The sequence below is a fragment of the Micromonospora marincola genome (genome assembly GCF_056150385.1).
In genome coordinates this window covers 56775-110251 of record NZ_JAXCFT010000016.1, presented here as the reverse complement: position 1 = coordinate 110251, position 53477 = coordinate 56775, and the positions used below count along the sequence as shown (strand labels likewise).

At 72.8% G+C, this 53477-nt stretch carries 71 protein-coding genes and 1 tRNA gene (2 of these 72 cut by a window edge); 17 read left to right on the top strand and 55 right to left on the bottom strand.

The genetic code is table 11. The annotated features are described in order from the left end of the window. The 6 genes from SM450_RS25485 to SM450_RS25460 all read right to left on the bottom strand — a co-directional run. Positions 1–214, bottom strand: the 5' end (the start) of a protein-coding gene (locus SM450_RS25485; RefSeq protein WP_474622299.1) for a hypothetical protein. Its footprint begins 1202 nt before the window's first position; 214 of the gene's 1416 nt are visible here — the first part of the coding sequence; it begins with the start codon at positions 212–214; its stop codon lies off the left edge, out of view. Continuing rightward, positions 211–498 carry a hypothetical protein gene (locus SM450_RS25480; RefSeq protein ID WP_474622298.1) on the bottom strand — a complete coding sequence of 96 codons (288 nt, stop codon included), beginning with the start codon at positions 496–498 and terminating at the stop codon, positions 211–213. Before SM450_RS25480 ends, SM450_RS25485 begins: the two co-directional genes overlap by 4 nt. Beyond that, positions 495–656 carry a hypothetical protein gene (locus tag SM450_RS25475; protein WP_474622297.1) on the bottom strand — a complete coding sequence of 54 codons (162 nt, stop codon included), beginning with the start codon at positions 654–656 and terminating at the stop codon, positions 495–497. Before SM450_RS25475 ends, SM450_RS25480 begins: the two co-directional genes overlap by 4 nt. A gap of 74 nt (positions 657–730) precedes the next feature. Then, the gene (locus tag SM450_RS25470; protein ID WP_474622296.1) at positions 731–883 is read right to left on the bottom strand and encodes a hypothetical protein; all 153 of its coding nucleotides are present in this window, start codon (positions 881–883) and stop codon (positions 731–733) included. A 77-nt stretch (positions 884–960) separates the two neighbouring features. After that, positions 961–1110: a hypothetical protein gene (locus SM450_RS25465; RefSeq protein ID WP_474622295.1), complete on the bottom strand. Its 150-nt coding sequence runs from the start codon at positions 1108–1110 to the stop codon at positions 961–963. 86 nt (positions 1111–1196) lie between these two features. Beyond that, positions 1197–1367 carry a hypothetical protein gene (locus SM450_RS25460; RefSeq protein ID WP_474622294.1) on the bottom strand — a complete coding sequence of 57 codons (171 nt, stop codon included), beginning with the start codon at positions 1365–1367 and terminating at the stop codon, positions 1197–1199. 98 nt (positions 1368–1465) lie between these two features. Here SM450_RS25460 and SM450_RS25455 point away from each other — a divergent pair, with 98 nt between their 5' ends. Both SM450_RS25455 and SM450_RS25450 read left to right on the top strand, forming a co-directional pair. Continuing rightward, positions 1466–1696 (top strand): hypothetical protein, encoded by a 231-nt coding sequence (locus tag SM450_RS25455; RefSeq protein ID WP_474622293.1) that lies wholly within the window; start codon positions 1466–1468, stop codon positions 1694–1696. Positions 1697–1831: 135 nt separating this feature from the next. Further along, positions 1832–2008: a hypothetical protein gene (locus tag SM450_RS25450; RefSeq protein ID WP_474622292.1), complete on the top strand. Its 177-nt coding sequence runs from the start codon at positions 1832–1834 to the stop codon at positions 2006–2008. A 277-nt stretch (positions 2009–2285) separates the two neighbouring features. Here SM450_RS25450 and SM450_RS25445 read toward each other — a convergent pair whose 3' ends face one another. Continuing rightward, positions 2286–2540, bottom strand: a complete 255-nt coding sequence (locus SM450_RS25445; protein ID WP_474622291.1) for a holin — start codon at positions 2538–2540, stop codon at positions 2286–2288. 28 nt (positions 2541–2568) lie between these two features. Between SM450_RS25445 and SM450_RS25440 the strand changes: the two genes are divergently transcribed. Further along, positions 2569–2763 (top strand): hypothetical protein, encoded by a 195-nt coding sequence (locus SM450_RS25440; protein WP_474622290.1) that lies wholly within the window; start codon positions 2569–2571, stop codon positions 2761–2763. Here SM450_RS25440 and SM450_RS25435 read toward each other — a convergent pair whose 3' ends face one another. The 4 genes from SM450_RS25435 to SM450_RS25420 form a co-directional block, all read right to left on the bottom strand. Beyond that, positions 2764–3003, bottom strand: a complete 240-nt coding sequence (locus SM450_RS25435; RefSeq protein WP_474622289.1) for a hypothetical protein — start codon at positions 3001–3003, stop codon at positions 2764–2766. It lies immediately after the preceding gene. Between the two features lie 344 nt (positions 3004–3347). Then, the gene (locus tag SM450_RS25430; RefSeq protein WP_474622288.1) at positions 3348–5051 is read right to left on the bottom strand and encodes a hypothetical protein; all 1704 of its coding nucleotides are present in this window, start codon (positions 5049–5051) and stop codon (positions 3348–3350) included. Further along, positions 5048–5530, bottom strand: a complete 483-nt coding sequence (locus SM450_RS25425) for a hypothetical protein (RefSeq protein ID WP_474622287.1) — start codon at positions 5528–5530, stop codon at positions 5048–5050. The genes SM450_RS25430 and SM450_RS25425 overlap by 4 nt, the downstream gene beginning before the upstream one ends. A 36-nt stretch (positions 5531–5566) precedes the next feature. After that, positions 5567–7753 carry a hypothetical protein gene (locus SM450_RS25420; RefSeq protein WP_474622286.1) on the bottom strand — a complete coding sequence of 729 codons (2187 nt, stop codon included), beginning with the start codon at positions 7751–7753 and terminating at the stop codon, positions 5567–5569. On the opposite strand from SM450_RS25420, the gene SM450_RS25415 reads away from it, so the two are divergent. Next, positions 7743–8108, top strand: coding sequence for a DUF4190 domain-containing protein (locus SM450_RS25415; protein ID WP_474622285.1), 366 nt, complete (start codon positions 7743–7745; stop codon positions 8106–8108). The genes SM450_RS25420 and SM450_RS25415 overlap by 11 nt on opposite strands. A gap of 3 nt (positions 8109–8111) precedes the next feature. Here SM450_RS25415 and SM450_RS25410 read toward each other — a convergent pair whose 3' ends face one another. From SM450_RS25410 to SM450_RS25215, 40 genes are all read right to left on the bottom strand, one after another. Next, the gene (locus SM450_RS25410; RefSeq protein WP_474622284.1) at positions 8112–10565 is read right to left on the bottom strand and encodes a phage tail family protein; all 2454 of its coding nucleotides are present in this window, start codon (positions 10563–10565) and stop codon (positions 8112–8114) included. A gap of 189 nt (positions 10566–10754) precedes the next feature. Then, entirely contained in the window at positions 10755–11294 is a 540-nt protein-coding gene (locus SM450_RS25405; protein WP_474622283.1) for a DUF7426 family protein, read from the bottom strand. A 5-nt stretch (positions 11295–11299) separates the two neighbouring features. Beyond that, positions 11300–12037 carry a phage tail tube protein gene (locus SM450_RS25400; RefSeq protein WP_474622282.1) on the bottom strand — a complete coding sequence of 246 codons (738 nt, stop codon included), beginning with the start codon at positions 12035–12037 and terminating at the stop codon, positions 11300–11302. 17 nt (positions 12038–12054) lie between these two features. Further along, entirely contained in the window at positions 12055–12501 is a 447-nt protein-coding gene (locus SM450_RS25395) for a minor capsid protein (RefSeq protein ID WP_474622281.1), read from the bottom strand. A 1-nt stretch (position 12502) separates the two neighbouring features. Beyond that, a complete protein-coding gene (locus SM450_RS25390) occupies positions 12503–12847 on the bottom strand; it encodes a hypothetical protein (protein ID WP_474622280.1) in 345 nt (114 codons plus the stop codon). 3 nt (positions 12848–12850) lie between these two features. Next, the gene (locus tag SM450_RS25385; protein ID WP_474622279.1) at positions 12851–13198 is read right to left on the bottom strand and encodes a hypothetical protein; all 348 of its coding nucleotides are present in this window, start codon (positions 13196–13198) and stop codon (positions 12851–12853) included. 2 nt (positions 13199–13200) lie between these two features. Next, entirely contained in the window at positions 13201–13872 is a 672-nt protein-coding gene (locus SM450_RS25380) for a hypothetical protein (RefSeq protein ID WP_474622278.1), read from the bottom strand. Then, complete coding sequence (locus tag SM450_RS25375; protein ID WP_474622277.1) at positions 13869–14708, bottom strand: hypothetical protein; 840 nt, start codon at positions 14706–14708, stop codon at positions 13869–13871. Before SM450_RS25375 ends, SM450_RS25380 begins: the two co-directional genes overlap by 4 nt. Positions 14709–14774: 66 nt before the next feature. Then, entirely contained in the window at positions 14775–15353 is a 579-nt protein-coding gene (locus tag SM450_RS25370) for a hypothetical protein (RefSeq protein WP_474622276.1), read from the bottom strand. A gap of 3 nt (positions 15354–15356) precedes the next feature. Continuing rightward, positions 15357–15668: a hypothetical protein gene (locus tag SM450_RS25365; protein WP_474622275.1), complete on the bottom strand. Its 312-nt coding sequence runs from the start codon at positions 15666–15668 to the stop codon at positions 15357–15359. An 8-nt stretch (positions 15669–15676) separates the two neighbouring features. After that, positions 15677–16696, bottom strand: coding sequence for a major capsid protein (locus tag SM450_RS25360; protein ID WP_474622274.1), 1020 nt, complete (start codon positions 16694–16696; stop codon positions 15677–15679). A gap of 14 nt (positions 16697–16710) precedes the next feature. Beyond that, complete coding sequence (locus tag SM450_RS25355) at positions 16711–17439, bottom strand: hypothetical protein (RefSeq protein ID WP_474622273.1); 729 nt, start codon at positions 17437–17439, stop codon at positions 16711–16713. 96 nt (positions 17440–17535) lie between these two features. Beyond that, positions 17536–17658, bottom strand: coding sequence for a hypothetical protein (locus SM450_RS25350; RefSeq protein WP_474622272.1), 123 nt, complete (start codon positions 17656–17658; stop codon positions 17536–17538). Further along, positions 17655–19424, bottom strand: coding sequence for a phage minor capsid protein (locus SM450_RS25345; protein WP_474622271.1), 1770 nt, complete (start codon positions 19422–19424; stop codon positions 17655–17657). The genes SM450_RS25350 and SM450_RS25345 overlap by 4 nt, the downstream gene beginning before the upstream one ends. 2 nt (positions 19425–19426) lie before the next feature. Next, on the bottom strand, positions 19427–21004 hold the full coding sequence (locus SM450_RS25340) for a phage portal protein (protein WP_474622270.1): 1578 nt from the start codon (positions 21002–21004) through the stop codon (positions 19427–19429). Between the two features lie 11 nt (positions 21005–21015). Beyond that, entirely contained in the window at positions 21016–22290 is a 1275-nt protein-coding gene (locus tag SM450_RS25335) for a PBSX family phage terminase large subunit (RefSeq protein ID WP_474622269.1), read from the bottom strand. Next, positions 22287–22796, bottom strand: a complete 510-nt coding sequence (locus SM450_RS25330; protein WP_474622268.1) for a helix-turn-helix domain-containing protein — start codon at positions 22794–22796, stop codon at positions 22287–22289. Before SM450_RS25330 ends, SM450_RS25335 begins: the two co-directional genes overlap by 4 nt. Before the next feature lie 49 nt (positions 22797–22845). Continuing rightward, a tRNA-Met gene (locus tag SM450_RS25325) sits at positions 22846–22918 on the bottom strand. Positions 22919–22936: 18 nt separating this feature from the next. Next, complete coding sequence (locus SM450_RS25320; RefSeq protein ID WP_474622267.1) at positions 22937–23137, bottom strand: hypothetical protein; 201 nt, start codon at positions 23135–23137, stop codon at positions 22937–22939. 171 nt (positions 23138–23308) lie between these two features. After that, on the bottom strand, positions 23309–23539 hold the full coding sequence (locus SM450_RS25315; protein WP_474622266.1) for a hypothetical protein: 231 nt from the start codon (positions 23537–23539) through the stop codon (positions 23309–23311). A 134-nt stretch (positions 23540–23673) separates the two neighbouring features. After that, positions 23674–24039 (bottom strand): hypothetical protein, encoded by a 366-nt coding sequence (locus SM450_RS25310; protein WP_474622265.1) that lies wholly within the window; start codon positions 24037–24039, stop codon positions 23674–23676. Positions 24040–24069: 30 nt separating this feature from the next. Next, a complete protein-coding gene (locus SM450_RS25305; RefSeq protein ID WP_474622264.1) occupies positions 24070–24765 on the bottom strand; it encodes a hypothetical protein in 696 nt (231 codons plus the stop codon). 8 nt (positions 24766–24773) lie between these two features. Then, complete coding sequence (locus SM450_RS25300) at positions 24774–25886, bottom strand: DNA cytosine methyltransferase (RefSeq protein ID WP_474622263.1); 1113 nt, start codon at positions 25884–25886, stop codon at positions 24774–24776. Beyond that, a complete protein-coding gene (locus SM450_RS25295) occupies positions 25883–26074 on the bottom strand; it encodes a hypothetical protein (RefSeq protein ID WP_474622262.1) in 192 nt (63 codons plus the stop codon). The genes SM450_RS25300 and SM450_RS25295 overlap by 4 nt, the downstream gene beginning before the upstream one ends. Positions 26075–26077: 3 nt before the next feature. Beyond that, entirely contained in the window at positions 26078–27148 is a 1071-nt protein-coding gene (locus SM450_RS25290) for a hypothetical protein (RefSeq protein WP_474622261.1), read from the bottom strand. Positions 27149–27423: 275 nt separating this feature from the next. Next, the gene (locus SM450_RS25285; RefSeq protein WP_474622260.1) at positions 27424–27600 is read right to left on the bottom strand and encodes a hypothetical protein; all 177 of its coding nucleotides are present in this window, start codon (positions 27598–27600) and stop codon (positions 27424–27426) included. 10 nt (positions 27601–27610) lie between these two features. After that, positions 27611–28450, bottom strand: coding sequence for a MarR family transcriptional regulator (locus SM450_RS25280; protein WP_474622259.1), 840 nt, complete (start codon positions 28448–28450; stop codon positions 27611–27613). A gap of 80 nt (positions 28451–28530) precedes the next feature. Further along, positions 28531–28827 carry a hypothetical protein gene (locus tag SM450_RS25275; RefSeq protein WP_474622258.1) on the bottom strand — a complete coding sequence of 99 codons (297 nt, stop codon included), beginning with the start codon at positions 28825–28827 and terminating at the stop codon, positions 28531–28533. After that, positions 28824–29357 (bottom strand): hypothetical protein, encoded by a 534-nt coding sequence (locus tag SM450_RS25270; protein ID WP_474622257.1) that lies wholly within the window; start codon positions 29355–29357, stop codon positions 28824–28826. The genes SM450_RS25275 and SM450_RS25270 overlap by 4 nt, the downstream gene beginning before the upstream one ends. Next, a complete protein-coding gene (locus SM450_RS25265) occupies positions 29354–29557 on the bottom strand; it encodes a hypothetical protein (protein ID WP_474622256.1) in 204 nt (67 codons plus the stop codon). The genes SM450_RS25270 and SM450_RS25265 overlap by 4 nt, the downstream gene beginning before the upstream one ends. After that, positions 29554–29781 carry a hypothetical protein gene (locus tag SM450_RS25260; RefSeq protein WP_474622255.1) on the bottom strand — a complete coding sequence of 76 codons (228 nt, stop codon included), beginning with the start codon at positions 29779–29781 and terminating at the stop codon, positions 29554–29556. Before SM450_RS25260 ends, SM450_RS25265 begins: the two co-directional genes overlap by 4 nt. Next, positions 29781–29966, bottom strand: a complete 186-nt coding sequence (locus SM450_RS25255; RefSeq protein WP_474622254.1) for a hypothetical protein — start codon at positions 29964–29966, stop codon at positions 29781–29783. Before SM450_RS25255 ends, SM450_RS25260 begins: the two co-directional genes overlap by 1 nt. Then, on the bottom strand, positions 29966–30226 hold the full coding sequence (locus SM450_RS25250) for a hypothetical protein (protein WP_474622253.1): 261 nt from the start codon (positions 30224–30226) through the stop codon (positions 29966–29968). The genes SM450_RS25255 and SM450_RS25250 overlap by 1 nt, the downstream gene beginning before the upstream one ends. Further along, a complete protein-coding gene (locus SM450_RS25245; protein ID WP_474622252.1) occupies positions 30219–31877 on the bottom strand; it encodes a UvrD-helicase domain-containing protein in 1659 nt (552 codons plus the stop codon). The genes SM450_RS25250 and SM450_RS25245 overlap by 8 nt, the downstream gene beginning before the upstream one ends. Beyond that, positions 31877–33202 carry a hypothetical protein gene (locus SM450_RS25240; protein WP_474622251.1) on the bottom strand — a complete coding sequence of 442 codons (1326 nt, stop codon included), beginning with the start codon at positions 33200–33202 and terminating at the stop codon, positions 31877–31879. The genes SM450_RS25245 and SM450_RS25240 overlap by 1 nt, the downstream gene beginning before the upstream one ends. Continuing rightward, positions 33199–33471, bottom strand: a complete 273-nt coding sequence (locus SM450_RS25235; protein ID WP_474622250.1) for a hypothetical protein — start codon at positions 33469–33471, stop codon at positions 33199–33201. The genes SM450_RS25240 and SM450_RS25235 overlap by 4 nt, the downstream gene beginning before the upstream one ends. A gap of 88 nt (positions 33472–33559) precedes the next feature. After that, on the bottom strand, positions 33560–33886 hold the full coding sequence (locus tag SM450_RS25230) for a hypothetical protein (RefSeq protein WP_474622319.1): 327 nt from the start codon (positions 33884–33886) through the stop codon (positions 33560–33562). A 35-nt stretch (positions 33887–33921) separates the two neighbouring features. Continuing rightward, positions 33922–34488, bottom strand: coding sequence for a hypothetical protein (locus tag SM450_RS25225; protein ID WP_474622249.1), 567 nt, complete (start codon positions 34486–34488; stop codon positions 33922–33924). A 70-nt stretch (positions 34489–34558) separates the two neighbouring features. After that, positions 34559–34747 (bottom strand): hypothetical protein, encoded by a 189-nt coding sequence (locus SM450_RS25220; protein ID WP_474622248.1) that lies wholly within the window; start codon positions 34745–34747, stop codon positions 34559–34561. Then, on the bottom strand, positions 34744–34992 hold the full coding sequence (locus tag SM450_RS25215; protein WP_474622247.1) for a helix-turn-helix transcriptional regulator: 249 nt from the start codon (positions 34990–34992) through the stop codon (positions 34744–34746). Before SM450_RS25215 ends, SM450_RS25220 begins: the two co-directional genes overlap by 4 nt. A gap of 39 nt (positions 34993–35031) precedes the next feature. Here SM450_RS25215 and SM450_RS25210 point away from each other — a divergent pair, with 39 nt between their 5' ends. Genes SM450_RS25210 through ssb form a run of 3 tightly spaced genes read left to right on the top strand, consistent with a single transcriptional unit; the run spans position 35032 to position 37953 of the window. After that, positions 35032–35658: a helix-turn-helix domain-containing protein gene (locus tag SM450_RS25210; RefSeq protein ID WP_474622246.1), complete on the top strand. Its 627-nt coding sequence runs from the start codon at positions 35032–35034 to the stop codon at positions 35656–35658. Further along, positions 35658–37085 (top strand): recombinase family protein, encoded by a 1428-nt coding sequence (locus SM450_RS25205; RefSeq protein WP_474622245.1) that lies wholly within the window; start codon positions 35658–35660, stop codon positions 37083–37085. Before SM450_RS25210 ends, SM450_RS25205 begins: the two co-directional genes overlap by 1 nt. A gap of 28 nt (positions 37086–37113) precedes the next feature. Continuing rightward, the gene (gene ssb, locus SM450_RS25200) at positions 37114–37953 is read left to right on the top strand and encodes a single-stranded DNA-binding protein (protein WP_474622318.1); all 840 of its coding nucleotides are present in this window, start codon (positions 37114–37116) and stop codon (positions 37951–37953) included. A gap of 82 nt (positions 37954–38035) precedes the next feature. Here ssb and SM450_RS25195 read toward each other — a convergent pair whose 3' ends face one another. Further along, complete coding sequence (locus SM450_RS25195) at positions 38036–39241, bottom strand: pyridoxal phosphate-dependent aminotransferase (RefSeq protein ID WP_474622244.1); 1206 nt, start codon at positions 39239–39241, stop codon at positions 38036–38038. Positions 39242–39929: 688 nt separating this feature from the next. Here SM450_RS25195 and SM450_RS25190 point away from each other — a divergent pair. From SM450_RS25190 to SM450_RS25175, 4 genes are read left to right on the top strand one after another with little or no spacing between them, the layout of a single operon-like run. Beyond that, positions 39930–40124, top strand: a complete 195-nt coding sequence (locus tag SM450_RS25190) for a hypothetical protein (protein WP_474622243.1) — start codon at positions 39930–39932, stop codon at positions 40122–40124. Beyond that, positions 40121–40399, top strand: a complete 279-nt coding sequence (locus SM450_RS25185) for a hypothetical protein (RefSeq protein WP_474622242.1) — start codon at positions 40121–40123, stop codon at positions 40397–40399. The genes SM450_RS25190 and SM450_RS25185 overlap by 4 nt, the downstream gene beginning before the upstream one ends. A gap of 42 nt (positions 40400–40441) precedes the next feature. After that, complete coding sequence (locus SM450_RS25180; RefSeq protein WP_474622241.1) at positions 40442–41509, top strand: cobalamin biosynthesis protein; 1068 nt, start codon at positions 40442–40444, stop codon at positions 41507–41509. Continuing rightward, complete coding sequence (locus SM450_RS25175; RefSeq protein ID WP_474622240.1) at positions 41506–43050, top strand: cobyric acid synthase; 1545 nt, start codon at positions 41506–41508, stop codon at positions 43048–43050. Before SM450_RS25180 ends, SM450_RS25175 begins: the two co-directional genes overlap by 4 nt. Positions 43051–43054: 4 nt before the next feature. Here SM450_RS25175 and SM450_RS25170 read toward each other — a convergent pair whose 3' ends face one another. Then, positions 43055–43456: a rhodanese-like domain-containing protein gene (locus SM450_RS25170; protein WP_474622317.1), complete on the bottom strand. Its 402-nt coding sequence runs from the start codon at positions 43454–43456 to the stop codon at positions 43055–43057. 111 nt (positions 43457–43567) lie between these two features. Between SM450_RS25170 and SM450_RS25165 the strand changes: the two genes are divergently transcribed. The 4 genes from SM450_RS25165 (at position 43568) to SM450_RS25150 (ending at position 47678) form a co-directional block, all read left to right on the top strand. Continuing rightward, entirely contained in the window at positions 43568–44221 is a 654-nt protein-coding gene (locus SM450_RS25165) for a uridine kinase family protein (RefSeq protein ID WP_474622239.1), read from the top strand. A gap of 21 nt (positions 44222–44242) precedes the next feature. After that, positions 44243–45595: a M20/M25/M40 family metallo-hydrolase gene (locus SM450_RS25160; RefSeq protein ID WP_474622238.1), complete on the top strand. Its 1353-nt coding sequence runs from the start codon at positions 44243–44245 to the stop codon at positions 45593–45595. 147 nt (positions 45596–45742) lie between these two features. After that, positions 45743–45949 carry a hypothetical protein gene (locus SM450_RS25155; RefSeq protein ID WP_474622237.1) on the top strand — a complete coding sequence of 69 codons (207 nt, stop codon included), beginning with the start codon at positions 45743–45745 and terminating at the stop codon, positions 45947–45949. Positions 45950–46094: 145 nt separating this feature from the next. Beyond that, complete coding sequence (locus SM450_RS25150) at positions 46095–47678, top strand: ATP-dependent DNA ligase (RefSeq protein WP_474622236.1); 1584 nt, start codon at positions 46095–46097, stop codon at positions 47676–47678. Here the strand turns inward: SM450_RS25150 and SM450_RS25145 are convergent. Then, the gene (locus tag SM450_RS25145) at positions 47668–48492 is read right to left on the bottom strand and encodes an SURF1 family cytochrome oxidase biogenesis protein (protein WP_474622235.1); all 825 of its coding nucleotides are present in this window, start codon (positions 48490–48492) and stop codon (positions 47668–47670) included. The two genes, SM450_RS25150 and SM450_RS25145, sit on opposite strands and share 11 nt — an antisense overlap. 133 nt (positions 48493–48625) lie before the next feature. Here SM450_RS25145 and SM450_RS25140 point away from each other — a divergent pair, with 133 nt between their 5' ends. Further along, the gene (locus tag SM450_RS25140; RefSeq protein ID WP_474622234.1) at positions 48626–49990 is read left to right on the top strand and encodes a cobyrinate a,c-diamide synthase; all 1365 of its coding nucleotides are present in this window, start codon (positions 48626–48628) and stop codon (positions 49988–49990) included. Positions 49991–50134: 144 nt separating this feature from the next. Here the strand turns inward: SM450_RS25140 and SM450_RS25135 are convergent, their stop codons facing one another. After that, positions 50135–52267: a transglycosylase domain-containing protein gene (locus SM450_RS25135; protein ID WP_474622233.1), complete on the bottom strand. Its 2133-nt coding sequence runs from the start codon at positions 52265–52267 to the stop codon at positions 50135–50137. Positions 52268–52388: 121 nt separating this feature from the next. Between SM450_RS25135 and cobC the strand changes: the two genes are divergently transcribed. Next, positions 52389–53477, top strand: partial view of an Rv2231c family pyridoxal phosphate-dependent protein CobC gene (gene cobC / locus SM450_RS25130; RefSeq protein ID WP_474622232.1) — the 5' portion only. It continues 48 nt past the right edge of the window; only the first 1089 of its 1137 coding nucleotides appear in the window; its start codon is at positions 52389–52391; the stop codon falls past the right edge of the window.

The window sequence follows — 53477 nt, the reverse complement described above, 5'->3', positions numbered from 1 at the left end:
GGTCCGCCCGGCGGGCAGCACCACGGCGGCGCTTCTCCTGCTCCTCGGCGATGGCCTGCTGCCGGGCGAACTCGGCGTCGGCGGCCTGGCGCTCCCGCTGAAGCTGCGCCTGCATGCGCGCCCGGTCGAGGTCGGCGCGGGCCTGCTCGCGGGCGGCGTCGGCGCGGGCACGCTCCAGCTCCGGGTCGACCGGCGCGCGACGGAAGAGCGTCATCGTTGAGTCAGCTCCTTCGGGCGGACGGCCTCGACCGCGGCGCGGCGGACCTGGCGGGGCGTCGGGCCGGTCGGCTGCGGCGCCGACTCCCCGCGGCCGGCGGCCAGGCTCAGCGCGGCGGCGGCACCCGCGGCGAGCTGCGGCACACCGCCGGCGGCGATCAGCCAGCCGGACGGCTGCGCGTGACCGGCGGCGTGCGCCCCGGCGTACACGGCGATCTCCCAGACGGCGGTGAACGGCATCGAGCCGAACACGACGGTGCAGATACGGGCGTGGGTGCTCACGCGGCACCCCCGATCTGGGTGGTGACGCACATGCCGCCAGCGCCGACCTGGTGGCCGGTGCACGGGTGGTCGTGGTGGTTGACGCCGAACGCGAGGGCGGCGAGGGCGGCGGCCACCAACACGGTGCGCTTGACGAGTCGGTCGATCATCATGGACATGGGTCGGACCTCCTGTGTCCGGTCAAGGCCCCCGGCCGGCGGTAGGGTCGCCAGCCGGGGGCCGCCTTCGTGAGCTACTTGGTCCTGTGGGTCTTGATGAGCGCGCCGGCCTTCTTCACGGCGGCCAACTCCTTGCCGGTGACGGCCGTCTTGGCGGGGGTGCCGTTCTTCTGCCGGTAGGTGATGACGGTGGTGTCGGTGTTCGACTTGCCGCTGAACAGGCCCATCTCTGCCTCCTTGGTGGGGATGCGGGCCCCGGCCGGGCTTCGAGTGCTGGTGGCCGGGGCCCGCGCTGGTCAGTGGGTCACTTGCGCCGCTCGACGTACCGGTTGGAGGGCAGGATCGGCTCGCGCCGACTGCCGACCATCCGACCCTGCTCCCGCTGGGAAGCCTCCTTCTGCGTCTCCTTGGCCAATCGCTGAATCTCGATCTCGTGACCGTTCTGCTTGCCCATGACGGGCTCCCTTCGTCGCGGTCGCCTGACTGGCGGCCTCCGCTGGCCGCCCGGACCGGTTGCGCCCGGGCGGCGTACGCAGGTCGTCAGCGGCGCCACCACGGGACGTTCTTCTCGGCGTCGATGACGGCACGGTTGGCCTTCAGGTAGGCCGGGTCGTTGGCGTCGTTGGTCTTCGCGCTGACCTTGGCGAGGTGGTCGCGGGCGGCCTTGTGCTTCTGGATGGCGGCCTGCTTCTCGGCGTTGCCCTTGGGCATCCGGGTTGCTCCTCTCGGGTTCGCTTGCGTGTTCGTGTTTCTGATGAGACGCTAACCCCGCCGCGTAGTTGTGTCAACTGAGACATGGAGCTGATACCGTGACCGACGTGATCCGGCCCAAGACCACCTACACCGAAGAGCAGCGCCGCCTCCTGGCCGTCGCCATCGAGAAGGCGCAGGCTGCCGAGCGCGCCGAGGAAGAGGCGTGGGAGGCGATCCGGGCCGCTCGCGATGGCAGGGTCCTCGACACGGACCTCACCGGAGAGCGCACGCCGGCCCGCTTCAACCGGGCCACCCTCAATCGGAAGTACGGCCCGCGTCCCTCCTGATTCTGGGCGCACGAAAGCCCCGCCACCTCCCGTGATGGAGATGGCGGGGCTTTTTCGTGTACCAGTTGACACACGCTTACATGGGAGGGTAGTGTCTCAAGTGAGACGCAAACAGGGCGAGCGAGGGAGACCGAGATGATGAAGACCACGATCCAGACCACCGCCACCGACCAGGACGCCCCGCTCCTCCGCCGGGCCCGCACCCTCGCCGCCCAGCTCAAGACGATGACCCCGGGCGGGATGGGCTACCGGGTGACGGTCCGCCGGTACGAGCAGGTGGTGGCCCGCCTCGGGTACGACCCGATCAGCTGAGCGGCCGGGGCCCGGGAGACCGGGCCCCACCCCCCAAGGTCAACTTCTCCACCCTCCCCGCAAGGTCAACTTCTCCGAGAGGACCCGCGTTGAGCACCGACACCATGCGTACCTGTTGGCACATCTGGCGGTGGCGTCACAAGCACCTGGGAGGCACGCACTGCATGCGCTGCTGCGTCTTCCGGCCCTTCCGCAACCGGGCCTGACCCCGGACAGCACGAAGCGGCCCCGCCCTCCACCGGAGAGCGGGGCCGCAGCCGTTCAGGCAGAGGGCGGGTCAGGCCGGGAAGCGCCGGGCAGGCGTCGCCGACGGCAGCTCCACCAGCGACGGGCTGTCCGGCTCGCCGGCCGGCGCCGACACGATCGACGTGAGGATCGAGGCGACGGCCGCCAGCGCGCCGACCGAGGCCACGTCGCCCCAGTTGATGTCCAGGACGCCGAGCCCGTCACCGGCGAGCAGCGCCAGGTCCGCCTGAGCGAACGTCTTCAAGGCCCGTTCGAGGGCCTGCTTCCAGAACTTGCCAGTCCACATGATGTTTCCTCCTGGGTACGGTCGGGGTGTGCAGCGGTATGAGCGGACGCCAGCCGGGCTGGCGGAGATCCCACAGCCCTGCCCGTCCGGCCATGCGGACACCACCCCGGCGTGGGGTGCGTGCAGGGTGGAGGGCTGCGGCGAGCTGGGGCGGCAGTGGCGCTGCCGGCAGCCGGACTGCGGACGGGTCACGCAGCACCAGCACGAGCACCGGGGCGGGTAGCTACCGGGTCGACGGGCAGGCGAAGTCGCGACGCAGCCGGGCGATGTCTGTGGCGATCTTCTGCCCGGCCGGAGTCTGCGGCGGCGTCTCCGCATAGGCGTCATCCAGCGTGGAAACCACGCCACACCACTTCCGCTCCGACTCACGGGCCGCAGCGTTCGTGTAGGCCATCGACCCGACGGCAGCGACGAGCGCGAGGAGCAGCGCCACCACCAAGGTCTGCCAAGCGCGGAACGTCACGGCGAATCACCCGCCCCGGACGGCGCCGGCGACGGCGATGATGATGCTGGCGGCGGTGAGCCCGGCCCCGGAGACGGCGATGGCGGTCCGGTTGTACCGCTCCCGCCACTGCTGCGCAGCGAGAGCAGGCCCACCCCGGCGGGGATGCCCAACACCGACACGTAGGCCACCAGCAGCGCCTCCGACGCCTGGCCGGGAGCGACGAGGACCGTCTGATGTACGATCCCGCCGAGCCCCACCAGGATGCACCCGACGTCCAGCACGATCCTGATGACTCGTTCCGCTCTCATCGCCGCCACGCACAGGCCCTAACCTTCCCGCCAGCTCGGCCGAACCCGCCGGGGTCACCCCTGTGGAGTGGCGCCGTCGACGGAGCCGAGGACCGAGCGCAGCGCCGCTTCCAGGTCGGCGCGGGACACCGGACCCTCGGCGGTCGGGAGGCCGGCGAGGACCCGCTCGGCGACCTCGCTGGCGAGTTGGGCGGCGTCGACCGGCTCCGGCTGAGGCAGGGCGGCGAGCGCGGCGGCCAACTCGGTCGGGTTGGTGCCCTCCGAGGCGAGCAGCGCGGGCAGCTTCCCCAGCGCGGTCGTGATGGCCTGGAGCTGCTGCACCAGCCACATCGGGGAGCCGCCGCCGCGCAGGTCCGACCGGACGGTGGTGCGGCCGTTGGCCGCGGCCTCCATCCGGCCGTCGGTGTAGCCGGACTGCTCAACCAGCGTCGGCAGGGCCTTGGCCAGTTGGTCGAGGGTGGAGGCGTGCTTGTCGGTGAAGTTGGCCATGTCGTCCTCCAGGAGTCCGATGGTGGTCAGGTAGCGGCGGAACACGCCGGACTGCGGCCGGCCCGCCTTGATGGCGTCGCGGAAGTAGCTGATGTGCGTGTGGAACAGGTGGCTGCTGTCGCCGCTTGTGCGTTTGCCCAGCCGGTCCCACCGCCGCACGGTCCGGCCGTCCGCGGAGTAGATGACCTCCCGGATGTCCCGGGTGTCGGCGGCGTCGGCCTCGCACTGGGCGACCAGCCAGCGCGAGAACGACGGCAGGTCGTGTCGCTTGCCGGCCACGCTCACCGAGAAGGTCCCGACGTCGAGCGCCGACGCCCACTTCGCCAGGCCGCTCCGGTCCCGACTGGACTCGATCACCGAGTAGTCGCGGGAGACGACCCGGTCGGATCCGCAGTGGTAGCCGCCGCGGTGATCCGGGTCGCCGACGATGCCCACCTCCGCCGGGTCCAGGTCGGCGTCGACCACCCGGCCGGGGTGCATGTCGAGGTGGTCGAGCAGCAACTGCCGGGCGTCGAGCAGCGTCTTCGGCGCGCTGGTGGCCACCGGTGCCTCCTCCAGGGTGATCGTCTGCCAGGCCTGCTGGTCCGGGCTACCGGTCAGGTCCCAGGCTGGCTCCTTGTGGTACCAGCACACGGTGAGCGCCCCGTCGGCCTTGGCGGCGTCGACCATCGCGCGCATCCACGCCGGCCGGCCCGGGCCGGGCTTCGCACCCAGCTCGGCGACCAGGTACGGCAGGCCGGTCTCAGCGGCCACCGCCCGGGGGATGGTCAGCAGGTCGTCGGGGGTCCGATAGCCGACGTCGGAGTACACGTCCCAGCCGTGCGCGTCGACGTCAGCCGTCACCAGCCACCGCCGGTCGCCGGGGTGGGCCTGCCACCAGTACCGGGTGTAGACCGGCACCAGCCAGATCCCGGCCCGGGCCGGGTGGCCGTCGAGGGCGTGCGCCAGCTCGGCCCACGCGGCGTGGAACTCCTCGACCGTCGGATCGCCGGCGTCAGGGCCCTGCTCCGGCTCGTGGTTCTTGGTCAGCAACAGCCGGACTCCGGCCGGCTTCCGGCCCACCCACGCGAGCACCTCGGCCACGGTGTTGGTCTTGTACGACAGGTGCACTGTCACGCCGGCGGCGACCAGCGGGCCCAGCACCGGACCGTCCCACGCCGGCAACGGGTCACGTGGGCCGACGAAGATCCGGCCCACGCCCGTACCCTCGTACGTGTCCAGCATGGCGGCGACCTTCCGGCCACCCGGACACCACCCGATCAGCGTCACGCGATCCTCCGCACCTGAAGCGACGACCCCGCCTTGAGGACCGCCGACGTTGATGCCCCGGCGGTCTGCTGCGCCCACCGCACCCGCAGATTCCCGCCCGACAGACTCGTCACGAGCGTGCCCCGCAGCAGCGCTGTCACCTGGTTGCCGGCGCCGCCGCCGGCGATCGGGAACGCCTGGTCAACAGACGGGGATCCGTAAGCGACCGGCCGCATGTCACCGCTGTACGTCGTGGCAGCCGGGTCGAGGCCGATCATCCCCCACACCATCGTGCCGCTGGGCCAGTTGAAACCGGCCTTCACGTCGTTGGCGGTCGGGGCCTCGTAGATGAGCAGCGCCTCCACGTCGTACTCGGCGCCGGCCACCACCGGCACGGACAGCCCATCCTGGAGGGTGGTTGAGTTGGTGACGGTCAGGTCGGTGGTGCGGCGGGCGCTGGTCGGCGCGAGCGCGTTCAGCCGCTCGGGTGTCAGCCTCATCCCCGACAGGATCTGAATGGCCACGGGGACCCCTCTCTACAGTGGCGCGATGGCCGGGTAGGCGACATCGACCGGCGTCCCGGCAGGCCAGGCCCGGCCGAAGCCGTTGAGGCCTCGCGCGGACACGGTCGCAGTCTGGGTCAGCCCGGTCCCGGTGATCGCCGACAGGCGGACCAGCTCTCCGCCGACCAGGACGTCGAGCGGGAACTCCGTTCCATCCGCCGCGGTTCCCCAACGCCCGTTCGCCGCGGCAGAAGTCATCTGGAAGGACACGCCGACGTCGGTGAGCCCGGTGCCGGCGAGGACGGTGCCGTCTGCGGGCACCCGCTCATCCGCGTCTGCGGTCGCCACCTGCCACGGCGCGGCCGGCGTGACGTTCAGGGTGGCCTTCCACGAGGTGCGCCCGCCGTAGGTTTCCGTCGCACCCACCACGAGTTGGTCGACGGTGCCGGGTACGTTCTGGTCCGGCGGGTTCACGACCTGGATGCGGGAGCCCGGCGCGCACGCGCACCAGGCCGCCGCGAGGGTGCGGTTGGTGGACAGGTTGACGCCGACCGCCGGGTAGCGCGGCCCCGGGACGGTGGTGGTGCGTAGCCGGAAGTTCGCGTGGTCGGCCACCCCAGCATCAACGGCCAGGCTGAGTGAAACCGACGCCTCGATCTCGCCTTGCAGGGCGACGGACTGCTCGTCGACGGCGATCGCGGACGACCCGTCGATCCGCTCGACCGTCCACCGGTTGCGTAGCTGCTGGTCATCGTCGACCGGCTCGAACGGCATGCCGAGCTGCCCGGCGGCGGCGTCGATGGTGAGGGCGACCGGGGCGTTGTAGCGGGCCGCCCGTGGCAGATAGCCCAGGCCGAACCCGGACTCGTAGATAAGGCCCATGTCCGCGTCTTCGCACTGCTGGTAGAGCGCTAGTGGAATGTCGGCCGGCTGCCAGCCCATCCGCACGATCATGTCTGCGGGCACGGCGGGAGCAGTGAAGGGGATGCCGTCCTCGGCGCACAGCCGAGCCAGTCGGGCGGTGGCGACCTCGGGCCAGTAGGAGAGCTGCGCCCCGTACACCCCGACGCCGTAGGAATCGACGGCGTATGTGCTCACGGCGGACGGCAGGGACGCAGACGCCCACACCGCCAGGTGCCCGAAGGGCATCGTGTCGGCGCTGGTCTGCCCGCCAGCGTTCACCGCGACCGCGGACACCCCGGCCAGGGTGCCGGCGACCGACCCGGACGCGATGGTCTTGTAGTCGGCGCGGATCGTCGCCCCGTCCTGCCACACGGACAGTTCGTGCTGAAGGAACCCGATCGACATTCCGGAGTCCTGGAGGACGGTGGTCCGGTTGCCGGCAGCGTCGTAGGCGAACAACTGCGTGCCGAAGTACGGCGCCTCGGTCTGCACCAGCCGCCACTGCACGAACGTGCCGCCGGGCGTGGCTACGTCGACCAGAACGACATCGCCGGGAATCGTGTTGTAGTCGGTCAGGGCGTTGATCACCACCGTCCACGCGGTGGCGGTGGCCGCAGTGACCTCCGCGGGCACGGCGACGGCGAGCGACGTACCGGCGCTCAGGTCGACCACCCGACCGGTGCCGTAGCGGACGTTCAGTGAGGCGAGAGACCCCCACGACTGGTCGGCTACGGCGACGAACTCGGGCGCCAGGCCGGTGGCCACCAGCGGCGGGTGTCCGGGGATCTCCGAGGCCACCTGCGTGGAGGCGGTGCCGTCCTCCATGGGCCAGTACGCCACCGGTCCGGACGCCCGGTAGGTGCGGCGCATCGATGACCTGACCGGCGGGGATCCGCGGCCGAGCCGGCCGAGGACACCGACGGCCTCGATGGCCGCCAGGGCCATGAGCGGGGAGTTGCCGGGCCAGGTCAGCGGCCACCGGCGGATGAAGCCGGAGAAGCGGTTACGCCACCCGACACCGTCGCCCAGGTCCACGTCGTAGGAGATCGGCGTCCACTTCTGGACGTTCGGCCAGTACGGGGACCGCGGGTCGTAGGCGGTGAACCTGCCGTCGGTGTTCTTCAGCGTGAGGCTGAGCGTGGACCGCTCGGCCTGCTGGGCGCCGGACGAGCGGCCCCACACGATCCGGACCTCGTCCGGGACGTGCCACCAGGTGGTGACGTCGGTCCAGGTCCACGTCGCCGGGTCGGCGGAGATGGTCGCGCCGAACGCGATCCGGATCCGCACGGCCAGGGGGTCCCCGCTGATGTACGACACCGCGATCCTCTTCCCTGCAATTGACGTCGGCGGTGACACTGGCCGGATGACCAATCCGCCTCAGCCCCCGCCGCGTGGCCCACTGCCGGTTTACGTCGCCCCCCAGCAGCCGCCGAAATCATGGATGGCGGCCGTCGCGTTGACCTTCGGGATCGTCGGGCTGTTCACGTTCCTGTGCACGTTCGGCGTGCCCTCAGCCCTCGCCGTGATCTTCGGGCACGCCGCCCGCGCCGACACCCGCCGCAACCACAAGAGCGGCAACCACCAAGCCACCGCCGGCCTTGTGCTGGGCTACGTGGTGCTGATCCCGCTAATCGTGATCACGGTCCTGAACGCCGCCGGCATCGAGCCCTGACGGTCAGGTGTTGCTGCCGACCACCTTCTGAACGTCGCCGCCCAGCGTCGCCACCTGTTCGCGAAGCACCACGACCAGGTCCCCGCCGCGGGCCACCAGCTCGCCGGTAATCCGCACCTCGGCGTGACCACCAAGACTGCCGAGTTTGTCCAGTGGCACGACCGCCTCGTCCTGGCCGCCCTCGCCGACCACGACCGGCCGGCCGCCGGGGGTGGCCCGCACGATCCCGCCGTCCTTCAGGTAGGGGATGTTCGGGGTGCCGATCGAGCCGCCGCCGATGGTCGTCCCGAGGAACGTCGTCGACGGGAGGCGCAGATCCAGGCCATTCCACTTCCCGATCACCCAGTTCAGGGCAGACCGGAAGCTCTCCTTCACGCCGTCCCACATGCCCGTCGTCGCCCGGCCGATCCGGCCTCGCAGCTTGCCGACCGCGCCGACCAGGCTGTCCCACTTCTCGCCAAGATTCTTAACCATTCCCGAGCCGGCCTTGGTTGCCGAATTTGCCCACTCCCGGAATTTGGTGTCCGCCTTATCGATCCAGAGGATCAGGTCGGAAGCCCATCCGGCGATGCGGCCCAGCACCTTCGCGGCCGACTCCAGCTTGTGGAACCAGTCCTGGATCTGCTCCTTGTTCTTCGGGTCGTCGAACCATTCCCGGACCTCATGCAGGGTCTCCTTGAAGCCCTCCCAGGCGTCGCCACCATCGGCGTTGGCCGGGTCGTCGAAAAGCGCACCGACGATATCGCCGATGATTGCGCCGGCGTCCTCACCGATATCGACTACGTCGTGGAAGAAGTCGCCGGCCTTCTCGAAGAAATCTTCGAGGGCGCCGCTCTTGTCCGCCTTCTCGATCCACTTCGCGAAGTCCTCGATCAGGCCGGCGACCTCGTCACCGAGTGAGTCGAGGAACGGTCCGGCAGCCTTGGACAGGCGGCCCCAGGCGTCGACGAAAGGGCCCGCGAGGGCGCCGCCGACCTTGTCGACGAGCCGGTCGACCGAGTCCAGGCCGGCCGAGATGTTCTCGATGAACTCCGGCTTTTGCGCGCTGTTCGAGAACTGCCTGAAGAGGCTGTTCGCAGTGTCGGCGCTCTGACCGAGCTTGTCGTGCAAGGTGGGCAGCCAGGCGTCGGCGAGGTCCCGGACCTCATCGCCGACCCCGGCGAACAGCCGCTGCTGCACGTCCAGCCGCAGATCCTCCCAGGCCGGCTTCAGCGCCTTGAGGGTGTCGACCAGCTCCTTGGCGGCCGGCGCGAGGCGCGTCAGCTCCTGAGCGGCTCCGCCGCCACCGCCGGCCGGCTTGCGGGCCTCGGTCAGGGCGTGCTCCGCGTCCTCGACGGCCTCGACCGCGCGGCGCTCCCGCTCCCTGGCGGCCCGTACCTGATCGGAGCCCTCCACCCCGACCCGGGCGGCGCGCTGCTGCTCCTTCGTCAGGTCGTCGGTGGAGTCCTTGGCGGCCTCGGTGGCCAGCTTCGCCCGCTCGTACGCCAGCTCGGCGCGGCGGATCTCCGATGGCTGCTGCCGCTGCGCCTCCAGCAGCTCCTGCGTGGCCTGCCGGACAGCGTCCACATCACCGGAGGCCTGCGCCTGGTTGACCTTGTCCTGGGCGATCTGGACGGCGTTCTTGGCTTCCGCGAGACGCTGCTCCGCGTCGGCCTCGTTGAGGGCCGCCTCTTCCTCGCTGAGCCGGGCTTCGCGGAGCTGCCGGTTGAGGTCGGACAGCCGCTCAACCTCGTCCGCGCGGGCGCGCGTCAAGGCCTCCTGGCTGGCCCGCACCTCCCGCTGCGCGCCGGCCAGCGCCCGGACAGCCTGGTGGACCTGCCACGTCCGGTCGACGGCCGCCCCGCCAGCAGATGCCGTCTGCTGGAAGTGGTCGGCCAGGCCCATGAAGCCGATGGCCAGGGCCCCGATACCGACCCCGGCGCCGCCCGCCAGGGCCGGCAGGGAGCCGAGAACGCCGCCGAGCAGGGTGACCGCCGGAATGGCAAACGCGGCCCCGGAGGCGAGGGCGGCGAGCACCTGCACGAAACCCCAGACGCTGCCCAGCCCGGACGTCACGTTGCCGGCGAAGTCGGAGACACGCTCACCGGCGCTCTTGACCCAGTTCGCGGCGTCTCGGACCTCGCTGCTCAGCGACCGCAGAACGGTCATCCAACCGTTGCCGCTCCTGACCCCGTCGCCGATGCCGTCGCCGAGGCCCTTCCCGATCCGGTGGCCCTCGCGCACGAATCGGCCGGAGGCGTCGCGGAGCCGGCCGGAAGCGTCGCGAGTGAAGCCCTCGCCGAAGCCACGACCGGCCTGCTCGCCTTCGCGCACGAATCGGCCGGAAGCGTCGCGGAGCTTGCCGTTGACGTCCCGGGTGAACCCGTCGACCTCGGTCCGCCCGGCGGCGAGTCCGTCACGCAGCCCCGAGTTGTCGGTCTTCAGGTAGGCGACCAGCTCGCCGAGCTTGAGCGACACAGGCCACCTCCACGGGTTACGTCGCGGGCGGGTCGGCGGGCTTGAGTGCCCTGGACAGGCGGGAGTCGGCGGAGAGCAGGCCGATGATGCGGACCTCCAGCCACCGCCAGGACCGGCCCTCCATCAGGGACTTGTCCCCGACGTCGATGCCACGGTCCTGGAGGTCACACTCGACGAGGAGCCAGTGAGTCAGGATCTCCGCCCACGTGACCCGCGACCCCGACCGCTCCTGCCGGACCTCGGGCGGGAACTCGTACCACTCGAAGAGGCCTGTGGCGGGGTCCTGGTGGCCGCGCCCGTAGCGGTCTTCTGGGCGGTCGCCCGGCGGGAGGCCCGGTTGTCCGGGCCCCTCGCTTCCGGGCGGCCACCGGAGATCCAGTAGCGGCGGGCCGCATCCTCACCGCCGACGATCCAGAAGAACGTCGTCATCGCACAGAACTCGATGTACGGGTCTTCCACCCCGTCGGCGCGCATCTCGGGATGAGCCGAGCCGAGCAGATGCTCGGGCATGGTGCGCGGGCCCGGCAGCGGAGGCAGCTTGGCCACCTGCTCGGCGGCGGCCTGGAGCTGCTCCCCGGTCGCCCCGCTGTCCAGCTCGTTGACGGCAATCATGGTGCGGCACCACAGCCCCAGCTCCGCCGAGGGCAGCGGGATGCGGTACTCCTTGCCCTTGACTGTCAGCTCCAGGCCAGGATCGAAGTACTGGGTGACGTCGCCGAACTTCGCCATGCGGATCAGGCGTACACGTAGTTGTCGGCGGTGGTGTTGACGCTGGTGCCTCCGGGTGTGGTGACGAGCACGTCGACGGTGGAGGCCGTCTTGGTCGGGGACACCGCGACGATGAGCGTGTCGGAGACGACCCGGAACGAGGTGGCGGCGGTGCCGCCAAACGTCACCGCGGTGGCGCCGGTGAACTTCCGGCCGCGGACCTCGACGATGGTGCCGCCGGCGGTGCCACCGCCGGTCGGCGCGAGGCCGGCCACCACGGGCAGCGCGGAGGCGTTCGGGTTCGTGATGGCCGCCCGGGCGCCCTGCCCGTTCAGCTTGACGGAGATGGTGTCGCGGGCGCCACCGTTGCCGCCGTCCGGCACCCAGTCGACGAGGCAGCGGCCCTCCCACGCCTCACCCTGCCCGGACCGGTCGAACCAGCGGACGTGCGCCTCCCCGGTCAGCGCGTCGCTCGCCTCCGACTTGATCCGCAGGTGCTCCTGGACGGCGTTGAACGTGACGCCGTCCAGACCGGTGCGGTGGATCAGCTTGATGTCGAGGGACCAGGTGGAGCCGGTGATCGCCTGCCGTTCGGCGCCGGCGTCGTCGTACGACTCGTCGGCCACCTTCCGCTGCGTGCGGGCCGGCTTCAGGTCCTCGACGCCGATGAGGGGCTGCCAGTCGGCGACGCCGCTGGGGTTGAGGTCGACCTCGACGGCGAAGCGACGCGCGAGGGCGGTGACGTAGTCGACAGGGCTCGTCATGATGTCCTCCGGGACGGTCAGATCGTACGGTTGACGGTCGGGCGCATCGCCTCGACGTAGTAGTTGTGCGAGGCCTCCCACCGGCCGTTCCCATCGGCGCCGAGGGCGGCGTACGACTGCCGGTAGACCTGGACGATGGGGATGCCGGACCAGGTGAGCCCGGTGGCGGAGTCGAGCAGGTCGAAGATGGCGTCGCCCAGGTCTTCGACGACGCGCGGGTCCTGGGTGCCGCGCAGGCGTATCTGGACGCCCTGGGTGACGTCGGAGACGCCGGGCGGGCTGGCCACCGGGTACGGAGCCAGGGTGATGATCCGGTCCGGGCTGATTGGGATGCCCCGCACGACGATGGCGACCTCGCTGGCCTGGTAGCTGCCGGTCGGCCGGTACACGCCGACGCCGCCGTTGTGGAGGTGCTGTGCGAGGCCGGTGAGGAGTCGGGAGGTCCAGCCGTCACCTACCGCCACGTCAGCCTCCGAAGACGTCTTGGACGGGCGCGGCGATCAGCTCCAGGATCGTTCCGCGCTCGTTGTTCATCGGGTCTTCCAGGTACTTCGCCTTGCGGCCCTCGTCGTGGCGGTACGTCAGCTCCTCGTGCTGCCGCACGGCGTACCGGGTGTCGTAGGAGACGGCTGCACGGCGCTGGCTCGCGTCCACGGACGCCACGCCGGAGCGCTCCAGGGTGGCCTCTTCGATCGGCACCTCTGCGCGGGACACCTGGAGCAGGTGCTCAGCGCCGAGCGTCAGTCCGGCCACCTCGGCGCCCTCGATGAGAGCCAGGATCTCGTCACCGTTCCACTCGACGTCCGCCACGGCTCACTCCAGGGACAGCTCGACGTGTTCGGGCAGGCCGAGGCCGTGGTCGTCCATGTACGACGTGGCCAGGACGCGGGTGACGCGTCCGGACCACGGCAGGGTGACCCGGGATCCCGGCGGAGCGACCGTGTCCGGCGGCGCGAAGACCGTGGTCGACGAAACGACCTCGCCGCCCTCGGCGTCCTGGGTCTGCGCGACGACGCGGCGGTTGCTGTCGTCGACGACGCACAGGCCCACGTCGGCGGGGGAACCGTACTCGTCGCCGTACGCGCCGGAGCCGGTGAGCGCCTCGACCCGGATGGTCTTCGGCTCGGGGATGCACAGCTCGACGAACTCCGCCCAGTCCACGGTCACCTGCTCTGCGGGCCATGGCCGGTCAGCCCGGCGGCCTGGAGGACGGTCCACGCCTGCTCCCAGAGGGAGCCGATCCGGACGGGCGCGTCGTCGCTGCTGCCGGCCTGGACGGTGAGTCGGCCGATGGAGAAGCCGCCGCGCCGGCTCCCGCCGAGGCCGGTGACGTTGCCGTGGGTGAGGTTCCCGGCGATCTGCTCCAGCGTCGCCTCCCGCAGCGCGTCGATGACGGCCTGGTCGTCGGGGTCGTAGACGGCGCACAACAGCGCCCGGTCCACGTCCCGGCTTGCCCGGGTGATGAGCTGCACCGCGTTGACCGGGGTCCGTCCGAGCCGCTCGTTGAGCTGGTCGACGGAGGCGTAGCCGCCCGGCACCGGTGGCGCCGCCACGGTGATGATCTCGGAGGCGGTGACGATGTCCCCGTCGCCGTCCGTGCCGGTCCAGGTGACCACGTAGTCCCCGGCGGCCTGATCGGCTGGGACCGCCCAGGCGTACGAGTAGAGGCCCGTTGCCTCGGCGGCGACGCCGGTGGTGGTCGGGCCGACCACGGCGGTACCGCCGCCGACCGGGGCGATGCGGACCTGCGCGCCGGTGACCGTCGCGGCCGGGCCGCCCGGGTAGGCGTACCACTGGACGGTGAGGGTGGCCGTGCGGCCGGCGGTGTACGTCACGAGGCGCCCCGGTAGAAGGACAGGCCATCGAGGCCGACGAAGCCGGCGTTGCCGGTGGCCGAGGCGATCGACACCACGCCGGCAGTGTCGATCGTGAGGACCGCGGCGATGTTCGACGGGGCACCGGTCCGGATGGTGAAGGTCTGCGTCTCGGCCGGCTTGTGCGCCGCATCGAGGGTGACGAGCGCGGTACCAGCAGCCAGGGACGAAGCCCAGGAGATGCGGCCCTTGAGCCACACCCGGTTGTAGATGCTGTCGAGCTGGCTCGCCGGCGTGGGGTAGCCGGCGCCGGCCCACGTGGCGTTGTTGAGGGTGGTGGCGATCCAGGCGGGTGGGGCGTCGAGGACCAGGCGGCGGCCGGCGTGCAGGTCCCGCGTGGCGTACGAGTCGCCGTTCGCGAGGGTGACGAACTGGTCGGTGTTGTCCGACCAGGAGAACGCGCCGATCGGTTGGGCGGTGCCGTTCTTGCTCGGGTGGCACTGGGCCCGGAAGGCGTACTGTTCGGCGGCGTCCGGGTGGTTCGGCACCCTGGCCCGGGAACACCCGTAGCCGTTGGCGTACATGCCTCGCGCGCCCGCGTACTGCGCCTGCCAGAGGTCGGTGCCCTCGGCGCCGGTGGCGGGCCGGTTGACCGTGACGGTCTGATCGCCCGCCACCGACGCCGCCTTGGGCAGCAGCCCGGCGACCGCCGCGGCGGCGGCGCTGGCCGCCGCCCCAGCCGGTTCCGCGCCAACATCCCCAGCACTGAGCGTCACGCTGCCGCTCTTGCCGTTGACGGTGTCGACACCGGAGCCCGAGCCGCTGCCGGGGGTGCTGGTGTAGCCGGTCGCCGCCATGAGCCCTCCAAGGGGGTGGCGGGGGCGGCCGGCCGCAGTCCAGCCACCCCCACGAAATGCTCGGCCTCAGGTGAGGACGACGTACGGCACGAACTGCTTCGCCGTCGGCGTCGCGATCGTGCCCGGCGCCGTCGTGGTCAGGCTCGACCCGGACGACTGGCTCAGCGCCCGCTCCCCGGTCACGATCGCCGGGGCCGCGACGGTGCCCAGCAGCGTCGGCGTCGTGGACGCCGCGACCATGAGCCCCACGAAATAGAGGCCCGTCCGCTGGACGGTGTACGCCGACGCCAGTGCCTTGGTGATCGTGGTGTTCGCCGCGAGCGCCGCCGACGTGCCGTCCACCGACTGGCCGATCAGGGCGCCCGCCTCGTCGTACAGCGCGAACCACTGGTTCGTGATCGTGGCCCCGGCGGTCGCGCCGGTACGGACCGCGATGTTCGTGATGATGTCGCCCTGACGCAGCCAGATCGGCACCGAGGTCATCACCCCGGTCGCCAGGGCGGGCTGGCCGGTGTCGCCGGCCGAGTCGTACAGCCCGGTCCGGGGCAGGTTGCGCCGGAAGAACGTGTCCGGGCTGGCCGGATCCGCCGCGTTGACGTGCGTCAGGGCATCGCGGACGTTGCCCTTGTAGCCGCCGAGCTGCATGGCTCAGCCCTCCTTCTTCGACGCCGACCGGGCCGGCCGCGCCGGCACCACGGTGCCGCTGCCGGCGGTCGGGTTGCTGGTGATCGGGTTGCCGGCCGAGTCGACCTCGGTGACCAGGTAGCCGGGCCGACGCTGGGCGAACAGCACGGCGCTGCGGCCGACCTGGACGCGGTGCTCGTCGGCGGTCGCCATGCCGGCGTCGTCGCGGTCGTCGTCGAAGGAGACGCGGGCGACGCCGTCGGCGAAGGAGACGGCGCCGATGCGGCCGGTGAAGTCGGGCCGCGGCGACCGGATCTCGAAGTAGCGGATACCCATGGCCTGCCTCACTTGACCTTGATGTTGCGGAAGACGCCGCAGGAGCGGCTGTTCTTCAGCACCATGGTTGCCGGGCCCATCTCGACCTCGCCGGTCTTGACCGCGCCTGCGGTGCTGAAGTCGGGGTCCCACTGGTCCATCAGCGGCTTCCCGGCCACGCTCGCCCCGTGCAGGGCGTCGAGTCCGAACCGCACCGCGTACAGGTCGGCCAGGTTCGTGATGTTCCCGCCGCCGCCCGCGCCGTCGGGGTCGCGGGTCTCGACCGGGACCACGTACGACGTGTTGCCGGTCATGTCGGAGTTGACGGTGCCGAGGTCGACCAGGACAGCAGGCCCGTACCGCTCGATCGTGCGGCCCATGTCGTCCTGGGTCCGGGTGTACATGCCGGCGAGCTTGCCGATGGCCTTGATCCGGTTCAGCAGGAGCCGGTTGCCGAGCAGCGCGTCCGCGGGGCTGTTGAGCAGCGACAGGAACTCGTCGAGCTGGTCGGTGGCCTGGATGGCCAGGGTCGTGGTGTTGAGGGTGGCCGGGGACCAGTCGGCGTAAAAGGTGGTGGCGTTCGGGAAGAACTCCGTCACGCTGCCGGTGAGGGCCACGTCGAGGCCGTCGAAGCCGAGGACGTTGCTCGCGTGGTCGCCGACGATGAGCTGCTCGGCGAACGTGTTCCGCACACCCTTGATCAGCTCGGATGTCTGGAACGCCATCTCGTCGGTCAGCCGCGGACCCAGGTGCGCGAGCGCCCGGTCCAGGTTGTACGCCCCGCCGAACGGGTAGAGCGAGCTGGTGATCTGGGTGCGCTTGGCCTCGGCCGGCACGTACTCCGTGTTGTAGGCACGGAACTGGCCGCCCCGGGTCTGCGTCAGCCGGGAGTAGGTGTACGACAGGGAGCCGCCTCCCACTCCGGGGGTGGCGACGTCGTCGAAGACGAACTGGTCGAGCAGCCACGAGTTGCGGCGCGTCTCGTCGATCACCGCGTACTGGGTGTCCGACGCCGCGTTACGCATCGCGTCCGCGAGGGTGATTGTCACTGGGTTCTCCCGGGTTACGTCGTCTGGTTCTGTCGGGCGAAGGCCTCGCGGAGGCTCTTCGGGCGTCCGGTGTTGTTGCCGCCGCCGGTGTGGTCGGCGCCCTGGCGGCCGGCACCTTGACCGGCGGCGGCGAGCCGCGAGTTGGCCTTGAGTGCCTTCTTCATGGCGGCGACGACCTGGTCGTCGTAGTCGTCCGCGTCCGGGTCCAGCTCGGCCGTGGCCGTCCGGAAGCTCGCGGAGTCCAGCAGTGCGGTGGGGTCGACGCCGGCCTTGTCGGCGTTCTCGCGTACCGCGAGCCGGAGGCTCTTGTCGCGAAGCTTCTGGTTGGCGCTGTCCCGCTCTTCGGCTGCCGCCTTGAGCTGCTCGGCGGGGTCGGTCTTGCCGTCCGGGGTGAGGCCGGCGGCCTTGAGGATCGCGTCGGTGCGTTCCTTGGCGGCCCTGGCCTCTGCCTTGGCCTTTCGCTCGCCCTCGCGGGCTGCCGCGATGGCGCGGGAGGCTCGCTCGGGGTCGAGGTCGCCCTTGATGTCGGGCTTCTTGCTGTCCTCGCCTTGGCCGGCGTCGCCGTCCTGGTCGTCGGTGCCCCCATCCCCGCTGTCGTCGCCCTCGCCGGATCCACCCGCGACGACACGGATGGGCCGGCCGTCCCGCCGGTACCCGAGGATCTCGCCTGGGATGACGGTGCGGCCGGTGAGCGGGTTGACGAAGCCCGGGGTGATAGCGGTGGGCAGGGTGGAGCGCAGCACGGAAGCCTCCTTGAGGCGGTCGTGGTGGGATGGCCACCGCGCCTTGCGGGATGGCCGGCGCCGCGCCGGGGGCGCGTCACATCTGGTGGACGGGGGTCAGCCCTGCTCGTCCTCATCCGGGTCGGGCAACTGCAGCTCGACCGGGTAGTCCATCGTGATCCGGTCCGCCGCGGCGTCCTGGTCGTCGGCGGGGCGCGGCTGCTGCTCTGGCTGCGTCACCGGACTACCTCCGCCACGATCTCGCGGCCCGGGCCGGGCCCCGTGTCGGACACTATCCGCAGCGTCAACCCGCGCTGGAGGAGCAGCTCCGACTCGTACTCGGCGCCGGAGAGCTGAAGCGCGCCGACGCCGGCCGGGACGCGGATGGTGAGGATGGCGCCGCCGGGGGCGAACTCGGCGGCGGTGTCGACGCTGGCGGTGGTGGAGACGAAGGCGTACTCCACCCACTGCGCACCCACCGGCAGTGCTGCGGCGGCGACCGACCCGAACACGGCGATCGGGTCCCGGATGCCCCGGTGGACGAGCACGTCAGCGCTTAGCAGCGACTTAGCCAGGGCGGAATCCAGGTCGCGGGTGGCGTCCCGGTAGACCTCGAAGCCGTACCCGTCCGGGAGTCGCCCCTTCTCGCGGCGGAGCGCACCGTTGAGGTTGGCGTACAACGTGCCCCGGTACTGGCGGATGACGTCGCGCTCGCCGAAGGTGAGCCGGCGGAGGCTGCGAACGTCCAGCATGTTGATCGGTGCGGCCTTGAGGGCGGCGGGTCCGGTGGCCGGGGCCGGCCGGGGCGGCGGGACGGCGGCCGGCTTGGGTGCCGGGCTGGAGCGTCGGGCCGGCGGCGGGACGATAGGCGCCGGCGCCCCGGTCGGGATGTTGCCCGCGCCGATCTGCTCCCGGTACGACAACCGCTTCAGGTCGGGGTGCTCGGCGAGGTGGGCGCGCATCTCGCCTTGCCAGGCCCGCACCTTCTTCCGGGCAGCCTTCGCGGCGTCGTCGTCCAGGGCCGCGTTCTCCCGCTCCTTCCACTTGCGGATCTGCCGCTCTATGGCGCGTTGCCGCTGCCTCGCCTTGTCGCCCTCCGGGTCAGCCGTGGGGCCGGTCGGGCGGCGCGTCACGCCGGGCAGGAACGCGGACACGGAGTGCCGGCAGTTGGGGTGCTGGAAACCCGCGGCTCTGGCCCGGTCAAGGGTGGTGAGCACCTGCACCGTCTCGGCCCGGCCGGTGAGCGGGTTGCGGGCCTGCACTCGCCCGGCCGGCCCGGAGATGGCGAGGACACGACCCTCGTACGGCCGGCACATCGCACACTCCTGCACGGCGTCGGAGACGATGACCAGGCGGATGCCGGCCGACTGGAGCCGGTCGGTCTGCCCCTGCACGGCCGCGCGCTGGGTGACAGTGCGGACGCCCATCTCGACGTACGAGGAGAGCCGCCAGCGCCGGCCGCGCACGTCGGTGAACCCGGTGATGCCCTGGTCGACGAGGCGCTGGTAGGCGTGCTGGGCGGCCTGCCGGCGGGTCTGCCCACCGGCGACGGACACCGCGACGGCCTCGGCGATGACCTTGCGATAGACGTCGAGGGTGTCGCGGACGACGTTTGAGTGCTGCTCGCCCACGTCCTCGACGAGCGCCGACGCGAGGGACTCGACCACCGCCGGCTGCTTCGCCGTGCGGACGGCCTCCCGGGCAGCCAGCCGGGTCGCCGCATCGGCTGGGAGGTCGGTCAGCGCCGAGCCGCGGCCGGCCCGGTACGCGGCGGCGGCGGCCTCACCTATCGCGGCCGGCGCGGCGGCGTCGAGCCGGTCGACGACGCTCTGCGCGGCCCGCCGGAGAGCGGACACCGCGGCGAGGCGCTGCGTCGCCCACGTCGGGCCGTCGATGCCGGCCCGCAGGTAGCGGGTGACCAGTTGGACGAGCGTCGACTCGGCGCTGCGGTACATGTCGACGGTGGCGCGGCTGATCGCGCCGATCTGGTCCGGGTTGACGGCCACGGCTACTCCTCGGCCTGGTCGTCCTCACCCGTGCCCGGCGCGGTGCCAGCGAGTTCACCGAACCTGGCGGCCGGGTCGATCTCGTCGCGCCCGCTGCCGAGCTCTTCCTTGAGCTTGGTCACCTCGGCCTTGACCTGCTCGTCGTCCCAGTCCTTGTGTGCCATCCGGACTCGGGTTTCGATGCTCACCGATTCGGCGGCGTGGAGCAGTTGGAGGGTGCGCGCTTCAGTTTCGGGTGACTCGGTGACCGAGTCGCCGAACTCGACGGCGGGCAGCTCCGGCGCCGGCCCGTTGAACGCGAGCGCCTCCAGGTTCAGGTGCAGCTCGACGTACCGGGCGATGGCAGGCGACCAGGTGTTGATCCGGTCCCCGCGCGTGACGAAGCTCTGGCGCTCGCGGGCCTGGGCCTCCGTCGCCGTCATGGCGACGTCGCCCTCCTCGCCCATCGTCTGGCTGGAGAGGCCGGCGTGCCGCATCGCAGCTTCCATCAGGGCGTCGATCGTCGCCTTGTGCTCGACGTGCCGGATCTCGAACTGGGTGTACGTGATCGGGTTGCCCTGCTGCTGGCCAGGCATGGCGTTGACCGCCGAGTAGACCTCCCGGTCGGCGTCCCAGGTCGCGCCCTGCCCGGGGCCGTTCGACTGGAGCATGTACTCCGGGATGGTGATCCGGCCGCGGCCGAGGCGGATGTCCCGCATCCAGGACGTCCACGCCTCGTCGATGCGGTCGAAGAGCGGTTCGTTGCCGTCCATGTCGCTTCGACCGAGGCTCTTGAGTGCGGCCAGCTTCCGCCAGCGCCTCTGCGGGCCGGCGTTCGGCACGTGGACGACGTCCAGGCGGTCCAGGCCGGTGGCCTGGGCGCTGGTCTCGTCGACCACCCGGGCGAGGTACTCGGCGTTCGGGTGCTCGGTGAGCGGGATGACCCGACCCAGGTCCGTCGCGTCACCCTCGTACAGCGCGTAGGTGATGCGGCCCGCGCCGCGTACCACGTCGTGGTGCTCCAAGAGGCGCACCACCGTGCCGGCGGACTCCTCCAGCGTCGACCAGAGTGTGACCTCCGTGAGGCGGCCCCACCGGATGACGGGGATCGCGGCGTCGGCGGGCACCGCGGTGACGATCGCGCCGGCCGGGGATACCTCCTTGTCGACGACGGGGCGGAGGTAGACGTCGCCGAGGACGGATGCGTGCTCGGCGGCGTGCCGGAGGGTGGTGTGCAGGCCGCCCTCGACGAGGCGCTCTATGGCGGCCTGCACCTCGGCGCGCTCGGACGTCAACGTCGGCGGCTCGCTGAACAGCAGGCCGGCGGAGGTCGCGGCGAGGTCGGCCGGGACGGGGACATGCAAGCGGGTGTCGCGCTGGTCAGCGCGGACCGGGTTGCCCCACATCCAGCGGGACAGCATGCCGACGACACCTCCGGCGAGCTGGGAGGGGCGTATGCGGGGGGTGTTGACGCCGCGCCGGCTGTAGACGGCTTGCAGCTCGCCGGGGTCGCCGACGTACCAGGCGTCCCAGTCGCGGTAGGCGTCGTAGGCAGGGGCGACGGCGGGCGGCGGCCAGGCGCCGGCGGTGGGGATCGGCACCAAGCCCTCCTTCAGGCTGCGAGTGCGGGAGCTGGAGCGTGTCGCAGCATCGGTCGCCACACCACTTCAGGCGTCTTCACGGCATACCGGCCGCCGTCGAGGCTGTCGTCCTTGTCCTTGAGCGGCTTGTCCTCGCCGAGGAGTGCCGCCTTCTCGTCCCACACGTAGCCGGGGATCTCCTCGATCCAGCCGTCACAGGACTCGTGCACGTACAGCAGGCCTTCGGCGAGCAGCGAGGCAACGAGCTGGATGCCGTCCATGACTGCGTTGTCGGCCTTGGTCGGCGTGAGCCCGTCGTCGAACAGCTGGCGGTTCATCCAGGCGGCGGCCGGGTCGACGCACACCCACTCGGGGCGAACGTCGAGCTTGTGCAGCCAGCCCCGCAGCCGGACCGAGTACTCGACCGGGCTGAGCTGGCGCATCTGCCGCTTCGGGTCCCAGCGCCACTCGCGGGCGAGATACAGGTTGCCGTCCACGCCGACGCCGAGCAGCAGCGCGGCGAAGGGGTGGTTCGTGCCGGGGTCAACGCCGAGGCTGACCCAGCGTGTGATCTGCGGCAGCGTCTTGACGATGTGCTTCGCGGGGTCCCAGCCCTCGTAAACGGAGCCCTCGGCCATGACCCACTGGCCGAGGATCATGCGCTTGTACCAGAGGCCCTTGTACTGCCGCCGGTATCGGTCCTTGACCTTCTGCGACAGGAACGGGTTGTCGTCGAGCCCGAAGTGCCAGACCGCCCAGTCGCCGGACAGTCGACCGCCGGGCTTCGCCTCGTCGATGCCGTTGACCTTCAGCCAGTGCCGCGGGTTGTCCGGGTTCGTGTTCCCGAACAGTTGGGCGCCGTCGAGGGAGCACCGGCCGAGGAGCTGCTCGTGGAAGCTCTGCGGCATCAGCGACCACTCGTCGACGTACCCGGAGGCACAGGTCATGCCCCGGAGTCGGTTCTCGGACCGCTCGTCGTTGAAGGTGATGACTTCGACGGTGCGGCCGAGGATGGTCGCCGTCGGTGCGCCCCGGGTGTAGGTGGTGGCCTTGGCGAGCGGCCCGAACAGGCGCGAGTCGCGTAACGGGTTGAAGATGTTCCGGACCGCCGTGTCGTACGTCTTCGCGCAGACGACCAGGTCACCGGAGGTGGGGGCGTCGGCGACCTTCATCATCCAGCGCAGCAGCCCAGAGGCGGTCTTGCCGGAGCGGATGGCGCCCTCGGCGAGGTTGACGAAGGCGTCGGAGTCGACGACGTAATCGATCTGCTTCTCTGACAGCGGCAAATGCCGGATGTCGACGCTCACTCGGCTGCCCTCGCGCCGTCGCGTGCGGCGCGTAGTTGGTCGCGCAGCTCCAGGAGCATGCCCTTCTCGTCCTCGTTGCCGGTGGCCTTGTCGTACTCGGCGAGCTTCAGGGCGGTGCCGGCGAGGGCCTGGATGGCGTTGGCGATGTTCCGCTTGTCGGCGAACGGCGGCTCGTCGAGGGTGGTCGAGTTGTAGTCGTTCTCCTTGCCGCCGAAGTTGTAGACCAGGGCGGGGGCGAACATCTGGCCCATGAGCCGTTGGGCGGCGGCGAGGGCGTCGACCTGGAGGCGGGCACGGCGGGCGGCTCCGTCGGCCTTCCGGGCTTCGGTGGCCGCGGCAGCTGCTCCGGTGCGTTCGAAGCTGAGGCCCAGTTCAGCGGCGATGTGGCTGATGGTCTTGCCCGAGCGGCCCAGTTCCTTGGCGATGGCGTTGCGGCCCAGGCCTTCGGCGTGCAGCTCGCGGACGCGGTCGTGGTCGGCCTGGGTGACGGGGCGGCCTCGGGGCATGGTGATCACTCCGTCCCGGCGCCTTGTCCGGTCAGGGGGTTGGGCTTCGTAGCGACGGCAGGACTCGAACCTGCGACCTCTGGGTTATGAGCCCAGCGAGCTACCTGCTGCTCCACGTCGCTCCGGGTGCGGCCGGCCGGCTAAAGGCCGTACCGCCGCCAGGGGCCGACAGCGCGCTGGTGGACCGGGGTGGCGTCGGGGCTCCAGTAGCAGATGGGGCGGTGGCCGTCGCGCCACGTCCAGCCGAGCGACAGGTAGCCGAACTGGGCGGTCGGCCCGAGGCTGATGTCGAGCTGCGTCCGCTTGTGCCAGCGGTACAGCAGGAAGATGCGGTTCTTCACGGGCCTCCCGTTCTTCGTGCTGGGTGGTGAGGATGCGGGCCGGCCTCCCGTCGCGGTGACCGGCCCGCTCTCCCCGCCCCGGCGTCCCGACCCAGGACGCACGTCAGCCCGGGAGCGGTGTTCGCTCGACCGGGCTGTGGGGACACTCCACCTGCGTGGGGTGTGAACAAATCATGCGGCGGGGGTGGCGGCAAGGTCAAGTCGGCGCGGCCGGCCGCGTGTCGCGCGTCGGGTGGCCAGCTCGATCGCGCTGGCTTCGTCGAGGGGCGAGTGGCCGGCCACCGTGGTGAGGCCTTTGCGGTCGCGCCAGCGGCGGACCATGGCCACCGTGACGTCGGGGCCGAGCCGGGCCGCGAGTTGGGCGGCGGTGCCCCACTCGCGGCCGTCGCGGTCACGGATCAAGGTGGTTCCTCCCTGGTCTGCGCGGGATTCCCACGGAGACACCATAGCGGTGGTTATGGTGCGCGGCATTCCGGTCACATCGGACGGCGGGTGGCCCGAGACGCGCGTCTGAGGCGCGTCTCGGGCCGGGCCGGTCATGTGGTGGCGAGCTGCGCCAGCGAGAGGCTGCACATGTCGTCGCCGCTGTCGAAGTCGACCGGGTAGGTGCCGGCGGGCAATTCCAGATCGCCGGCGGCCTCGTCGAGCTGGTCGTTGTCGCGGACGAAGCAGTCCTCGGTCCGGACCATCCACCGCTCGTCCATGTAGCGGTGCTCGACGTCGTGCACGATCTGCTGGTCGTCGTCCTCGTCGAGGTCGTAGGCGAGCGACTCGCACTGCTTGCAGTCGCGCCACATGCGGCAGTGGTCGGTGACGCCGGGGCACTCGATGGCGTACTCCTGCTCGGTGATGCCGCCTTCGGTGGTCTCGGTGATGGTCAGGATGTGCGGCGGGTGCTTCACGGTGCTCTCCTTCGGTCGGGTCGTCTCGGGTCAGTTGGTGGGCTGGGTCGGTGCGGCCCCCGCGACCACGCCGGGCTTTGGGGTCGCGTTTGGGGCGGGTGACAGGACGTCGGCCCGGGGCCAGATGTGCGCCACGCCCTCCACCGCGCCCGGCATCCCGCACCCGCACTCGGTGCCGGTGCAGAGGCGGCCGGTGGCGCAGATGACGGTCCAGGCGTCGACCGGCCCGGCGGTCTGGACGACGAGCCGGCGCTCACCGCAGTGCGGGCAGTCGACGCCGATGAGCGGTGCCCGGCCGGGGCCGATCCCGATCGCCTCACGCACCCACCGCTCCTCGTCGGCCAGGTGGCGGCCGACGGTGGCGGCGGTGCCGGGCGACATCGCCGGGATGCACTCGATGATGCGGTCGATGCCGTCGTCGAGTCCGTACGGGAGGTGGATGGCGTCGGCGATCCAGTCGAGCTTGTGGTCGAGCCGGTCGCGCATCTCGGCCCACCGGTTGCGGCGTTCGGTCGGTTCGGCGACGGCGATCGCGCGGGGCGTGGGGTCGCTGTGGCTGCCGCTGACGCGCCCTCCGCCGTAGACGGGACTCCGGAGTAGGGACGGCGCTTCGAGGCGCTCAGCGGCGATCTGGGCGGCCTCGTCGTGGGCGAGGTCGGCGAGCGTGCGCCGCGCGTCGTGGAGGGACCAGGCGGCAGCGGTGGCGTGGAGGTGGTGCGGCGTCACGGTGCTCCTCAGGCGGCGATCTGTCGGGCATGGGCAAGGCCAGCGGCAACGGCGAGGATCGGCGTCCCGAGTCCAGGCGGGATGGCGTTGCCGACCTGGAGGAACTGCGAGGTCTTCGTGCCGTGCCAGGGGTAGTCGGCGGGGAAGCTCTGGAGGATCGCGGCTTCGGCGACCGCCACCCGTCGGGACTCGCCGCCCTCACGGTTGCGCCGCTCGCCGTGCTCCTCCACCCACTTCGGGCTGTCGCGGCGGTTGACAAGCTGCCAGCGCAGGTTGCCCGGTCGCGAGCAGAAGATGGTTCCGGCCGGCTCGTCGACCGATCGGGCGGTGGCGTTCTCCTGTGCCCCGTTGACGAGTTGCCAGCGGTCGGTGTTCGCCATGACGGTCGGCGCGGGCCGGGTGGTGTCGCGCTCGTACGGCTTGATGTCACCGGCGCGGGTCACCGTGGAGTTCTGGCCGGTGCTGACCAGACCGCCCCAGCCAAGCGCCTCGGCCATCGACACCCACGGCCGCCGGGCACCAAACAGGGCGTCGGCCGGCGGCGCCTCCTCGTGGGTCGTCTCTGGGCTGTGGACGGCCCTGACTCGCGAGGCGATGAGCACGGCGCGGCGTCGGGTTTGCGGCACCCCGTAGTCGGCGGAGTTGAGGACACCGACCCACACGGAGTAGCCCCAGCCGCGGAGCACGTCGCCGATGTGCCGCCAGAGGTCGAGCACCGGCGGCACCTGCTCCATGGCGACCCATTCGGGGCGTAGGTCGCGGATCCAGCGGACGGTCTGGGCGGCGTGGTGGCTGCGCTCGTCGGCCCACCCAGTGCCGGGGTCGTCGCTGCCGGCGGCGTAGGCGTTGACGAGGTCGTGGACGCGGGCCTTGTCCTGCTCGCCTGCGCGCTTGCCGGCCATCGACCAGGCCTGGCAGGGCGGGGAGGCGATGAGGCCGGTGACGCGGCCGGCGAAGGGGGCGGTGGGGTAGGTGGCGATGTCGCAGCGGATGCGGGGGTGGCCGGCGCGGACGGCGGTGACGCAGGCGTCGTGCCACAGTTCCAGGCCGATGGTGGTGAGGCCGAGGTGTCGTGCGGCTTCGTCCCAGCCGCCGGCGCCGGCGTAGAGGTCGAGGTTCATCGGGTGCTCCGGCGGATGGTGCGTGCGAGGGGGCGGATGGCGAGCGAGGTCCACACGGCGGCGAGTGCGACGAGGATGGCCCCGCCGGGGTTGAGGTGGGCGTCGGACGCGGCGGCGAGGGCGAGGACCGCCGTCACCCCGGCGATGAGGGCCAGGGCGACGGCGGCGGCCACGGTGCGGGTGGGCACCGGTCAGCCCTCCCGCGTCCGCTTGCCGGCCTCGTCGAGCAGGTCTTGCCAGCTTGCCCAGGTGGGTGGGCTGATGCCTTCGCCGCCGTCGAGGCGCATCAGCCTTGCGAGGGCGGCAGCGAGGCGGGCGATGAGGTCGTCGGGCGCCGGCGGCTCGGCGGGGCTGACCGCGTACAGCAGCTCCGCGACGGCCTCGGCGAGCGTCGGCCGGGTGCTGACCGCCGAGGCGACCACATCGCCGTCCCGGAGCACGCCCAGGCCGTCGCGGTGCAGGGCGGTGGCGACCACCTGGTAGCCGGCCGGCGGGGTGTCGTCTCGCGTGTTGGCCGGGTTGTTGGCCGGGTCCTGGTCAACGCCCTGCACGCGGGGCTCGGCGGAACCGGGGGGCGGCGTCGAGTAGTCGGTGCCGCAGGTCTGGCAGACCATGCCGACGGTTTCCCGGCTCGGCCCGGAGCAGGTGGGGCACGGGTTCTGCCGCGCCCGGGTGGCGTAGCCGGCGCGGGCCCGGTCGATGCGCTCGGTGGCGTCGTCGACCACGGCGATCAGCTCCTGCGCGGCGCCCAGCTCGGCGCGGGCCTGCTCCAGGTCGGCGCGGAGTCCGGCGAGCTGGGCGGTGAGGGCGTCGGCGCGGGCCTTCTCGGCGTCGGCGTGCAGCCGGGCGGCGTCGCGGCAGTCGAGGGCCTCAGCGCGGTCGGCGCGGAGGCGGACGACGGCGTCGGGGAGGTTGTCGATGGGGTCGCCGCCGTTCATGCCGAGGGCGGCGGCGGTGGTCTGGATGAGGTCGGCGTAGTGGTTGCGGGAGCGGGCGTAGTCGTCGCGTTCGGCGCGGGCCTGGTCGCGCTGGGCGGTGACGGTCTCCAGGTCGCGGCGGAGTTGCTCGACGAGGGGCAGCCCGTCGTCGGTGCGGAGCGGGGTGCGGTCGGCGCGGATCTGCCGGGCGTGGTAGGCGGCCTGGTCGAAGAGCTGGTCGCCGAGCGGGGCGTGGGGCGGCGTGGTGGGCATGGTGGCCTCCGTGGCGGTGAGGGTGGCGTCGATGACGGCGATGAGCCGGTCGGCCCGGCTGCGGGCGGTCATCGGGCGGCGTCGGTGTCGGGCTGGCAGAGGTGGGTCTTGCGGGCGGTGTGGACGGTGCGGATCTCAGCCATGGCGGCGTGTCTCCTCGATGTCTTCGCGGATCTGGCGGCAGCGGGCGCGCCAGGCTTGGGGGCTGGGTGGCCATGCGCCGTCCCAGGGGTCGTCTGGGTCGGCGGCGGGCGGTGGGGTGATGTGGGATCGGGCGCGGGCGATGGCGGCTTGGGCGGAGGCGCGGGCGCGTTTCATGCCCGGGGTCAGGTGCCGGTACGGGGTGGTCACGCCGCCACCCGGCGCCGGCGGGACCGCTCGGCGGCCTTGCGGCGCAGCGCGGCCCGGCGGCGCTCGTACTCCGCAGGGTCGATGACGTCCGCCTCGGGGGCGGCCGGTGGCGTCGGAGTGATGCCGACCAGGCGGTTGAGGGCGTCGGAGTGCTGGGGGGCTGGGCGGTCCACGGGTCTCCCTTCAGGCGGTGCGGGCGAGCGGATGGCAGGTGGGGCAGCGGCGGATCACGCCGTCGATCTCGACCTGCCGGTTGGGCCCGCAGGCACCGCACTGGGGCGGGAGGCTGCTGGTGGGTCGGCGGCTGGTCCGGATCTCGTCGAGTAGCTCGGCCAGGTCCTCGGAGGGCAGAGCCCGGACGTACGCGCCGACGCTGCGCGGGGTGAAGCGCGTCTTGATCGTCTGGATCAGAAGTCGCGCTTCGTCGTCATCCGCGGCCCCGTGGTCGAGCAGGTAAGCCACGGTCGGTGGCCGTTGACCGATGACGGGTTCGGCTACGTACGGAGATGGGGGAACTGGAGCGTCAGGCTGACGGAACTGTGGTGCCGCCTGACGGAACCCTGGTTCCGCCTGACGGAACCCTGGTTCCCCCTTCTCAGCAAGGGGGAACGGAGGTGCCTCCTTGCTGACCTGCGGATCCTCGGAAGGGGGAACGGAGGTGCCTCCTTCAGGGGGAGCCTCAGCTCCCCCTTGCTGGCAGGTGCGGCACCCGCAGTCCGGCGGCGGCGGGAAGGCCGGGAGCACCCACCGCGGCGACTTGCCGGGCACCGCGTAGAGCGGCTTGCCGCGGCGGTCGACGCCCAGGGCGACGCGGACCGCGATGCCGTGCTTCGCGAGCCGGCTCACCGCCATGCGGAGGCCTCGCCGGTCGACGCGGGCACGCCGGGCGAGATCCTCGACGGGGATCTCGCGGTGCTCGCCGCGGGTCCGGGTCTCCTCGCCGATCGCGACGAGGACGAGCACCTCGGCGGCGGTGAGGTTGGCGGGCGCGTGGTCGAGGACCTCGGCGACGAGTTGGTACACCCGGTGGCTCCTGATCTGCTGGTGCGGTCTGTGCGGGGTGGTGGCCCGGGCCCCGGGGAAGTGAGGCCCGGACCGACCGGTCAGCGGGGCTCGGCGTCCGGGAAGCAGGCCCGCTTGGTGCACGCGGCGGCACCGATGTGATTGGCCATCTCGCTGCTCAGCTCATGGTGCGGCTCGTCCGGCATCTGATCGGCCGGCAGGCACGCCGGAACGATGAGGACGCCGCCCTTGTTGTTCTCCCAGCGGAGCTGGCCGGCGGTGCGCTCGCCGTCGTAGACCCGCTCGACGCGGTGGGCGATCATGCCGGGCGTCTTGCGGACGGGCACGGCGACGAAGCCCATGAGGTTGGGGATGCGGTAGCCGGTGGCAGTGGTCATGCTGCTCGGGTCTCCTTCAGACGGTGGGCCGGGCTCAGCGCCAGGCCGTGCTTGCCGGCGAGCGCGTCGAGCACCCGCCGGGACTCAGTCAGTGCGGGGCTGCCGAGGACGCGGACGACCCAGTCGACGAGGGCGACGTCCCGGTCCTCGTACTGCGGTAGCTCGTGGTCCTCGTATTCGCGGTGCGCTTCGGCCCGCTCGTAGCACCAGGCGGTGAGGTCCACGTCGGCGGCCGGCGGGGTGCGCTCGGCTTCGACGGCGTGGAGCGCGCCGAACCGCTCCACCAGGAGGGCTGCCGGGGCTGGCACCGGCTCGGCTGGCGCGGTGGCGATCAGGAGCTGGCCGTCGTGGTGCTCCCAGCCCTCCAGCCCCTCGGCCGGGATGAGCCGCCAGCTGGTCGGGCCGGTGATCCGGGCTCCGGCGTCGGCTGCGACGTCGCGCAGCTCTCCGGCGGCGATCTCGACGAGGTGTTCCATGCCGGCGCGGTCGCGGTCGACGGGCCATACGGCGAGCAGGTGGTGGCCGGTCACTGGTCGCCGCCGATCCGGCGCAACTGCTCTGCGTGGGCCGCCTCCACCTCGGCCGACACCGCCGGCTGGCGATGCACGGCGTTGGCCTTGGCCCGACCGCACACGCACGGGATCAGCCCGTTGTGGTCGGCCGGGATCAGCCCCGAGGCGGTGTACGGGTGCGTGCGGGCCGGCTCCCGCCGGCGGCTCCGGCGGGTCACGACCGACCCCCGTAGATTTCCGGCGCGGTGATCCGCCCCTTCAGCACGTCCGACGGCAGGTGCCCGATGTGCCAGTGCCCCCGGACCAGGCGGCACGGATACTCGCGCATCCCCCGGTGGTGGCGGTGCTCGCGGATCTGCTTGCGGGCCTGCTTCCGGCTGGAGTAGAGCCGCTTGGCGTGGCCGTTGCAGTAGCCCATGTGGCCGGGACGCTGGTCGACCATCACGCGCCGCCCTGCGCCAGCTCGGCTGCCTTCGCCACGCACGCCCGGTGAGACAGGCCCATCGGCGAGGCGAGCCACACCGTGTCGTCACCGGAGCGGATCGGGTCGCCGTAGACCTTGCACCGGCCGATGACGGGCGGCGTCTTGGCCCGCTGCCGGCCCAGGTTGTTCATCGGCTTCGCCATCACGCACCGCCCCGGATCCGGTCCAGCTCGTCGGCCAGCTCCCGGCGCAGGGCTTCGACGCGGGCGACCTCACCGAGCCACGCCGGGGTGTCGTCGGCGACCGCCCGAGCGAGCAGGTCGGCCTCGCGCTCCCGGCCGCTGTCGCGGGCCTCGCAGTAGGCGACGTAGCGCTCGCCCATGCCGTCGAGGTCGGCGGGGACCGCCCGGGGCCCCGGGGCCGGCAGCACGCCGGCCCCGGGGAATTGGATGACGTCAGCCACGGGGAGCCCCCGCAGCGACCGGAGCCGGCCATGTCGCCCGGACCGCCGGGTCGCACAGGAAACACGGCCGGTCCCCCGTGCACGACATCCCGGGCGCCGGCGTGGGGCCGGTGTGCTCGTCGGCGATGTCGACCAGGTCGGCGAGCGGGTCCGGGGCGTCCGGCAGGATCGCGTGCTCCGGGTGCACCTTGCCGGTCACGGGGTCCGGGCCCTGCCCGGCGCCGACGTACCGGTCCACCCAGGCCAGGCCCTCCCGGTCGAGCTGGAGCTGCGCCCGGGTCACCGCGACGTACGCGAGCATCGCCTCGTCCCGGGCGATCCGGACCGCCCCGTCTTCCTGCGCCCGCGGCTCCGGGAAGTCGTCGGCGATCCGGACGCTGCCCCACTCGCGGCCCTTGGCCTTGTGCGCAGTGGAGACCACGACGTCGGCGTGCCGCTCGTCGACCAGGGCGTCACACACCCGGATCACCTCCCGGGTGCCGTGCCGGTCGATCAGCCGCACGAACACCCGCAGGTCCGCGCCGGCCGCGTCCATCTCGACGTACTCCTGGACCTCCGCCCAGGTCTGGAAGGCGAACAGCTCGGGGTGGTCGGTCGGCTGGCCAGCCTTCAGCCGCTCAGCGGCCTCGGCCATGCGGCGGATGTCCTGCCCGCCGCCGACCAGAGCCGGCCGGCGGCCCTGCCCGAGGGCGTCCATCACGCGGATGATCGCGCCGCCGTTGGAGCGGCACAGCACGGCGTCGGGGTCGTCGTCGGGCCCCACCCGGGACGGGATCCGGTCGTAGCCGGTGAGCCGCAGGTCGGTGTTGTCGAGCAGCGACAGCCACTTGTTGGCCTCGTCCGCGACGGCCGGGCCGAACCGGAAGCTCTGCGAGAGCTGGAAGCGGCGGCCGTCGAACGACGCCATGGCGTCCGTCGCCCCGCGCCAGCCGTAGATGGCCTGCGCGCGGTCGCCGACCAGGATCCGCTGCGCCGGCTGCCGCGACACCAGACCGGCCACCGCCGGGTTGGAGTCCTGCGCCTCGTCCAACAGCACGTAGTCGGCGTGGATCACCGGGTCGGTCAGGATCCACTGCTTCAGGTAGCAGTCGTGGGTGTAGCGGAGCTGCCCGTCGAGCTGGGTCAGGTCGGTGTCCCACGCCCGCTGGGCGATCGGCACCAGGTACTTCGCCAGCTCGGCCTGGCCCGGCTTGTCGAGGCCGTTGACCAGCGGCACGTTCATCCGCTGCACCGTGCGGTCGTCGGAGTAGCAGAACCGCTGGATGGTCTCGCCGACCAGCCGGGCCAACTGCTGAGGGGCGAGCATGACCTCGCCGACCTTCACCGGCTCGTTGAGGCCGAGGATGATCGCGGCCTGCCGGGCGGGCACCCGGGGGCCGTTGAGGCGGTGGGCGAACTGCCGGCCGACCGCCCCGAACGCGAAGGAGTGCGCCGTCTTGCAGGTGACGCTGCTCGGGAACTCCTTCGCGGCGTCGGTGGCGATGCTGCGGTTGTAGGCGAGGTACGCGCCGCGGCGGCGTCCGGCTTCGCGGGCGAGCATCTTCAGGGTGCTGGTCTTGCCGGTGCCGGCGCCGGCTTCGATGGTGAGGTCGTGGCCGTCGCGGGCGGCGTCGATGATCTCGGCCTGCTCCGGGGTCGGGGTGTGGCTCATCAGGCGGCCTGGCCTTCCTGCTCGGCGGGCGGGTTGTTCTGCGCGACGACGACCTTGAGCCGGTCGATGACCGCGCTGGCCTCGTCGACGTTCAGCCGGTTCTGGGTGTCGATCTCCCGGCCGGTCACGTCGGACAGGAACCGGAGGCGGCTGTCGCGGTCCTCGATGCCGGCCTCCTTGCACATCGCGTGGATGCGCTTGTGCTGGGCGTCGACGGCCGGCTTCGAGGGGAAGAGCTGCTCCTTGCGGGCGGCCCAGCGGTCGCGGATGTAGTCCGACTCGGCGAGGCTGACGCGCTGTTCGGAGGTGGCCTGGCCGGCGTCCCGCCAGACCCGGCGGAGTGCGGTCTCGTCGTACGCCTGGGCGAGGTCGGCGAGGATGCCGGTTGCCGCAGCGCCGAGGGCGTCCGGGGCCGGGTAGTCGCCGACGGCGTACTGCCGGGGCGGGCCGGACACGGGCCGGTCGGTGGCCGGCGGACCCGACATGGGGCGGCTCTCGGCCTCGCGGCCGACCGAGTCGTCCTCGGTGGAGAGCGGCACGAGGTCCCGGACGTGGGCGGTCTCGGGGTTGCACTTCAGGATGTCGAAGACAAGCTTCTCCAGCGTCAGTCCCGGGACCGGCCGGGGCCGGTCGACGCCAGGCCGGATGCCGGCGTGCACCGACCGGGCGCCCACGACCATCGGCGGGTGATCGCGGGAAACGCGGACCCAGACCGTGGCGTCGTAGGCCAGGTTCTTCTGGCCCTCGACCTTGTACTCCTTGGAGCCCTCGACCGGACGGCCACCGTTGTCGAGCGCAGCCACCTCCTTGCCCCTGGCGGTGACGACGACGATCCCGGGGAAGGTCATCAGGTGGGTCATCAGCCGCCGGTGCTTGGCGTTGATCTCGTTCCACAGGTCCATCGAGATCTGCGGCTCGGCGTCCGGGGCGATCTGCTTCCCGCGCTTCGCGAGTCGCGCTCGCGCCTTGGCGTCGGCGATGCCCTTGAGGAGGTCCCACTCCAAGGTCCCGGAGTCGATGCCGAGCACGACGGGGGGCTGCTTGGCGGCGGCGACGCGGGCAGCTTCGGCCTTCGCGGCTTCGACCTGGCCGAGGATGTCGGCGAACGTGCCGTCGTGCTCGACGATCTCGTACCGGGCTCCGGGGATGGCGCCGTACTCGTCGCCCGCGCCCTCGCCGAGGTCGATCCAGTAGGTCTGGCCGACCTTCGGCGACGCGGACAGCTCGGCGATCATCCAGCTCTTGCCGGCCTTCTCGCCGCCCTCGATGAGGATGAGCGGCCACGGCACACGGCCGGTCGGCTTGCGGGTACGCAGGGCGGTCACTGGTCGCTCCCGGTCTGGTCGTCGATGGGGCAGCCGTCGGCGACCCACGCCTCCATCTCGGCGAGCGCCTCGGCCGGGGTGGTGGTGATCGCGGCGCGGGTGGCGTCGATGTCGGCCCGGTCCATGACGGCGGTGGTGCCGGTGGACAGGGGCGGCGGGACGTCCTCGGGCCAGTAGTCGTCGTCGACGGGGTTGGCGATCGTGTGCCAGGTGCCGCGCGGTTCGTGCTGGTCGGCGGGTCGGTGCAGGCCGACGTAGGTGGTGCTCACGCGATCCTCCAGACGATGAGGGTGATGGCGGCCACCGTCAGGAGGCCGGAGAGGGCGAGGGCGACGAGGCAGCCGGCGGCGGTCCGCATCAGGCGGCCCCGCGCTCTCGGCGCTCCTGCTCGGCGGCCGTGGTGTGCTCCGCGAGGAGCCGATGCAGGTCGAACGGCGGCCTGGCCACCGGGGTCATGAACGTGCCGTCCGGGGCGGGGTACTCGCCGAGGGCGACACCGCGCCAATAGGCGCAGTCGTCGTCGTGGGGCTCGCCGGGCAGGTGGCCGCACAGCGGGTCGGCGACGGTGGTGGTGGCGGGGTGCCGGTGGCCGAGCGGGACGGTGACCACGCCGGGTGGGACGGGGATGGTGTCGTCGAGGTCGGCGCGGTCGTGGCGCATCGCGTCGGGGCCGGGCATCGGCATGGACGGCCCCGGCATCGTCGGGTGCGTCGGGTGGCTCATCGCGCGCCGCCGCCCTGCGCGAGCTTGGCCTCCAGCTCGGCGACCCGGGCCGCCAGCGCCGCTTTCTCCGGGTCGACCGGCTCGGGGACGTGCGCCCACGCCCGCACACCGACCTTCCCGATGCTTGCCTTGGCCTGGTGCTTGGGAAAGGACCCGTCCGGCGTCGTGGCGGCCGTGGTGCCGAACGCGGCGGCGATGGCGTCGACCACCGGGATCATCGCCTCGGGGTCGCCGGACCACGTGCTGGCGCAGATGTCCACGGAGAGGCCGGAGCGGGGTGCCGGCGTGCCGGCGAGGGTGGCGAGGATGTCGGCGACCATGCGCAGGTCGTCGGCGGCCGTCACCCAGTAGTCCGGCTCGGTGGCCTCACCGTCGGCGACGTTCGCGTCCTCGTCGACGTGGTAGTCGAGGGCGCTGCCATCGGCCAGGTGGGCGATGACGGTGTCGCCGCTCCGGGTGATCCGGGTGATGGCCGTCGGGGCGTCGAGCACGATGTGGTGCTTGGTGGTCAGGTCGCGGGCCTTGATGGTCTGGGTCGGCTGTTCGGTAGGCTGCTGGGACATCTGGACTCCTCGGTGTGCGTGGATCCGGGTGGGAGCCCCTGCCGGTGGTGCGGCGGGGGCTTCGTTCTCGTCAGGCGGCGGACTGCTTCGCGGCTGCCTGGCGTCGCCAGATGGCGACCTGGATTTCGGCGAGCGCCTGAGACAGCGCCTCGCTGGCCGCGCGGCCGGCGTCGCTGTCCGGGTCGAGCGGGGCGACCTTCGGGACCCGGGGGCCGGACGGCGGCGGCGGCGTCTGAGGGCCGCTCGGTGGGTGCGTCACGATGCGACCTCGAACAGCTCGTCGACGGTGGTGCCGCACGCGGCGGCCATCCGCATGGCGACGTCGAGCGTCGGCGTGACCTTGCCCTTGCGGATACGCCAGAGGGTGGCCCGGTCGAGGCCGAACAGGTTCGCCCGGTCCTGCTCGGTGGTCGCGAGGGGGGTCGCGAGCCGGTCGAAGACGTCGGTCCGCAGCCGGATCGGCGACGGTGTTGCACTGTCGCATCGTGTCGGTGCTGCACTCATGCAGCAGACCGTACGCCGCCTCGGGGTGATGTTGCAACCATGCAACACATCAGCCGTTCGGCTGATTTGAGCGCGACCGGTCGGACCCCTAACGTTGCACGCATGCAACGTGGAGAAAGTGACGTCCGTCTACTTCGTCGGCGACGTCAGAGGCTGCGGCACGAACGCCACACCACCCACCCAGACCCGCCGCGACCTGCGGATATGCACGGCGGATTGCTCTACGGTGTGCACGTGGGCACCACTCCAGCACCCGAACGCGGCACCTGGGCCCCATACGTGCGCGCCACGCGAGAGCACGTCGGGATGACCAAGGTCGAGCTGGCCCGCCGTCTCGGTATAGACCGCGGCACCATCGGCCGCTGGGAGTCCGGAGAAAGCCGGCCGGAGAAAGCGCCCGTCGTCGAGGCGTTCGCGAGCCTCTTCGGCCTGGACCCGGACGAGGCGCTCGCTGCGGCAGGTCTACGCAGCAGCACCGTCACGCAGGTCCGACCCACGCGGGACATGCCCCTCGACCCGGATCTGAAGATCATCATGCGTCGACTCACGAGCCCGGCCGCCAGCGACGCCGAGAAGGCCAGCATCCGTGCCACGCTGCGCTACCTGGCCCAGGTCGCCGAGCAGCAGGAGCGCGCCACGCAAGGGCCGGACCGCGCCGCGAGCTGATGCCCCGCCGCCGCACCCTCGCCGCCGTCCCCGACCGACCCACCCGCGTCGTCCTCTACGTCCGGGTCAGCTCCCTCATGGGCCGCGGCGGTGAGGACTTCCACTCGCCCGACGTCCAGACCGCAGCGATGCGCCGCGCCACCCACGGCATGACCGAGGTCGCCGTCATCGACGACATCGACGTCTCCGGCACTCACTTCTCCCGCGAGGGCATCGACCGCGTCCGCGCCCTCGCCCGCTCCGGCCAGCTCGACGCCCTTGCCGTCTACGACGTCAGCCGCTTCGGCCGCGACGTCCTGGAGAGCCTGCTCTTCCTGCGTGAGTTGGCCGCCGCCGGCGTGCGGATCATCTCCGCCACCGAGCACATCGACACGTCTACGCCGGCCGGCGAGATGATGCTGATCAACATGCTGAACGTGGCCCAGTACCGGGCCCGGGAGATCGGCCGCGGCTGGTCCGCCGCCATCGCCAGGCGGGCCGAGCGGGGGCAGCACCACGGCCGGCCGCTCGGCTACGTACGGCAGGGCAAGCGCCTCACCCCGGACCAGACTCTGGGCCCGGCGATCACCGAGGTGTTCCGGCGGTACGCCGCCGACGAGCCGATCAGCGAGGTCACCGCATACCTGGCCGGGGTGCGTGCCACCCCCATGCATACCCCGAACGTGAAGAAGCTGCTGCGCAGCCCGGCGTACCTCGGCCTCGTCGTCACTGGCGACCAGGTCCTCCCCGGCGAGCACCCCGCCCTGACCGACCCGGACACGTGGATCCGCGTGCAGCGCCGGCTCGCCCGCGAGGCGAGCACCCCGCCGCGCGCTCTCGCCGCCACCTGGTCGCTGGTCGGACTGGTGGCGTGCCCGGCCGGGCACAAGCTCCAACGGGAGGGTGACCGGCTCGTCTGCGGTCAGGGTCGCGGCCAGGTCCAGGGCGGCCGGTGCCCGGGCGTCGGCCGGCCCCTGCTGGCCCGGGTGGAGGACGAGGCGCTCGCCCAGGTCGCGGACTACGCGCGCAAGCTGCGTACCGACGCCGGGGTGCGGGCGGCGCGGGTGGCGAGGGCGACCGCTGGCAACGCGGACCGGGGCCGGCTGGAGCGGGAGGTGGCCGAGGCGCGGGCCGCCATGGTGAAGCTGGCCACCCGCAACGCGCTCGACCAGCTCCCCGACGCCGTCTACCAGGAGGCCCTGTCCGGGCTGCGCCGCACCGAGCAGGCCGCTGTCGCCGAGCTGGCGCGGCTGGCGCCGGTGGTCGAGGTGCCCGACCCGGAGCAGGAAGCGGCGATGGTGGAGACGCTGCTGGGGCTGTGGCCTGACATGACGATGGCCGAGCGCGGAAAGGCGCTACGTGCGGTAGTGGACCGGGTCGTGGTCCGGCCGGCGGAGCAGTGGAGAGAGCCGGAGAATAAGCGCGTGACCGTGCGATTCCGCTGGTAGGCGTATTCGGCTTTCCTAATACCTCACGATCGTCGGCAACGTGCTGACCGCGCCGGAGTGGCGCCGGACCAACCAGAGCGGCACGCTGGTGGCCAACTTCAAGGTCGCCTCGACCGCGCGCCGGCTCGACCGGGACAGCGGGCGCTGGGTGGACGGCAACAGCCTTCGGGTACGCGTCAACTGCTGGCGACGCCTGGCCGAGGGAGTGGCCGCCTCGGTGGCCCTGGGCGACCCGGTGATCGTCGCCGGCCGCCTCTACACGCGCGACTGGACCGACGAGGCCGGCAACCACCGCACGATCTACGAGCTGGAGGCGGTCGCGGTCGGGCACGACCTGTCCCGGGGTCGGTCCCGCTTCCTGCGTAACCAGCCGCGCGCGGCCACCAGCACGATCGAGGACGCCGAGGCGGAGCAGCGGGTGCACGGCGAGGCCACCGAGGCGGTGCCCGACGAGGAGGCGCCCGCCACGCTCGACAACCGTCCGTTCGACGACGACTTCCCGCCGGAGTTCGAGCCGGCGCGGGTCGGCCTCGCCGGCTCGCTCGGCCGGACGGTCGAACTCGACCCGTTCGACGACCAACTCGGCGGCAGGAGCGTCCAGCCCGGCGGCGGGGGCGTCCAACTCGGCGGGACGGGCGGCGAGGAGGGGGACGAGCTGGGCGGCGAGGAGGGGGACGAGCTGGGCGGCGAGGAGGGCGACGAGCTGGGCGGCACCGGGGACGACGAACTGGCCGAGGTGAAACCGACCCTCGCCGAGGGACGTGCCGGCGCGGGGTTGACCGGCGCGGACCCGGGCGACGAGGGGCCGGTCGGCGGCCGGGCCGCCTCGGGTCGTCGCGGCCGGCGGCGTACCCCGGTGCCCGCCTGACCGCCCGGACGTGCGACGGGGGTGCGGGGTGGCGCCGCCGACGTCGCCACCCCGCACGCACGACGGGTGCCGCGCCGCGGCGCTACTGGCGGTAGGTGGAGAGGAAGGTGCGGATCCGGGAGACGGCGTCGTCGAGGACGTCCGTGGCGGCCAGGAAGACCAGGCGGAGGTGGTCCGGGGTGTCGAGGTTGAAGCCGGAGCCGTGGGAGATCAGGAGGTGCTGCTGCTCCAGGAGGTCGATCACCAGGCGCTCGTCGTCGTGGATCTTGTGGACCTGGGGGTCGAGACGGGCGAAGAGGTAGAGGGCGCCGGCCGGTTTCACGCAGTCGACGCCGGGGATGTCGACGAGAGACTGCCAGGCGTGGTCGCGCTGCTCCATCAGGCGACCTCCGGGGCGGGTCAGCTCCTCGATGCTCTGGTAGCCGCCGAGCGCGGTCTGGATGGCGTGCTGGGCCGGCACGTTCGGGCAGACGCGCATGTTGGCGAGCAGTTGCAGCCCGTCCAGATAGTCCGAGTCGCCGCCGCTGAAGCCGCTTGTGGCGAGCCAGCCGGAACGGAAGCCGGCGGCCCGGTAGACCTTGGACAGGCCGCCCATGCTTACCACCGGCACGTCCGGCGCGAGGGCGGCGAGGGTGTGGTGCGTCGCGCCGTCGTACACGATCTTGTCGTAGATCTCGTCGGCGAAGATCAGCAGATCGTGCTTGCGGGCCAGCTCGATCATGCCGAGCAGCACCTCCCGGGAGTAGACCGCGCCGGTCGGGTTGTTCGGGTTGATCACCACGAGCGCGCGGGTGCGGTCGGTGATCCGGGACGCCATGTGCTCCAGGTCCGGCGCCCAGCCCGCGCTCTCGTCGCAGCGGTAGTGCACCGCGCGACCGCTGCACAGGTTCACCGCGCCGGTCCAGAGCGGGTAGTCCGGGCTCGGCACCAGCACCTCGTCGCCGGTGTCAAGCAGCGCCTGGAGGACCATCACGATCAGCTCGGAGACCCCGTTGCCGAGCAGCACGTCGTCCGGCTGCACGTCGGGCACCCCGAGAGTCTGGTAGTGCTGGGCCACCGCCACGCGGGCGGAGTAGATGCCTCGCGCGTCGCTGTACCCCTGGGCGGCCACGATGTTCTGCACGACGTCGGCGACGATCGGCTCCGGCGTGGCCAGCCCCCACGGCGCCGGGTTGCCCAGGTTGAGCTTGAGGATCCGGTGCCCGGCCGCCTCCAGCTCCTGCGCCCGGCGCAGCACCGGGCCGCGGATGTCGTACCGGACACTCTTCAGCCGCTGCGCCTGCCGCATCGGACCCCCTCCACGAAACGCCGTGTTCCGATGCTTGATGCTAGGGCGTTGTGGTCGCACGTTCGCCGGGTGTGACCAGTCAGGCGGCCATGGCGACGAACACCGGTGGGCTTGTCCCGGTATGTCGCCGGCCTGGCGAGGTTCGTGGTCAACCCGCTGGCGACGACGCAAGGTCGACTCCACTTCCGCGAGGTGGTGGCATCAGCGCGGGGCCGACCCCGCCACCTCGGGGAAATGGAGTGGATCTTGTCGGGTGGTCGTCAGGTCGGCTCTTCGTCGGCGAGGCGCCGGCCGCGTCGTTGGGCGTAGGCCCGCACCTCGGCCGCGTCCCATATCCGGCCCACGCTCAACGTCTCCACGGGAGGAGGAAAGTCCGGGCGCTCGACCAGGACTGCGGCGCGCTGGCGCGATACGCCCAGATAGTGAGCGACCTCGGAAAGCGCCACAACTCGCACGGCGGCACATTCCGGGGCCAGGGGTGGGCAACTCGTCAACGGGGTCGTTGACTACCTGTCACCCCGCCAGCAGGAAACGTGGCGGCATGCTCACACCGCGTACACCAAAACCCAACACGAGTCCCGAGAACCGGTGGCACGCGCGCACTTCACTCGTACCCCTGGCTCCGCATCGGGGCTGCGGCCCGGACTGGGCCTGCGAGCGGTGCGGGGAGCCGTGGCCCTGCCCGACGTTGCGGGCCGCGCCCACCGACGCCGCCCGGCGGGCGACGCTGATCCCCGAGTTCTCCCGGCTCACCCGGCAGGCCATCCGCGACCTGCGAGGGCAACCCGGAGGGCCGGACCCGGTGGCGATCGTGCGGCGTTTCCTGTGGTTCCTGTCGCTCACCGACGAGGAGGCCCGCGCGGTCGCGCTGAGGCTCAGGTGAGCGTCGACGACCGCGCGCACCGGCAGGTACGCCCGATCTGGCTCTGCCGGGTGGACGCGGAGCCGTGGCCGTGCGCGCCGGCGCGGGCCGCGCTGCTGCGCGAGTACGAGGGAGACATGGTCGGGCTGGCGGTCTACCTGGCCGTGCTGCTGCACGACGCGGTCGGTGATCTCTACCGGCTGAACCCGAACGAGATGCCGGAGCCCGCCGTCCTCTGGGACCGATTCCTGGCGTGGCTCGACCGTTCCCGCCGAGGCACGGACGGACCGCCCTGAACCGCCGGTACGGCTAGGCTGGCCGGCCGGAGGTGGTGACGGGTGCGGCAGGCGACCGCCATGGCTAACGCGACCGGGCTGGTGGCGGGCTACGCGCTCGACGCGCTGCTCGGCGACCCGCGCAGGTGGCATCCGGTGGCCGGCTTCGGCCGTGCGGCCGGTGCCCTGGAGCGGCGGATCTACCGGCCCGACCGGGCGGCGGGCGCCGCGTTCACCGCGCTCGCGGTCGGCGCGCCGGTGCTGCTCGGGGTCGCCGCCGCGCGTGCCACCCGACGTCATCCGGTGGCCCGGGTCGCGCTTGTGGCCGCCGGCACCTGGACCGTGCTGGGCGGGCGCACGCTGCGGCACGAGTCCCGGGTGATGGGGCGGGCGCTGCGCCGGGCCGACCTGCCCGCCGCCCGGGCACGCCTCGGTCACCTCTGCGGGCGGGACCCGTCCGCGCTCGACGAGCCCGAGTTGGCCCGGGCCACCGTCGAGTCGGTCGCCGAGAACACCTCCGACGCGGTGGTCGCGCCGCTGGTCTGGGGAGCGGTCGCCGGCCTTCCGGGCCTGCTCGGCTACCGGGCGGCGAACACGCTTGACGCCATGGTCGGGCACCGCTCACCCCGGTACGCGCGTTTCGGCACCCCGGCTGCCCGGCTGGACGACCTGCTGAACCTGGTGCCGTCCCGGTTGACCGGGCTGCTCACCGTGGCCGTCGCGCCGGTGGCGCACGGGGACCGCGCCGCGGCCTGGCACGTGTGGCGGCGGGACCGGGCCGACCACCCGAGCCCGAACGCCGGGCAGTGCGAGGCGGCGATGGCGGGCGCGCTCGGCGTGCGGCTGGGCGGGCGCAACATCTACTTCGGCCGGTCCGAGACGCGGCCGTACCTCGGTGACGGGCCCCGGCCGGAGGCGCGGCACCTGAAGCGGGCGGCGCGGATCTCCGGCGCGGTGGGCCTGGTCGCGCTCGGCCTGGCCGCGCTCTACCCGGTGACCGTGGGCCGGCTGGCCGGCGCCACCGCCCGCGCCGCGCTTCGCCCGCTCGCCCGCGTCGGCGAGGCCGCGTCCCACGACGCCGGGTCGGGCCGCGCCGGAGGGCCGCCGGAGCGCCGGGGGAGCGGGCGGTGAGCGGCGGGCTGCTTGTCGCCGGCACCACCTCGGACGCCGGCAAGAGCGTGCTCACCGCCGGCATCTGCCGCTGGCTGCGCCGTCGGGGCGTCCGGGTCGCCCCGTTCAAGGCGCAGAACATGTCGAACAACTCGGCGGTGGTGGTCGGCCCGGACGGCCGGGGCGGCGAGCTGGGCCGGGCGCAGGCGATGCAGGCCGCCGCCGCCGGGCTCGCCCCGGACCTGCGGTTCAACCCGGTGCTGCTCAAGCCGGGCAGTGACCTCGCCAGCCAGGTCGTGCTGCTCGGCGAGGCGGTCGACACGGTCACCGCCGGCAACTACCAGGCGCTGCGGCCCCGGCTGGCCGCCACCGCGTACGCGGCGCTTGCCGAGCTGCGGGCCGAGTACGAGGTGGTGATCTGCGAGGGCGCGGGCAGCCCGGCGGAGATCAACCTGCGGGCCGGCGACTATGTGAACATGGGGCTGGCCCGGCAGGCGGGGCTGCCCGCGATCGTGGTCGGTGACATCGACCGGGGCGGCGTGTTCGCCTCGATGTTCGGCACCGTGGCGCTGCTCGACGCGGCCGACCAGGCGCTCGTCGCCGGGTTTGTGGTCAACAAGTTCCGCGGCGACCTCGGGTTGCTGCGGCCCGGGCTGGACATGCTGCGTCAGGTCACCGGCCGCCCCACGTACGGGGTGCTGCCCTGGGCGCTCGACCTGTGGCTGGACGCGGAGGACTCACTCGCGTACGGGCGGGTGCTCGGCCGGCCGGCCGCGCCGCGCGGCACGGACTGGCTCGACGTGGCAGTGGTCCGGCTGCCCCGGATCAGCAACGCCACAGACGTCGAGGCGTTGGCCACCGAGCCCGGTGTGCGGGTCCGGCTGACCGTGGAGCCCGCCGAGCTGGCCGCCGCCGACCTGGTGGTGCTCCCCGGTTCCAAGTCGACAGTCGCCGACCTGGCCTGGCTGCGGGAGACCGGGCTGGCCGACGCGGTGCGGTCGCACGCCGCCGCCGGTCGCCCGCTGCTCGGCATCTGCGGCGGGTTCCAGATGCTCGGCCGGGCCGTCCACGACCCGGTGGAGAGCCGCCGGGGCAGCGTCCCCGGCCTCGGGCTGCTGCCCGTCGAGGTCACGTTCGACAGGCGCAAGACGGTACGCCGGGCCGAGGGCACGGCGGCCGGCGACGCGGACGTGCCGGTGCACGGGTACGAGATCCACCACGGTCGGGTCTCCGCCGCCGACCCGGGCCTGCCGCCGCTGCTGCGGTACGCCGACGGCGCCGGCGAGGGCGCCCGGCTCGGTGCGGTGTACGGGACCCACTGGCACGGCGCGTTCGAGTCCGACGCGTTCCGTCGCCGGTTCCTCACCGAGGTCGCCGGTGCGGCCGGGCGGACCGGTTTCAAGGTCGCGCCGGACACCTCGTTCGCGGCGGCCCGGGAGCGCACGCTCGACCTGCTCGGCGACCTGGTGGAGGAGCATCTCGACACCGACGCGCTGTGGCGGCTGATCGAGTCCGGCGCGCCACCCGGCCTGCCGTTCGTGCCACCCGGCGCACCCGGTTGAGAGGTCAGGGCCGTACGTCGCCCGGGCGGTCGGACATCGGCAGCCCGGCCTCCCGCCAGCCCTGCACGCCGCCGATCATGTCGGTGGCGTGACGCAGGCCGAGCGTCTGGAGGCTGGCGGCGGCCAGGCTGGAGCTGTAGCCCTGCCGGCACACCACCACGATCTCGCGGTCGTACCCGGTCGCCTCCGGGATGCGCCACGCGCTCGCCGGGTCGAGCCGCCACTCCAGCACCGTACGGTCGATGACGATCGCGCCGGGCAGCTCACCCTCCTCGCGACGTTGCGTCTCGGTGCGCGTGTCGACGAGCAGCGCGCCGCCGCGTACCGCCTCGACCGTCTCGTGTGGAGTGAGCCGGCGGAGACCGGCGCGGGCCTGTTCCAGGAGGGCGTCGACGCCCGGACACATCACGTCATGGAGCACCCCCAGATCATGCCCGCGGCACCGCCCCGCCGCCTGGCGAAACGGCCCGCCCGGGTCGCAGGATCCAGCGGACGGGGGAACGTTAACGTCGGTCGGGTGAACGTGGCGGTGGTCGAGGCGTACGCCGGGTTGGCCCGTCGGGTGCTGGCCGGGCCGGCGCGGTTGGGGCGTACCCGACTGGTGGCTGTCGACGGGCCGAGCGGCGCGGGCAAGAGCGTGTTCGCGACGCGCCTCGCGGACGCGCTCGCGGCGGTGCCGGGCGGCGGCCGGCCGCCGCTGGTCCGCACCGACGACCTGCTCGACGGCTGGGACGACCAGCTCACGTTCTGGGACCGCCTGGAGGAGTGGGTGCTCGGGCCGGTGCGGGCCGGCCGGCCGGGCGGCTACCGCCGGTACAGCTGGGTCCGCCACCGCTTCGCCGACCGGGTGGTGCCGGTGCCGGCCGCGCCGGTGCTGATCGTCGAGGGGGTGAGCGCGGCGCGCGCCGCCGTACGCCCGGAGTTGACGCTTGCCGTGCTCGTCACCGCGCCGGCCGGGCTGCGGCTGTCCCGGGCGCTGGCCCGCGACGGCGCGCGGGTCCTGCCCGAGCTGCGTCGCTGGCACGCCGGGGAGCGGGCGCACTTCGCCGCCGACGGCACGCGGGCGGCGGTGGACCTGGTCGTCGACGGCGCTCCCGACGTGCCGCACGATCGGGACCGCTACTACGTGCGGGCCGGACGGCGGCCGGGCTCGGACGGTGTGGCCGGGTAAGGCCGGCATACGATTCCGGTCATGACCACTCCGATCATCTCCGAGTCCGAGGTCCGGGCCGCCGTCGCGCGCGAACTGCCAGGTGTCCGGGCCGACCTGGAGCGACTCGTCCGCATCCCGGGCATCGCCTTCGAGGGCTTCGACCACTCGCACGTGGAGCGCTCCGCCGAGGCGGTGGCGGAACTGCTGCGCGGCTGCGGCCTGGACACCCGGATCGTCCGTTCCGGCGGCCAGCCGGCGGTGATCGGGACGAAGGCGGCTCCGGCCGGCGCGCCCACCGTGCTGCTCTACGCCCACCACGACGTGCAGCCGGTCGGCGACCTGGCGCTGTGGGAGTCCGACCCGTTCGAGCCGGTGGAGCGCGACGGCCGCCTCTATGGCCGGGGCGCCGCCGACGACAAGGCCGGCATCATGGCGCACGTGGCCGCGCTGCGGGCGTACGGCGACCGGCTGCCGGTCGGCGTGGTGCTGTTCGTCGAGGGCGAGGAGGAGTACGGCTCGGACTCGCTGGAGCGGCTGCTCGCCGAGCACCGCGACGACCTGGCCTCGGACGTCATCGTGATCGCCGACTCCACCAACTGGGACGTCGGGGTCCCGGCGCTCACCACCTCGCTGCGCGGCATCGTGAACTGCTTCGTCGAGGTGCGCACGCTCGACCACGCGGTGCACAGCGGCATGTTCGGCGGCGCGGTGCCGGACGCGCTCACCGCGCTGGTGCGGCTGCTCGGCACGCTGCACGACGACGCCGGTGACGTCGCGGTGGACGGGCTGGCCGGGCGCGTGGGCGCGAGCGTCGACTACCCGGAGGACCGGTTCCGCGCGGAGGCCGGCCTGGTCGACGGCGCACGGCTGTTCGGCACCGGCCGGATCACCGACCGGCTCTGGACCAAGCCGGCGCTGGCGATCCTCGGCGTCGACGCGCCGGCCACCGGGGAGGCGCCGAACGCGCTGGTCCCGGCCGCGAAGGCGAAGCTGAGCGTACGGCTGGCGCCTGGTGACGACCCGAAGAAGGCGTACGCCGCGCTCACCGCGCACCTGGAGCGGAACGCGCCGTGGGGCGCGCAGGTGACTGTGACGTTCGAGCACGACGGCGCGCCCTGCGTGATCGACGCCAGCGGGCCGATGTTCGACGCGGCGCGGGCGGCGTTCCGGGCCGCCTGGGACGGCACCGACCCGGTCGACATCGGGGTGGGCGGGTCGATCCCGTTCATCGCCACGTTCCAGGAGATGTTCCCCGGTGCGACGATCCTGGTGACAGGCGTGGAGGACCCGCACGCCCGCGCGCACGGGCCGAACGAGAGCCTGCACCTGGGCGAGTTCGCCCGGGTCTGCCTGGCCGAGGCGCTGCTGCTGGCCAAGGTGGCGGAGGTGTAAGGCGGGGGCCCCGCTTAACGCATTCTGCATAGGCGGGGGCCCCGCTTAACGTTCAACACCGACACGTGAGGTGTCAGAACCGTAACTTCGGGATGGATGTCGGAGTTTGCGGCGTGTCGACCGGCCGGGTGTTATAGCCTTTCGAACATGCGTACGAATGACGAGATGGCGCGGCTCCAGGCCGCCGTCCGTGCTCTGGGGGACGTCGACGTCTCCGCGTGGCCCGAGGCCGCGCTCAAGGAACAGCTCGGTGAGCTCTCGGCCACGCTGGTCACGCTCGACGCGCTGCTCACCCGGGTCGCCGACGGGGTGCGCGGGCGTGGCCTGCGGGTCGAGGAGCCGGTCTCGGCCTGACCGGCCTGACCGCCGGAGATCTTGGTGCGAAAGCGCCCTCGGAGGGCTATTTCGCACCAAGATCTCGCCCGGCCCTCACGGACGGGCACTCGCGCGGGTTGCCGGAAGCGCCCGGGTTGTCGCAGGTGACTGGCAGGATGTGGGCGTGCGCTTCGCGGAGTTGGCGGCCACCTCGGCCGCGGTCGGCGCCACCGGCGGCCGGCGGGCCAAGGTGGAGCTGCTGGCCGCCGCGCTGCGCGGCCTCGACCCGACCGAGATCCCGGCCGGGGCCGGCTACCTCGCCGGTGAGCTGCGCCAGCGGCAGACCGGCGTGGGCTGGGCGGGCCTGCGTGACCTGCCCCCACCGGCGGCCGTGCCGACCCTGACCGTGGGCGCGGTCGACGCGGCGATCGACGAGATCTCCCGGGTCGGCGGCGCCGGCTCGCAGGCCCGGCGGCGGGAACTCGTCGGCCGGCTCTTCGCCGCGGCGACCGCCGACGAGCAGCGCCTGCTGGCCGGCCTGTTCCGCGGCGAGCTGCGCCAGGGCGCCCAGGCCGGCCTGCTCGCCGAGGCGGTGGCGCGGGCCGCCGACGTGCCGGTCACGGCCGTCCGGCGGGCCCTGCTGCTCGCCGGTGACCTGCGGGCGGTGGCGGGCGCGGCGCTCACCGGCGGCGCCGCCGCGCTTGCCGGGTTCGGGCTCCAGGTGGGCCGCCCGCTCGCGCCGATGCTGGCCCAGAGCGCGCCAACTGTCGACGAGGCGCTCACCGCCACCGGCGCCCCGGCCGTGGTCGACGTCAAGCTCGACGGCATCCGCATCCAGGTGCACCGCTCCGGGGCGGACATTGCGGTCTTCACCCGCAGCCTCGACGAGATCACCGGCCGGCTGCCCGAGGTGGTGGCAGCCGTCCGCGCGCTGCCCGCCCGCGAGCTGGTGCTCGACGGCGAGGCGATCGGGCTGGACGCCGCCGGCCGGCCGCTGCCGTTCCAGCAGACGTCGAGCCATGCGGCGCGGCGCACCACGCCCAGCACCACCGGCCGCAGCCCGGTCGCGCCCGCCGTGCTCGCCGCCGCCGAGCGGGCCGGCGAGGCGGTGCTCACGCCGTACTTCTTCGATCTGCTGCACCTCGACGGCGCCGACCTGATCGACCTGCCCGGGCGGGAACGGTGGGCGACGCTCGCCCGCGCGGTCGACCCGGCGCTGCTTGTCGGCCGGGTGGAGGTGGCCGACGCGGCGCAGGCCGGCGCGGCGTTCGCCGCCGCGGTCGACGCCGGCCAGGAGGGCGTGGTGGTGAAGGATCCGGCCGCGCCCTACGACGCGGGGCGGCGCGGCGCGGCCTGGGTCAAGGTGAAGCCCCGGCACACGCTCGACCTGGTGGTGCTCGCGGTCGAGTGGGGCAGCGGCCGGCGTCAGGGTTGGCTGTCCAACCTGCACCTGGGTGCCCGCGACCCGGGCACCGGCGAGTTCGTCATGCTCGGCAAGACGTTCAAGGGGCTTACCGACGAGCTGTTGCGCTGGCAGACCGAGCGGTTCCTGTCGCTGGCGGTGGAGAAGGGCGACTGGGTGGTCCGGGTGCGGCCGGAGCAGGTGGTCGAGATCGCCTTCGACGGGGTGCAGGCCAGCAGCCGCTACCCGGGCGGAATGGCATTGCGTTTCGCCCGCGTGGTGCGCTATCGGGACGACAAGACCGCCGCCGAGGCGGACACCATCGACGCGGTCCGGGCGATCCACGCCGGCCGGGTCACCGGCTGAGCCTTTCCACCGGCGAAGCCGCCCGATCCACCGGTACGCGCGGGCCGTCCAGGCCGGCTCGGCGGCGGGCCTCCCGGCGCGCCACCCAGCCGTAGCCGACCAGGCTCATCACCGCGAAGATCCACCACTGCCACACGTAGCCGAAGTTCTGCCAGTTGTTGGTGTGCCCGATCGGCACCGCCTGGAAGGCCGGGTCGGCGGCCGGCGTCTGCCCGTCCAGCAGCACGTATCCGCCGGTCACCGGGTACGGCAACTGCTTCGCCAGGCGGGCGATGTCGATCCGCCGGGCCTCCAGCTTGCCGTCCCGCCGGGCGACGCCACCGCCGCCGCTCTCGCTGCCCACCACCCGGCCGGTGACTGTCACCTCGCCGGTGGGCGCCGCCGGCACCGGGGGCTGGACGGTCGCGGCGCCGCCCGGGACCGGCGGGATCCAGCCGCGGTCCACGAGCACGGCGCTGCCGTCGGCCAGGACCAACGGGGTCAGCACCTCGAAGCCGACCGTGCTGTCGACGGTCCGGCCGCGGACCAGGACGACGTTCGCGCTGTCGTAGCGGCCGGTGGCGGTGACCCGGCTCCAGGTGAGCCGGTCGGCCGGGGCGGGGCCCACGCTGCCGGGGCCGCCGGCCGGCGCGGGCAGGGCGTCACGCAGCGGCGCGGGGGTCATGGTCGCGCCGGCGTCGATCCGGTCGTTGACCGCCGTCCGGCCGTGGTAGCGGTCCAGTTGCCAGTTGCCGAGGAACACCATCACGGCGGCGGCCACAAGCGTCAGCGCCAGGTAGCCGAGCCAGCGCGGGGTCAGCAGGAACCGGTACACGTTTGCCAAGGCTACCCGTATGAGCGGGCACACTTTCGCGGCCGGGCGGGAAAGCGACGGCGGGCGGCCGTCGCGAGCCGGACCGGACGGGTATGGTCACGCGGGCGGAAATCCCCGGATCCAGGAGTCGATGATGACCGACGTGCCGCGCGTCGTGCTGAGCGCGCCCTCCTCGGGGCACGGCACCGGCGCCCTCTCCCTCGGCCTGCTCTCGGCCCTCGGTGACCGGGACCTGGCGGTGGCCGGGTTCAAGGTCGGGCCGGACCAGGTGGACGCGGCGTACCTCGGGTTGGCCGCCGGCCGGCCCGGACGCACGCTCGACCCCCGGCTGGTCGGCCCGGAGCGGATCGCCCCGCTCTTCGCGCACGGCGCGGCCGGGGCCGGGTTCGCGCTGGTCCAGGGCACCATGGGGCTCTACGACTCGGTGGCCGGCCGGCCGGAGAGCGAGTCCACCGCCGCCGTCGCCACCGCGCTGCGCAGCCCGGTGGTGCTTGTCGTGGACGTGGGCGCGATGGGCCAGTCGGTGGCCGCGCTCGTGCACGGCTTCCGGGCGTACGACGAGCAGCTCTGGCTGGGCGGCGTGATCCTCAACCGGGTGGCCTCGCCGCGACACGAGACGTTGCTTCGCGAGGCGCTTGACGACGTCGGGGTGCCGGTCTATGGCGCGCTGCGCCGGCACGAGCTGCCCCCGGTGCTGCCGGCCCGCCGGCACGGCACGGCGCCTGTGGTGCGCGGTGACGCCGAGGCCGAGCGTGGGGTGCGCCGCCTCGGTGAGGCGGTGGCCGCCACGGTCGACCTGGATCGGCTGCTGACGCTTGCCCGATCGGCCCCCGCGCTTACCGTCGAGCCCTGGTCGCCCGAGCCGGCGGAGGGGCCGGCCACGTCCGCCGAGCGGCCGGTGGTCGCGCTTGCCGGCGGCCCGGCCGGCAGCTACAGCCACCCGGAGACCGCCGAGCTGCTGCGCGCCGCCGGTGTCGAGGTGGCCACGCTCGATCCGCTGCGCGACGAGGCGCTGCCCGCCGGGACCCGTGGGCTCGTCGTCGGCGGCGGGCTTCCGGAGACGTACGCCGAGCAGCTCTCCACCAACCGTCGGCTCTGCATCGCGGTGGCGGAGCTGGCCCGCTCCGGCCGCCCGGTGGTCGCCGAGGGCGCCGGCCTGCTCTGGCTGGCCCGGGAGCTGGACGGCCAGCCGATGTGCGGGGTGCTCGACGCGGTCGGGACGGTCCGGGACGGCCTGGTGGTCGGCTACCGGGAGGCCACCTCGGTCACCGGCAGCGTGGTGGCGCCGGCGGGTGTCACGGTGACCGGGCACAAGCAGCACGCCGCCGTGCTCACCCCGCGGGCCGGTGACCGGCCGGCGTGGCAGTGGGGCGGCGGCACCCCGGAGGGCTTCGTGCGCCTCGGCGTGCACGCCTCGCAGCTCGTGCCGCACTGGGCCGCGCTCCCCGGCATCGCCCACCGCCTGGCGACCGCCGCCGCCACCCCCACCCCAGCCTGACCACCCCACCCCCGCCCGGCCGCCCCCGCCCCGGCCGGCCTGATCGGCCGGCCGGCGAAGTCGATCAAGGAGTTCGCGTCGGGGATCCCGGACGCAAACTCCTTGATCAACTGACCCGGGCGCACCCCCGGGCAGACCCAGGGTTCAGCCGACGATCTGGTCGGAGGGCGGGGTGAACTGGCGGGTGGGCTGGCCCTTCAGGGCGTCGCGAAGCGTCTGCGCCACCGCGTTCACCGGGATCTGGGACTGGCCGTCGCCCACCGCGTTGAACGGGTTGTCCGGATCGGCGATGAAGCTCGCCGCGGCCAGCTCCGGCGTGTAGCCGACGAACCACGCCGACCGCGTGCTGTCCGTGGTGCCGGTCTTGCCGGCGACCGGCCGGCCCACCGTGCCCCGGACGCTGTCCGCCGTCGACCAGCCGCCGCAGCTCCCCTTGGCCGGGGTGTCGCCGGTCGGGCAGCGCGCCGCGTCGGTGGCGGCCCGGGCCGCGTCGGCGCTCACCACCTGGCGGCACCGGGGCTTGGCCACCTCCCGCTGCACCCCGCCCGGGGTGGACCAGGTGGCCGGCGTGCCGTCCCGGTTCATGATCGCGTTGACCGGGATCGCCTCGCAGTAGCGCCCGTCGGCCGCGACTGTCGCGTACGCGTTGGCCATCTCCAGCGGGGTGGCGTCGGAGACGCCGAGCGTGAACGCGCCCCACTTCCTCGCCTTGGTCGGCGACGCCTGCTCCCGGTCCACGTCGGTGCGCCAGCGCAGCCCCAACTGCTCGGCCAGGCGCACCCCGGCGTCCGCGCCGACCTTCTCCTCCAGTTGGACGAAGTAGGTGTTCACCGACTTGCCGAAGCCGGACCACATGGTCTGCCGGCCGGTCATCGCGCCGCTGGCGTTCGACGGCGCCCAGCCGTCGTAGACCGCCGACTGGTACCGGTACGGCGAGTCGTACGCGGTGGACAGCGGCATCCCGGAGTTGAGCGCGGCGAGCATCGGGAACATCTTGAACGTCGAGCCGGCCTGGTAGCCGGGGAGCGTCCCGCCGCCGAGCAGCGGCGCCACCGTGTTCGGGTAGTTCGCCTTGACCTTCGGGCCGGCCTCCGGATTCGAGCTGTTCGGGTTCTCGGCCAGGTCGAGTGAGTAGTTCCGGTTCACCGCCATCGCCTTGATCCGCCCGGTGCCGGGCTCGGCGACCACGATCCCGTTGGCGAACGGGCTGCCGGTGTTCTCCTTGGCGCCCACGTTCCGTTCGGCCGCCGCCTGGATCTTGGGGTCGACCGCGAGCACGATCCGGTAGCCGCCGCGGCGCAGCTTGTCCATCCGTTCCAGGCGGTTCTCGCCGAACGCGGGCTGCGCGCTCCACCAGTTCTTCAGGTAGTCGCAGTAGAAGCCCCAACTCCGGTGCGCGTCGTCGATCGCGGCGCAGTCGTTCGGCGGATCGGTCAGTTTCAGCTTGATCGGCTGGGCCTTGGCCGACGCGGCGGCGTCCGGCGACAGGTATCCGAGGCGGGTCATGTTGTCCAGCACGTAGTTGCGCCGGCCGGTGGCGTCCTTCTGGTCGGAGGTGATCGGGTCGTACTCCGACGGGGACTTGACCAGCCCGGCAAGTGTGGCGGCCTCGACCGGGCTGAGCGTGGCGGGCGTCTTCGAGAAGAAGATCTGCGAGGCGGCGTAGATCCCGTACGCGCGGTGGCCGAAGTAGGCCGAGTTGAGGTAGCGCTCCAGGATCTGATCCTTGGTCAGGTGCTTCTCGATGTCGAGCGCCATGCGCATCTCCTTGACCTTGCGCAGGCTGGTCTGCTGGGTGGCCTCCTGGACCTCCTTCGGGGTGCTCGCGCTGTCCCGCAGGGCCATCCGGACGTACTGCATGGTGAGCGTGGAGGCGCCCTGGGAGACGCCGCCGGAGCGGGCGTTGGAGACGAACGCGCGGGCCACGCCCTTCGGGTCGACGCCGTGGTGCTGGTAGAAGCGGTTGTCCTCGGCGGCGACGATCGCCTGCTGGATGTTCGGCGACATGTTCTCGATCTTGGTGTACTGCCGGTACTCCTCGTAGAACATGGTCAGCACGGTCCGGCCGTCAGGCGCGTAGACGTACGAGGTCTCGGCCGGCAGGGCGGTCTTGAGGATGCTCGTCTTCTGCTGCACGGCGTGTGCGGTGGCCTTCGCGCCGATGCCGGTGGCGGCGGCCAGCGGATACATCGCGGCGGCGACGACGATGCCGGCGATCAGCCCGGCGCGAAGGAGGGGCACGGCGCGACCAGCAGAGGCAAGGGGTCGGTTGCTCACGGGGTCAAGCTATGACATTTCCGATTCGGAAATGAGAAGAATTCATAAACGGGTGGGTCGTGACGCGACGCACGCCGGGATGCGCTGTCCCGGGCGGCGGCTTCCCGGCAGGATCGCGGTCATGCCCGCAACACCGACCGGGACCGTCGCCGCGCCCGCGGCGTCCACCCAGCCCGCCGTGCCCAGCGCGCCAGCCGTGCCCAGCGCGCCCGCCGAGCCCGACCTGGGCCACCACGGGGACGCCGAGGCCACGCCCGGCCTGGTGGACCTGGCCGTCAACGTGCGCCGCGCGCCGATGCCCGACTGGCTGGCCGACCCGCTCACCGCCGCGCTCGGCGAACTGGCCGCGTACCCGGATCCGGCGCCCGCCCGCGCCGCCGTCGGTCACCGACACGGGCGACCCCCGGAAGAGGTACTCCTCACCGCCGGCGCCGCCGAGGGTTTCGTGCTGATCGCCCGCGCGCTGCGCGACGCCCGCCACCCGGTCGTGGTGCACCCGCAGTTCACCGAGCCGGAGGCCGCCCTGCGCGCCGCCGGCCACCGGGTGGACCGGGTGCTGCTCGACCCGGCCGACGGGTTCCGCCTCGACCCGGCCCGGATCCCCGCCGACGCCGACCTGGTCATGGTCGGCAACCCCACCAACCCGACCTCCGTGCTGCATCCGGCGGACACGATCGCCGCGCTGGCCCGCCCCGGCCGGGTGCTGGTGGTGGACGAGGCGTTCGCCGACACCACCGTGGCCCCCGGCGTCGACGGCGAGCCGGAGTCCCTCGCCGCCCGCCGGGACCTGCCCGGCCTCGTGGTGGTCCGCAGCCTCACCAAGACCTGGGGGCTGGCCGGGCTGCGGATCGGCTACCTGCTCGGCGACGCCGGGCTGCTGGCCCGGTTCGCCGCCGCCCAGCCGCTCTGGGCCGTCTCCACCCCGGCGCTCGCCGCCGCCACCGCCTGCGCCGCGCCGGTCGCCGTCGCGGCCGAGCGCGCGATCGCCGCCGCGATCGCCGCCGACCGCGACCACCTGGTGAGGTGCCTGTCCGCCCTGCCCGGGGTACGCGTGGCGGGCCACCCGTCAAGCGCCTTCGTCCTGATCCACGCCCCCGGCGCGGGCGCGGTGCGGGAACGGCTGCGCGAGCAGGGCTGGGCGGTACGCCGGGGCGACACGTTCCCCGGGCTCGGGCCGGACTGGCTCCGGATCGCGGTGCGCGACCCGGCC

What these genes read in the sequence shown, in the direction of transcription:
- SM450_RS25245 (WP_474622252.1), bottom strand. Translation starts at nt 31,877, where the DNA reads ATGAGCCACACCCCGACCCCGGAGCAGGCCGAGATCATCGACGCCGCC.
- SM450_RS25370 (WP_474622276.1), bottom strand. Translation starts at nt 15,353, where the DNA reads ATGCAGCTCGGCGGCTACAAGGGCAACGTCCGCGATGCCCTGACGCAC.
- SM450_RS25415 (WP_474622285.1), top strand. Translation starts at nt 7,743, where the DNA reads ATGTACGACACCGCGATCCTCTTCCCTGCAATTGACGTCGGCGGTGAC.
- SM450_RS25170 (WP_474622317.1), bottom strand. Translation starts at nt 43,456, where the DNA reads ATGTGTCCGGGCGTCGACGCCCTCCTGGAACAGGCCCGCGCCGGTCTC.
- SM450_RS25155 (WP_474622237.1), top strand. Translation starts at nt 45,743, where the DNA reads ATGCGTACGAATGACGAGATGGCGCGGCTCCAGGCCGCCGTCCGTGCT.
- SM450_RS25255 (WP_474622254.1), bottom strand. Translation starts at nt 29,966, where the DNA reads ATGGCGAAGCCGATGAACAACCTGGGCCGGCAGCGGGCCAAGACGCCG.
- SM450_RS25195 (WP_474622244.1), bottom strand. Translation starts at nt 39,241, where the DNA reads ATGCGGCAGGCGCAGCGGCTGAAGAGTGTCCGGTACGACATCCGCGGC.
- SM450_RS25365 (WP_474622275.1), bottom strand. Translation starts at nt 15,668, where the DNA reads ATGGGTATCCGCTACTTCGAGATCCGGTCGCCGCGGCCCGACTTCACC.
- SM450_RS25425 (WP_474622287.1), bottom strand. Translation starts at nt 5,530, where the DNA reads ATGAGGCTGACACCCGAGCGGCTGAACGCGCTCGCGCCGACCAGCGCC.
- SM450_RS25465 (WP_474622295.1), bottom strand. Translation starts at nt 1,110, where the DNA reads ATGGGCAAGCAGAACGGTCACGAGATCGAGATTCAGCGATTGGCCAAG.
- SM450_RS25230 (WP_474622319.1), bottom strand. Translation starts at nt 33,886, where the DNA reads ATGCCGATGCCCGGCCCCGACGCGATGCGCCACGACCGCGCCGACCTC.
- SM450_RS25375 (WP_474622277.1), bottom strand. Translation starts at nt 14,708, where the DNA reads ATGGCGGCGACCGGCTACACCAGCACCCCCGGCAGCGGCTCGGGCTCC.
- SM450_RS25330 (WP_474622268.1), bottom strand. Translation starts at nt 22,796, where the DNA reads ATGCCCCGAGGCCGCCCCGTCACCCAGGCCGACCACGACCGCGTCCGC.
- SM450_RS25160 (WP_474622238.1), top strand. Translation starts at nt 44,243, where the DNA reads ATGACCACTCCGATCATCTCCGAGTCCGAGGTCCGGGCCGCCGTCGCG.
- SM450_RS25445 (WP_474622291.1), bottom strand. Translation starts at nt 2,540, where the DNA reads ATGTGGACTGGCAAGTTCTGGAAGCAGGCCCTCGAACGGGCCTTGAAG.
- SM450_RS25470 (WP_474622296.1), bottom strand. Translation starts at nt 883, where the DNA reads ATGGGCCTGTTCAGCGGCAAGTCGAACACCGACACCACCGTCATCACC.
- SM450_RS25300 (WP_474622263.1), bottom strand. Translation starts at nt 25,886, where the DNA reads ATGAACCTCGACCTCTACGCCGGCGCCGGCGGCTGGGACGAAGCCGCA.
- SM450_RS25450 (WP_474622292.1), top strand. Translation starts at nt 1,832, where the DNA reads ATGATGAAGACCACGATCCAGACCACCGCCACCGACCAGGACGCCCCG.
- SM450_RS25290 (WP_474622261.1), bottom strand. Translation starts at nt 27,148, where the DNA reads ATGACCGCCCGCAGCCGGGCCGACCGGCTCATCGCCGTCATCGACGCC.
- SM450_RS25275 (WP_474622258.1), bottom strand. Translation starts at nt 28,827, where the DNA reads ATGACCACTGCCACCGGCTACCGCATCCCCAACCTCATGGGCTTCGTC.
- SM450_RS25140 (WP_474622234.1), top strand. Translation starts at nt 48,626, where the DNA reads ATGACCGACGTGCCGCGCGTCGTGCTGAGCGCGCCCTCCTCGGGGCAC.
- SM450_RS25210 (WP_474622246.1), top strand. Translation starts at nt 35,032, where the DNA reads ATGCAACACATCAGCCGTTCGGCTGATTTGAGCGCGACCGGTCGGACC.
- SM450_RS25400 (WP_474622282.1), bottom strand. Translation starts at nt 12,037, where the DNA reads ATGACGAGCCCTGTCGACTACGTCACCGCCCTCGCGCGTCGCTTCGCC.
- SM450_RS25225 (WP_474622249.1), bottom strand. Translation starts at nt 34,488, where the DNA reads ATGTCCCAGCAGCCTACCGAACAGCCGACCCAGACCATCAAGGCCCGC.
- SM450_RS25260 (WP_474622255.1), bottom strand. Translation starts at nt 29,781, where the DNA reads ATGGTCGACCAGCGTCCCGGCCACATGGGCTACTGCAACGGCCACGCC.
- SM450_RS25460 (WP_474622294.1), bottom strand. Translation starts at nt 1,367, where the DNA reads ATGCCCAAGGGCAACGCCGAGAAGCAGGCCGCCATCCAGAAGCACAAG.
- SM450_RS25215 (WP_474622247.1), bottom strand. Translation starts at nt 34,992, where the DNA reads ATGAGTGCAGCACCGACACGATGCGACAGTGCAACACCGTCGCCGATC.
- SM450_RS25475 (WP_474622297.1), bottom strand. Translation starts at nt 656, where the DNA reads ATGTCCATGATGATCGACCGACTCGTCAAGCGCACCGTGTTGGTGGCC.
- SM450_RS25405 (WP_474622283.1), bottom strand. Translation starts at nt 11,294, where the DNA reads ATGGCGAAGTTCGGCGACGTCACCCAGTACTTCGATCCTGGCCTGGAG.
- SM450_RS25205 (WP_474622245.1), top strand. Translation starts at nt 35,658, where the DNA reads ATGCCCCGCCGCCGCACCCTCGCCGCCGTCCCCGACCGACCCACCCGC.